This is a genomic window from Hymenobacter lapidiphilus, assembly GCF_013377885.1.
Lineage (GTDB): Bacteria > Bacteroidota > Bacteroidia > Cytophagales > Hymenobacteraceae > Hymenobacter > Hymenobacter lapidiphilus.
On sequence record NZ_JABKAU010000007.1, the window covers coordinates 112,603 to 158,237 of the forward strand.

Below are 45,635 nucleotides of genomic sequence, written 5' to 3' on the forward strand. Positions count from 1 at the left end.
CATCCTCACCCTCCACCTCGAAAGCGGGCGTCTGCTCTTCGAGCAGGGCCTCTTCGGCGGCAAGCAGGCTTTCCAGGGTCTGAGTTTCCACCAGGTGGCGGATAACAGGCATTTTCATAGTGGCAGCAGGCTAGTTGAGGCGGGAAATGAGCGAGGCCACGGCCTCTTCCTTGCTGGCGGCCACGGTATCCACCAGTTCGCCGTTGCGGAAGACGGCAAAGAAAGGCAGGTTGGTAACGTTGGCCAGCTTGCGGGCCTCGGGGCTGCTCTCGGCGTTTACGTCCAGAAACTTCATATCCTCATTACCCTCGGCCTGGGCCAGGCGCTTGAACTTGGGCGAGAACAGGCGGCAGTTGCCGCACCAATCGGCGTAGTACTTCACCACTACTTTCTCATTTTCCTGGAGCAGTTGCTGAAAATCGGCGTCGGTGGCTTTAATAACGGACATTCTGAAAGTGGTTTGATGACAGGTGACGGTGTTGTGCAGATAAGAATGATTCTTATCTGCCAGCAAAGGTAACGGTAAAAAGGCCCCGAAAGGTTCTCGTAGTCCTATTTATATGCTACGGTAAAGGCCTGCGCTGCGAAAGTCGGTTTTGGACTGCAGGCCGTTGCTGTAGCGCCGGAACTATGGGCTGCTGGCCGCGTTTAGTTGCTGCCGGTTCGGCCCTACCATTTCTATGCCTCAGAACATCCTCTTTTTTGGCGACTCGCTTACGGCCGGCTACCAGCTGCCGGCCAGCGCCGCCTTTCCTTCGCGCATTCAGGAGAAAATTGATGCCCGGCACCTGCCCTATAAGGCCCATAACTACGGCGTGAGCGGCGAAACCAGCGCCGGCGGCCGCCAGCGCCTGCCCACAGTACTATCCCGCTTTCCCGAGCTCGATGTGTTCGTGCTGGAACTGGGAGCCAATGATGGGCTGCGCGGTATTCCGGTGCGTGAAACCACCCAGAACCTGCAGTCTATGCTGGATGCGGTGCAGCACGCCCACCCCCAGGCTCGCCGGGTACTGGTAGGGCTGGAGTTTCCGTTTGATCTGGGCCCGTTGGCCACGCTGGCCGGCGGCCGGTTCGGCCACTACGCCCAGGAGTTCAACGCCCTGTTCCGCCAGCTGGCCGATAAGAACGAAGTCGATTTCGTGCCCTTCCTGCTGCACGGCGTTATCGGCCAGCGCCACCTCAACCTGCCCGACGGCGTGCACCCCAACGCCGAGGGCCAAAAGCTGCTGGCCGACAACGTGTGGCAGGTGCTCCAAGGGATACTGGAGCCGCCGCAATAAAGGGGCTTCGGAACCATATTCCTGCTAGTTTTGCTCCCTACTTATCTTCTTGTCTCTCTTCTATGAACCGCCCGTTTTACCACCTCGGCGACTGGCGCCGCAACCTGTTTCTGCTCACGGCCGCAGCCAGCCTGGGCGTGCTGCCCGCCTGCTCCTCCAACGACAGCCGCCCGGAAGAAGCAGAATCCTCCTGGGACAATGCTGCCACGGACTCCTACAGCCAGGGCGTTATCACCGAAATGACAGAAACGGAGCCGGGCCAGTGGAAGATTACCGCCGAGCGGCCGGCCGGCAAGGAAGAAGTGGCGGCCATTCTGCGGCATGCTGATGGCCGGGTGGATACGCTGCAGGGCCAGGCCCTGCAGCAGCAGATGCAGAATTACACCCGCCAAAACCCCGAAAACCGGGTGGCGGGCCGGGGCATGATGGATGTGCTGATGTGGAGCGGCATTGGCTATATGGCCGGCCGCTGGATGACGCCCAACACCGGCGCCTACGCCTCATCGGGCATCATGCAGCGCAACAATGGCTGGCGGCAAACTATCGCCCAGGAGCGCACCAACGAAGGGCGGGGCTTTTTCGGGCGGGGTTTTACGGGTAACCGCAACGGCGGCAATTCGGGTATCAGCCCCAGCTCCAGCGTGCAGCGCAGCACCCCACGCGGCACGTTCCGCAACTCAGCCCCCAGCGGCAGCCGGAGCGGCTTCGGCAGCCGGAGCAGCTCGCGGGGTTTCGGCGGCTAAGCGGCTGCGCATCCATCAGGTTACACAGCACGACGTAGGGGCGGGACTTGTCCCCGCCCGCCGTTGCACGATACGCAGTACAACGGTTCTGGCGGCGGGCGGGGACAAGCCCCGCCCCTACATCGTGCTGCGCAACCAGTACACCCTCTTATATTTAACTCGCTCTGTATGATTCGTTTGCTGCCGCTGTCGGGCAATGTGGAGCCGGCCATGCGTGAGTTGGGCTGGGATTGGGCCGTGGAAGAAGCCTGCGCCGCTTACCTGGCGCCGGAGGCCCTGGCCGTATCGGAGGCTGAGGCCGAAACGCTGCTGCAAGCTGCCGACACGCTCTACGGGATGCTGGTGGAGTCCATCCCCGACCCTATTCCCGACGACTTTCTGCGCCAGCTGGGCATCCCGCTCAACCTTTGGGAGGCCGTGCGCCACTCCTGGAACGACGACCGGCACTGGCACCTTTACGGCCGCTTCGATTTAGCCGATACCCCCGAAGGTCCCAAGCTGGTGGAGTTCAATGCCGACACCGCTACCAGCATCCCCGAAACGGCCGTGGTGCAGTGGGCCAGCCTGATGGCCGCCGGCCGCCCCGCCCACGAGCGGCAGGCCAACGGTCTGTTTGAGGGCCTGGAGGCCCAGCTGCGCCACTGGCGCGAGCTGAACCCCGACCTAGACCCGCACCTGCTGCTGGTACACCTGCCCGATAGCGCCGAGGACGAAACCAATTGCGCCGTACTGGCCGAAGCGGCCCGCGCGGCCGGCTTCAGCACGGCCCATAGCTGCGGCGTAGATGCCATGCGCGTATCCGTGCAGGGCGAGGAGCGCGGCGTTTGGGCCGAAGTGGGCCCCGACCAGTGGCAGCGCTTCGATTTCCTGTTCAAGCTGGTGCCCTGGGAGCTGCTGGCCGACGAGGAGCCCGACCTCACTGCCGACCTCACCCAGCTGCTGCTCACCCGCGACGTAATTATCGCCAACCCCGCCTACACGCTACTGTTCCAGAGCAAGGCCCTGCTGGCTCACCTCTGGGACACGTTTCCGCACCATCCGCTGCTGGTAGAAGCCAGCCTGCGCAATATGCAGGGCCATCACGTCCGCAAGCCTCTGTTTGGGCGCGAAGGCCAGAACCTGACCGAAATGGACGGCATCCGCACCCGCCAGGAGGAGCCTGGCGAGTTCGGCAACCAGCCCCAGGTACGCCAGCGCTGGCTCGACTTCCCGACCGATGCCCAGGGCCGCCGCTACCAGGCGGGCGTATTCTGGGCCGGCGAGGCCTGCGCCCTCAGCTACCGCCGCGACCCCGGCATCATCACCAACCTCTCCGAATTCGTACCGCACATTCTCACGGCCTAACGCTATAGGGGCGGGGCTTGTTCCCGCCCGCCGTTGAACGGTCCGGGATTGAATCGTTCAACGACCCAGGACCAAACCGTTTAATGGCGGGCGGGGACAAGCCCTGCCCCTACATCGTTCTTTATTTCGCGTCGTACATCCGCTGGTAGTATTCGGTAGCCATGCGCCCCGACTCGAACTCGGGCTCCACGTCGCGCATGGCGGCTTTGCGGATGGCCAGGAACTTGGCGGGCTGATCGTAGTAGAGCGGGATGATGTCGTTTTCGAGGGCGTCGAGGATGCCGGTGGCTTCGAGGTCGTCCTTTTCGTTTTCGGCGGCGTTGAGTTCGGCCAGGGGCAGCAGGAAGCTGTTTTCACCGTCGCGGGCGAATTCCGGAATCCAGCCGTCGGGGATGCTCAGGCTGATGCAGCCGTTCATGGCGGCCGTCATGCCGCTAGTGCCCGAGGCCTCGCGCGGGAAGCGCGGCGTGTTCAGCCAGATATCGGAGCCCTTTTTCATGGCGGCCGAAAGCCCCAGCTCGTAGCCCGTAAGCACGGCGCAGGTGTTGAAGTTTTTGGTCTTCTCGATGAGGCTGTTGAACACAGCAATAGCACCGAAATCTTTGGGGTAGGGCTTGCCGGCCCAGATAACCTGCAGCGGCCGACCGGTATCGGTCACCAGCTTTTGGAACCGCTCGAAGTGGCGCAGAATCAGGTCGGCGCGCTTGTAGCCGGCAAAACGGCGGGCCCACACCAGCGTCAGGGCGTCGGGGTCGAGCAGCTTGCCGGTCTGGTCGGCCACGATGTCGAAGAGGCGCTTTTTCAGCTCGCGCTTGCGGGCCAGCAGGGCCTCGTCGTTGTTGGCTTCCAGGGCTTTGTGCAGTTGCTCGTCGCGCCAGTAGGTGCCGTTCTGCGAGTTGGTAATGGCGATGATGGGGCTGATGCCTTCGTTGTGGCCCCACATTTCGTTGGCCACCTTGCCATGCACCTTCGACACGCCATTGCTGATGCGGGCGAAGCGCAGAGCCGTGAGCGTGTAGTTAACCCGCTCGTTCTCCACGATACCCAAATCTCGTACTTCGCCCAGCGTCAGGCGGCCGAAGAACGACATCTTGTAGAGCAGCTCCAGCGGGTGCTCCTCGTTGCCGGCCAGTTCGGGCGTGTGGGTGGTAAACACCAGGTGCTCGCGCACTTTGGCCCGGTCGCGGCCGAACTTCTCGTGCAGGAAAAACGCCAGCGGCAGGCCGTGGCCCTCATTGAGGTGGTAGACTTCGGTTTCGCGGTTGAGCACGTCGAGCAGCTTGCCCCCGCCCACACCCAGCAGAATGCTCTGGGCCACGCGGGTGGCCGTGTCGCCGTCGTAGAGGTGGTGGGAGATGGTGCGCGAGAGGTGGTCGTTTTCCGGAATGTCGGTGGTCAGGAAGAACATCGGGGCCGTGCCGAACGTCTCGGGGTCGAGGTAGAGGGCGCGCACCTGCACCTGGGCCTCGTGGATGGTAATGGGGAAGGTGATGCCGGTGTCCTGCAGGAAGCTGTAGTGCTTGCGGTGGAACTCGGCCCGCATGGTCTGGTCGTCGCTACGGCTTTGGTCGTAGTAGCCGTAGCTCCACAGAATGCTGATGCCGATGACGTTCTGCTTCAGCTCATACACCGAGCGCATGTGCGAGCCGGCCAGGAAGCCCAGGCCGCCGGAGTAGGTTTTCAGGGCCTGATCGAGGGCGAATTCCATGGAGAAATACGCGGCCGGGGTGGCAAACTCGGGAGCAGGCGTGTAGTAGTTGAGGTCGAAAGCCATAGGGCGGAGAGAACGGCGGTTGGTGAATACAAAGCCAGACGCAACCCGGAAGAAACCGGGCTGATGGCAACCCAAAAAAAGAACAAAAGAACCGACTCGCCCGGCTGGTTTTCTCAAACAAGCCCGAAAAGCTAACCGGCCACCGATAAAAGGCAAACAAGCACCATTGCAAGGGGCGAAATCGGAGCCTCCAGAACTTCAGACCAGAATTATATACACTTGGTTTAGTAATAATTAGGTAACATCATTAGTCTGTCGGCCCCTGTCTCTTCCCGTAGCTTTGCAGGACGGTACGGCAGCGTATCGTTCTTTTCTCCATCCCACACCCCTCCTGTATGCAGCAATCTTTGCGCTGGCTGACCGCTTTTGTGCTCAGCTTTTCGGTTCTCTCCTGCGCCCAGCACGACAGTCTGCCCACCCCCACCGCTGCTGCCACAACAACGGTGGCCGATGTGAGCAGCGCCGGTTTCCCCGAAGGATTTGAAACCGGCACCAAAACCGCCTACACTACCGGCTCGGTTACGCTGGGCTCGGGCTCCTGGACGCTGAACGATGCCCTGCTGGGCAACACCACCTCCGACCGCAAAACCGGCACGATGTCGGCGCGGGTGCGCAATACCGGTTCGCTGGCCACCAACTTCGACCTGACTACCGGCGCGGGCGTCGTGACGGTGCAGCACGCCAAATACGGCACCGATGCCACGTCGCAGTGGGAGCTGTGGGCCAGCCAGAACGGCGGCACCTTCATCAAGAAGGGCGTCACCATCACCACCAGCAGCACCGCGCTTAGCACGGCCTCCATAAACGTGAACCTGACCGGCACGGTACGGCTGCAAATCCGCAAGACCTCGGGTGGCACCAACCGCCTCAACTTCGATAACATCACGGTGGAGCAATACGGCGGAACCACGCCGCCGCCACCACCGCCCGTAGCTGGCGACAACCAGCACCTGACCATGGGTAACCCCAGCGGGGCTACGACCAACGTTAGCATGACCACCAACTACCTGCTCGATAAGCCGCAGTATGCGCTGAGCTACCACCGTGACCGGGGCACTCCTACTTGGGTGAGTTGGCACCTGGATGCCAGCTGGCGCGGCGCCGCCGCCCGCCAGGATGACTTCCGGGCCGACAATACCCTGCCCGCCGGCTGGTACCAGGTGCAGGGCACCAGCTACAGTGGCTCCGGCTTCGACCGTGGCCACAACTGCCCCTCCGCGGACCGCACCAGCACCGTGGCCGCCAACTCGGCCACGTTCCTGATGACCAACATGATTCCCCAGTCGCCCAACAACAACCAAATCACCTGGGCGGCGCTGGAAAACTACTCCCGCACGCTCATGGACCAGGGTAACGAGCTCTACATCATCATGGGCGTTTATGGCCGCGGCGGCACTGGCTCGGCCGGCTACTTCGAAACCATCGACCAAGGTCGCATCCAGGTGCCGGCCCGCGTGTGGAAGGTTATCGTGGTGCTGCCCGTTGGCAGCAACGACGTGAGCCGTGTGTCGACTGCTACCCGCATCATCGCCATCGATACGCCCAACCAGCAGGGAACGACCAGCAACTGGGGCCAGTACCGCACCAGCATCGATGCCATTGAGGCGGCCACCGGCCTCGACGTGCTTTCAGCTTTGCCCACCAGCGTGCAGCAGGTGGTGGAAGCCAAGGTCGACAACGGCCCGACCAACTAAGGTGCCCTAGCCTACCTGCGTGTCCTGATTTTTCCTTCCTGACTTTCCCGCCTCCAGGCTCTTTCAGCTACTTTCTTCACCCGCCTGCTGACGGCCTTGCTACTACTGCCGAGTCTCGGCACCAGTGCCGGCCCGTTCCCGAAGCCCCGTTGCCTGGTTTAAAGGCGGCGGGGCTTTTTCGTTTCCAGCGTGCCTGGCCAGCGCGTAGTTACCCTGCAGACTTGCCGAAGCACCAAAAATCGGTCAACAGGACACAATTTCCGCTCAGTTCAGCATTATCTTCTCCGGGCGTTCCGGCCGTAACTTGGCAGCCTTTCTGTCCAATTCCCTTTGTGCTTATGCTCCCATTTCGTTTCAGGCCGCTACTGGCGGGTGTGCTGCTGGCCACCGCCGCCGCTTCCCCGGCGCTGGGAGCCCCGGCTCCGGCCGCTGCCCCCACTGTAACCGCCGCCGCCGCCAAAGCCGCCCCCATCCAGCGCATCGACCCCACGTTCTGGTGGGTGGGCATGAAAAACCCCAAGCTGCAGCTGCTCGTGCATGGCCCCGGCATTCGGGCGGCCACGGCCGCGCTGCGCGCCTACCCCGGCGTGCGCCTCGACAGCGTGCAGCAGCTGGCCAGCCCCAACTACCTCATGCTGCACCTCACCATTGCCCCCGACGCCCAGCCCGGCCGGCTGCAGCTCGATTTCAAGGGGGCCAAAAAGTTCAGCTACAACTACGAACTCAAGCAGCGCACCACGCCCGGCGACGACACGAAAGTGCAGGGCCTCACGCAGCAGGATTTCATCTACTTCCTGATGCCCGACCGGTTTGCCAACGGCGACCCGAAAAACGACTACATCAAGGACATGCGCGCCCCCAAAGTGGCCCGCGACTCGATGTACAGCCGCCACGGCGGCGACCTGGCCGGCATCGAGCAACGCTTCGACTACTTCAAAGACCTGGGTGCTACGGCACTGTGGCTGACGCCGGTAGTGGAAAACGACATGCCCAAGGCCAGCTACCACGGCTACGCCCTTACCGATTACTACAACACCGACCGCCGCTACGGCACCACCGAGCAGTACCGGCAGTTTGTGGAGCGCGCCCATACCAGCGGCCTGAAAGTGGTGCACGACGTGGTGCTCAACCACATGGGCTCGAAGAACTACCTGTTCCTCGACCAGCCCGCGCCCGACTGGTTCAACCAGTGGCCGGGCTTCACGCGCAGCAATTACAACGCCTCGGCCCTCAACGACCCCTACGGCTCCGTCCTCGACCGGAAGCTTTATAACCAGGGCTGGTTCGATACCACGATGCCCGACGTGAACCAGGCTAACCCGCTGGTATCTACCTACCTGATTCAGAACTTTTTGTGGTGGGTGGAATACACCGGCCTCGACGCCTACCGCATCGACACATTTCCCTACTCCGACCCGAAGTTCCTGATGGATTGGGGCCGGGCCATGCAGGAGGAATTCCCACTGCTGGCGCTGTTCGGTGAGGCCTGGGTGGGCAGCACGGCCCAGCAGGCGTTCTTCGCCCGCAACATTTTTCAGCCCGTCGATGGGTTCAAGGCCAACCTGCCTTCGGTGCTCGATTTCCAGTCGAGCTTCGCGTTGCACGACGCCCTAAAGTCGGGTAACATGCTCAAGCTCTACGAGTCGCTGCAGGGCGACTGGCTCTATGAGGATGCCTCGCGCAACGTCACGTTCCTCGACAACCACGACGTAAGCCGCTTCTACTCAGTTATCGGCGAGGACTTCGCGCGCTACAAAATGGGCCTGGCCTGGCTGCTGACGACCCGGGGCATCCCGCAGCTCTACTATGGTACCGAGGTGTTGATGAAGAACTTCAGCAACCCCGACGGCCTGGTGCGCGCCGACTTCCCCGGTGGCTTCGCGGGCGACTCGCTTAACTACTTCAAAAGCCGCCCCGGCCAGCCCGGCGAGGCATTTGACTACGTGCGTAAGCTGGCGCAGTACCGCAAGTCGCATGCCTTTCTGCACAGCGGCAAGCTGATGCAGTTTATCCCGCAGGATGGCGTGTACGTGTACTTCCGCTACGCGCCCGAGGGCACGGTAATGGTTATTCTCAACGGCAGCAAAGAGGCCCGCACGCTCGATGGGGCCCGGTTTGCGGAGCGCACGGGCGGGTTCTCGTCGGGCCTGGAGGTAACCACCGGCGCGGTGCTGTCCAATCTGAAGTCGTTTACCGTTCCGGCTGCTACCGCCTGGGTGGTGGAATTACGGTAGTTTAGGGTTGTTCTGGTGTCCGGGCTACATGGCCATTCGCTACTTCTTTCCATCGTTTTTAAAGATCTTTCCTCCCAGAGAGCCTTTTTCGGATACTGAACAGCTTGCCAAAAGCCCGCGTACCTCTGCGAGAAAACCCCATCAGAACAATGAAACGCCTCCTCCTACTCCTCGCGCTTGCCGCCTGCTCGCCTCAAAAACCCGCCATGCTTCCGCCCGACGCTAATACCACCGAAGAAGCTCCCCAGGACCATAAGCTCATCATCTACCAGCTGATGACGCGCCTGTTCGGCAACCAGAACACGACCAACAAAACCTACGGCACCGCGCAGGAAAACGGCGTCGGCAAGTTCAACGATATCAACGACCAGGCGTTGCAGGCCATTAAACGCATGGGTGTCAGCCATGTGTGGTACACCGGCGTGCTCGACCACGCCACCCTCACCGCCTACGAGGGCATCCCGGCCGACGACGCCGACGTGGTAAAGGGCCGCGCCGGCTCGCCTTACGCCATCCGGGACTACTACGATGTGGCTCCCGACCTGGCCGTTAACGTGCCCAAGCGCATGGCCGAGTTCGAGGCGTTGGTGAAGCGCACCCACAACAACGGCCTCAAAGTCATTATCGACTTCATTCCCAACCACATAGCCCGCAGCTATAAATCGGATGCCAAGCCGGCGGGCGTAGTGGATTTGGGCGAGCAGGACGACAAAACCCAGGCTTTCAAGGCCAGCAACAACTTCTACTACCTGCCCGGCCAGCCCTTCGTGGTGCCCGCCGACTATACCCCATTGGGCGGTCAGCCCGGCCCCCAGAAGGACGGCAAATACCAGGAAAGCCCCGCCAAAGCCACCGGCAACGACGTTTTCGCGGCCGCGCCCAGCGTCAACGACTGGTTCGAAACCACCAAGCTCAACTACGGCGTCGACTACCAGAACAACCGCCAATCCTATTTCGACCCGATTCCGGATACGTGGGGGAAGATGCGCGACATTCTGGTGTTCTGGGCCCGCAAGGACGTGGACGGGTTCCGCTGCGACATGGCCGAAATGGTGCCGGTTGAGTTCTGGGCCTGGGTGATTCCGGAGCTGAAGAAGGTGAAGCCGAGCCTGCTGTTCATCGGCGAAGCCTACGACGCCAAAACCTACCAGATGTACATCACGCAGGGCGGTTTCGACTACCTCTACGACAAAGTGGGCCTCTACGATGGCCTGCGCCGCCTGACCCGCAACGAGGGCACCACCCGCGACATTACTAAAGTGTGGAGCGAGGAAAGCCGCGGCTTCGGCAGCCACATGCTGCGCTTCCTGGAAAACCACGACGAGCAGCGCATTGCCAGCCCCGATTTCGCTGGTAATGCCCGCGCCTCCCTGCCCGCCATGACGGTTTCGGCCACGCTGGGCACCGGCCCGGTCATGCTCTACTTCGGGCAGGATGTGGGCGAGCCGGCGCTGAACTCCGAGGGCTTCTCGGGGGCAGATGGCCGCACCACTATTTTCGACTACTGGGGCGTGCCCGAGCACCAGAAATGGCTGAACGGCGGCAAGTTTGACGGTGGCCAGCTGAGCGCTGAGCAAAAGCAGCTGCACGCGTTCTACGTGCGCCTGCTCACGCTTTCGGGCCAGCGCGAGGCCATCCGGAAGGGCCGTTTCTACGAGCTGCAAAGCACGCTGGCGGCCCAGAACTCCGGCTACAACGCCGAGCGCGTGTACGCCTACTTGCGCTACACCGACGCCGAAACGCTGCTGGTCATCGTCAACTTCAGCCCCGACCAAACCCACACGCTCGACCTGAACTTACCGGCCGCCCTGCGCGAGGGCCTGCGCCTGCCCGCCGACCAGCCGCTCACCTACACCGATTTGCTCGCCCCGGCCGGTACTACGGGCAGTAGCAGCACCGTTACGCTGGCTCCGCAAAGCAGCCATATTTTCGAAATCAAGAAGTAAGAGGAACGTCATTCTTCGCTGCGCTCTGAATGACGTTCCTCTTACTTACTCCCTTCGCCCGTTCCCAACCCCTAAATTCCCTCAACCCCATGGCCTCCCCCACCGCCACCGCTTCGGCTGATACCCGCGCCAAACCCCGCCTGAGCTTCTGGCAGATCTGGAACATGAGCTTCGGCTTCCTGGGCATCCAGTTCGGTTTTGCGTTGCAGAACGCCAACGTAAGCCGCATTTTCGAAACCTTGGGCGGCACCGAAATAGCCCTGTACTGGCTGGCCGCGCCCCTTACGGGTATGCTGGTGCAGCCGATTATCGGTTACATGTCGGACCGCACCTGGAGCCCGAAGTGGGGGCGGCGGCGGCCGTACTTCATGGTGGGGGCCATTCTGGCCTCGCTGGCGTTGCTGGTAATGCCCAACGTGACGGCGCTCTGGATGGCGGTGGGCATGCTCTGGATCATGGATTCGAGCATCAACATCAGCATGGAGCCGTTCCGGGCGCTGGTGGGCGACCTGCTGCCCTCGGAGCAGCGCACTACCGGCTTCGCGGCCCAGACGTTTTTTATTGGCGTGGGCGCTGTAGTGGCTTCGTCGTTACCCTGGATGTTTACCAACTGGTTCGGCATCAGCAACACGGCCCCGGCCGGCCAGATTCCGCTGTCAGTGAAGTATGCCTTCTACATTGGCGGGGCCGTATTCCTGGCGGCCGTCCTCTGGACGGTGTTCAACACCAAGGAATACCCGCCGGATAATCTGGAGGAATTTGAGGAGGAAAAGCGCCGCACAGCCGGTTTCTGGAACGGCATCCGCGAGTCGTTTGCCGGTATCTTCAACATGCCCAAAACGATGGTGCAGCTGGCTGTGGTGCAGTTTTTCAGCTGGCTGGCGCTGTTTTCGATGTGGATTTACACCACGCCCGCCGTTACCAGCCACATCTACCACACCACCGACACCACCTCCAAGCTCTACAACGAGGGCGCCGACTGGGTGGGCATCTGCTTCGCGGTGTACAACGGCGTATCGGCCATTGCGGCGCTGCTGCTGCCGGCGGTGGCGCGCGCTACCAGCCGCCGCTTTACGCACCTACTGTGCCTGGTGGCCGGCGGCCTGGGCCTGATTTCCATCGTGTTCATTCAGGACCCCAACATGCTGCTGCTCTCGATGGTGGGTGTGGGCATTGCCTGGGCCTCTATTCTGAGCGTGCCCTACGCCATGCTGGCCGGAGCACTGCCGGCCAACAAAATGGGCTACTACATGGGCGTTTTCAACTTCTTTATCGTGCTTCCGCAAATCGTGGCGGGCCTTATTCTGGGCTTCTTCACCAAAAATGTGTTCCACGGCGAAGCAGTGTACACGCTGGTGCTGGGCGGCTGCTCCATGATTATTGCGGGTCTGCTCACGCTGCGCGTCAACGACGACGACGATATTCGCCTGCCGGCCGCCGGCCCCGTGGCCCTGGAGGGCGCAGGCTATGATGCTCCGGTAGAAACCGACCCGCGGCTGTGAGGTAAGAGGTAAAGCAACGAGAGAGGCCTGCCCTGCTGAGCGTATAAGCTTAGCAGGGCAGGCCTCTCTCGTTGCGGAGGCAGCGGGCGCTACCCGGTCAGCCAGCTGTAGGCGGATGCTTCTTCCACAAACACCCGAATTTCGAGCTCGGCGGCAGCTACGGTGTTCAGTTCCTGCAGGCGGGGGATGAGCAGCTCGGCGTGGTAGGGCGTGGTGAAGTAGGCAATGCGGCGCACGGCGGCGGGCAGAGCCGCCTGCAGCTCAACCCGAAAATCGTGCAGTATCCAGACCAGGTCGGCGGGGTCGGCCAGGCCGCGGCTACGCAGGTCGATAAGCCAGCGGCCGGCTTGCACCGGCTGCGCCACGCGTAGCGCCTCCTGGTAACCGGACCGGTGCTCGGTGGAGGTGGCTACCCGCGTCCAGCGCATAATCAGCAGCCGTAAATCGGAGCGGTAAGAGATGAGGACGTAGTCGGCAACGGACATTGGAAGGGGCTGGCAGGCAATGGGGCAAAGGTACGCCCGGAGGCGCACACTATCCGAACAGTACAGCCCACTCCTGTAGCAATGCAACTCCGGCGCCTACAGATTTGTCCTTCCCTGCGTATCTTCCCCCCGTAATCCATTCCACTTCATTCCTACCGATTTATGACGCGCAACCACCTGTTGCTGCTGGGCCTCGGCGCCACGCTATCGATTCAGCCGGCTCTGGCTCAGAAAAAACCCGCTCCTACTACCAAAGCCAGCACCGCCAGCTCTTTGCCCGGTGGCGCCCGGTTGGTGGAGAAAGTCACCAAAAAGCCCGGTGAGCTGGTGATTCCGTACGAAAAGTACGTGATGCCCAACGGCCTGACGGTGCTGGTAACCGAGGACCACTCCGACCCGCTAGCCCACGTCGACATCACCTACCACGTAGGTTCGGCCCGCGAGCAGATTGGCAAGTCGGGCTTTGCCCACTTCTTCGAGCACATGATGTTCCAGGGCTCCGACAACGTGGGCGACGAGCAGCATTTCAAGCTCGTTACTTCGGCCGGCGGCACGCTCAACGGCACCACCAACCGCGACCGGACCAACTACTTCGAAACCGTACCGAGCAACCAGCTCGAAACCGCGCTCTGGCTCGAAGCCGACCGCATGGGCTTTCTGCTGGATGCCGTAACCCAGAAGAAGTTTGAGGTGCAGCGCTCGACCGTGAAAAACGAGCGGGGCCAGAACTACGACAACCGCCCCTACGGCCTGGCCTCCGAGAACGTCTCGAAGACGCTTTACCCCTACGGCCACCCCTATAGCTGGCTCACCATTGGCTACCTCGAAGACCTGGACCGCTCCAACGTCGACGACCTGAAAAACTTCTTCCTGCGCTGGTATGGGCCCAACAACGCGACCCTCACAGTGGGCGGCGACGTGAAGCCCCAGCAGGTACTGCAGATGGTAGCCAAGTACTTCGGCTCCATTCCGAAGGGCCCCGCCGTAACGGCCCAGAAGCTGGCGGCCCCGGTACTGAGCCAGGACCGCTACGTGAGCTACCAGGACAACATCCGCTTCCCGATGTTGCAGATGGTGTTCCCGACCGTGCCCAGCGGCCACCCCGACGAGAGTGCCCTCGACGCACTGGCTGAAATTATTGGCCAGGGCAAGAACTCGCTGCTCTACAAGAACCTCATCAAGCCTCAGCGCGCCGTGCAGGCCCAGGCCTACAACTCCACCTCGGAGCTGGCCGGCGAGTTTACCATGGTGATGCTGCCCTTCCCCGGCAAAGGCCTCGACAGCCTCGAAATGGTAGCCCGCGGCTCCCTGGCCGAATTTGAGCGCACCGGCGCAACCGCCGAGCAAGTGGCCCGCTTCAAGTCGAGCACCGAGGCGCAGGTAGTAAATGGCCTGGCCAGCGTGAGCGGCAAGGTAAGCGTGCTGGCTGCCTACCAGACCTATTACAACGACCCCAACCGCCTGGTTAAGGACATGAAAGCCCTGCGGGCCGTAACGCCGGCCGACGTGAACCGGGTATACAACCAGTACATCAAGGGCAAGAAAGCCGTTATCCTGAGCGTGGTACCCAAAGGAGGCACGATTGCTCCTCTCAAGCCCGACAACTTCACGGCTTCCAAGGATGGCTACAAGGCCCCCAACTACGGCTACGACGGCCTTACCTATACCAAGCCGACCGACAACTTCGACCGCAGCAAGCAGCCCAAGGCGGGTGCCGCGCCGCTGGTACAGGTGCCCGTGGTATGGCAGAGCAAGCTGGATAACGGCCTGCGCCTGATGGGCAACCGGAACACCGAGATTCCGACGGCCACCATGCTGCTGACGATGCGCGGCGGCCGCCGCCTGGAGCAGATGGACCGTAACAAGGCCGGCATTGCCGCCCTTACGGCAGCCATGATGAACGAAGGCACCGAGAAGTACACGTCGGAGCAGTTCAGCGCCGAGCTCGATAAGCTGGGCAGCGCCATCCGGGTAGGAGCCGGCGACGACAACACGACGGTGTACGTGCAGAGCCTGACCAGAAACCTGCCCGCCACCATGGCCCTGCTGGAGCAGCGCCTCATGCACCCGAACTTTAATGAGGCCGATTTCGCCCGCATCAAGAAGCAGGCCCTCGAAGGCATTGCCAACCAAGTAACCCAGCCGGTACTTATCGCCAACAAAACCTTCGACCGGCTGGTGTACAACCCGGCCGACATTATGAGCGTGCCTTCCAGCGGCACGGCCGCCACGGTAAGCAGCATCACGCTCGCCGATGTGAAGAAGTTCTACCAGGACTACTACGCGCCCAACGTGAGCTACCTGGTAGCCACCGGCGACGTAGACCAAGCCACGCTGACCAAGCAGCTAGGCTTCCTGAATGGCTGGCAGCAGAAGCAGATTAGCCTGCCGGCCGGCGAAATGGCCACTCAGCCCGATAAGACGCGTATCTACTTCGTGAACAAGGACGGGGCCGCGCAGTCGGAAATCCGGGTGGGCTACCTCTCGCCCCTCACCTACGACGCTACCGGCGACTACTACCGTGCCTACCTGAGCAACTACCTGCTCGGTGGCGCCTTCAACTCGCGCATCAACCTGAACCTGCGCGAAGACAAGGGCTACACCTACGGCGCCCGCTCGGGCTTCCAGGGCACCCGTTACGCCGGTCCGTACACGGCTTCGGCCGGTGTCCGCGCCGATGCTACGGCGGCCTCGGTGAAGGAGTTTATGTCGGAAATCAAGGGCTACCGCAACGGTATCACCGATGAGGAGCTGCAGTTCCTGCAGGCTTCGGTGGGCCAGAGCGATGCGCTCAAGTACGAAACGGGCCAGCAGAAGGCCCAGTTTCTGAGCCGCCTCATGGAGTACGACCTGCCCCTCGACTATGTGAAGCAGCAGAGCGAGATTCTCAGCAACCTCAAGAAAGAGGATGTGCAGGGCATTGCCCAGAAGTATCTGCCCGCCGACAACATGTACATTGTAGTGGTAGGCGACCGAACCAAAGCCTTCCCCGGCCTGACGGAACTCGGCTACGAGGTAGTGGAACTCGACAACGACGGCAACCGCGTGTCGGCCGTCGCCACCTCTACGGCTACACCCGAGGCAATGGCCCCCAGCATGGATGTAGAGAAAACGAAGGTGGTGACCAAGAGCGCCAAAGGCAAAAAGGAGAAGAAGAAGTCCAAGCGCGATAAAGACAAGGACAACGACTAATCCCTGGCCAGACGCCAACTAAAACGGCCCGGCTCGCACAGTGCGAGCCGGGCCCTTTTGCGTTTGTGCCGGGTTGATCAGCTAACCGTCATGCTGAGCTTGCCGAAGCATCTCTACCGCAGCGGTAATCACATACTAATGCGGTAGAGATGCTTCGGCAAGCTCAGCATGACGTTCTCATTAGTATCAACAACTCTCTGGACAGCCCCTATAACTTCTACAGTTCCTTGCGAAGACGCGCCACCGGTATGTTGAGCTGCTCGCGGTACTTGGCCACCGTGCGGCGGGCAATATTGTAGCCGCGGGCGTTGAGCATCTTCTCCAGCTTATCGTCGGAGAGGGGCTTTTTCTTCTGCTCGCCCTCGATGATTTCCTTGAGGATGTACTTCACCTCGCGCGAGCTGGCATCCTCGCCCGAATCGGTAGCAATGCCTTCGGAGAAGAAGTACTTGAGCGGGTAGATGCCGAACTCCGTCTGCACGGCTTTCGAGTTGGCCACCCGGCTCACGGTGCTGATGTCCATGCTGATTTCCAGGGCAATGTCCTTCAAAATCATGGGGCGCAGCTTGCTTTCGTCGCCCTCCTCGAAGAACTCGCGCTGGTAGCGCACAATGGCGTCCATGGTGCGCAGCAGCGTGTTCTGGCGCTGCCGGATGGCGTCGATAAACCACTTGGCCGAGTCAAGCTTCTGCTTGACGAACGTCACGGCCTCTTTCATCTTCTTGTCCTTCTTCGAGGCCTTGTCGTAGGCCCGGAACATCTCGGTGTAGGCCGGCGACACGCGCAACTCGGGGGCGTTGCGGGTGTTGAGCGTGAGGTTGAACTGGCCGTTATCGTGGCTGAGCAGGAAGTCGGGGATGATGTACTGGATTTTGCCGCCGCCTACCGGCCCGCTGCCGCCCGGCTTCGGGTTCAGCTTGAGAATGAGGCCAATGGCTTCCTTTATTTCGTCGTCTTCGAGGTCGAGCTTCTGCTGAATCCGCTGGTAATGCTTCTTGGTAAACTCCTCGTAGGTGTCCTGCAGAATGCGCTCGGCGTTTTCTACGGCCTCCTCCTGCACCCGGCGCTCCAGCTGCAGCAGCAGGCACTCCTGCAGGTCGCGGGCGCCAATACCGGCCGGGTCGAAGGTCTGTACTACGTGTAGCACACCCTCCACTTCGGGCACGCTTACTTCCAGGTTCTGCGAGAAAGCTAGGTCGTTGGCAATGGCCGACAGGTCGCGGCGGATGTAGCCGTCGCCATCGATGGAACCGATGAGCTGGCGGCCGATGGTCTGCTGCCGCTCATCGAGGCCCGAAAAGCCGAGCTGGCTGAGCAGGTTGTCCATGAGCGAGCCGCTGGTGTCGGCCAGGGGCATTTCGCGGCCGTCGTCGTCCTCACCGGGGCCGTCGCCCTGCATTTTATAGCCGGCTATTTCGTCGTCGTTGAGGTAGTCGCTCAGGTCGAGGTCTTCCGACTCTGAACTCGATTCGGGGGCCTCCGGCTGCTCTTCCTTTACAGGCAGCTCTACTTCGGGCTGCTCGTCGCGCTGGTCGCCGTCGTAGTCCTCGTCGAGCGTGTTGTCGGGGTTATCGAGGGCGGCGTCGGGGTCGTCGTAGTCGTCATCGGCATCGTCGTCGCCGCTGTCGAGGTCGTCGAATTCGTCCTCCGGCTCATCCTCGCCTTCCTCCAGGGCCGGGTTCACTTCCAGCTCCTCCTTTATGCGCGCCTCCAACTCAGCCGTCGGAATCTGGAGCAGCTTGATAAATTGAATCTGTTGGGGGCTCAGCTTCTGCGAAAGAAGCTGCTTCATGTCCAGTCGTTGCATACGCCAAAAACGGTACGCCCCGCCGGGTTTTCGGCACGGGGGTAGGTAAGCCAAATGTAGCCCTTCTGTACTTGAATTGAACCGGAAAAGTTGGGTTATGCTGCCAACCGGAACCGTCTGTCATCCTGAGCGCCGCGAAGGGCCCTATTCCATTCGCACAATCGGCGCAACGACTCGCCTTTGCAGGATAAGGTCCTGCGCGGTGCTCAGGATGACAGACGGTTTCTTCTACCTTTGCGCTCTACTTACGACTCCTACTATGTCCGACCTCCGAAAAACCAGCGTGCAGGACCTGCTGCGTAGCCAAGACCTCGACCGCGAGGTGCTGGTGAAAGGCTGGGTGCGCACCCGCCGCGGCAACAAATACGTGCAGTTCATTGCCCTCAACGACGGCTCGGGCTTCAACTCCATTCAGGTGGTAGCCAACGCCGAGCAGTTTCCGGAGGAGAAGCTGCGGGCCGACGGCGTGGAGAACGGGGCGGCCATTGCCGTGCGCGGCAAGCTGGTAGCCTCGCAGGGCAAGGGGCAGGCCGTAGAAATTCAGGCCGACGAAATAACGGTGTACGGCTCGGCAGATACCACCACCTATCCGCTGCAGAAGAAGGGCCACACGCTCGAATTCCTGCGCGGCATTGCCCACCTGCGCCCCCGCACCAACACGTTCGGGGCCATTCTGCGCATCCGGCACGCCATGGCCTTCGCGGTGCATCAGTACTTCAACGACCACGGCTTTTACTACGTCCACACGCCTATCGTGACGGGTTCCGACGCCGAGGGCGCGGGACAGATGTTCCGCGTAACCACGCTGCCCGACCAGAACGCGCCGCTTACCGAGGACAAATCGGGCGTCGATTACGCGCAGGATTTCTTCGGTAAGCAAACTAACCTGACGGTATCGGGGCAGCTGGAGGCCGAGGTGGCCGCCATGGCCCTGGGCAAGGTGTACACGTTCGGGCCCACCTTCCGGGCCGAGAACTCCAACACCGCCCGCCACCTGGCCGAGTTCTGGATGATTGAGCCCGAAGTGGCCTTCAACGACCTGCAGGACAACATGGACCTGGCCGAGGACTTCCTCAAAAGCCTCGTCCGCTACGCCCTGGCCCACTGCGAAGACGACCTCAAGTTCCTCAACGAGCAGTACGACAAGGAGCTGCTGACCCGCCTGCAGTTCGTGGTCGACAATGATTTCCAGCGCCTGACCTACACCGAGGCCGTGGAAATCCTCAAGAAAGCCAAGCAGAAGTTCGAGTTCCCGGTAGATTGGGGCACCGACCTGCAGAGCGAGCATGAGCGCTACCTCGTGGAAAAGCACTTCAAGAAGCCCGTTATCCTGACCGATTATCCCAAGGATATCAAGGCCTTCTACATGAAGCTTAACGACGACGGCAAAACCGTGCGCGCCATGGACGTGCTGTTCCCCGGCATCGGCGAAATCATCGGCGGCTCGCAACGCGAAGAGGACCTGACCAAGCTCAAAGACCGCATGGCCGCCATGCAGGTGCACGAGCAGGACCTGTGGTGGTACCTGGAACTGCGCCAGTACGGCACCGCGCCGCACGCCGGCTTCGGCCTGGGCTTCGAGCGCCTCATCCTCTTCATCACCGGCATGGCCAACATCCGCGACGTCATCCCCTTCCCCCGCTTCCCCGGCAGCGCGGAGTTTTAAACCACGGATTTTAGCGGGTTTAGCTTCGCTGTCCTGCTGTTCACAGATTTTGTGGACGATCAACAACGGCCGCCTTGCTTAGCGAAGGCGGCCGTTGTTGATTTTAAGAGTACCCAGGCCGGCATATACTCGCTCTGCGCTTTGCGGAAGACTTCCCGCATCATCAACACAACAAGCTGCCAGCTAAAAGCTGTCGGCTACTAGCTCAAAGAATATGCTGCTGGTGCTTCTGATGTGGTTGTGGGTGGCGGGCGTGAGTTACGGGCTGGGGCGGGCGCTGCTGGGGCAACGGCTGGCCGGCACGCTGCCGCCCGAGCTGCTGCTGGCCAGTGGGCTGGCGGGCCTGAGCTGGCTGCTGGCATTGCTCTCGTTTGGGGCGAGCATTGGGCCGACCGTGCAATTGGGCATAACTGCGTCGGTAGGGGGCTACGGACTCTGGCACTGGCTGAAACCACCGGCCGCGGCCCGGCAGACCTTGTGGGCGGAGCGACAGACAGCATGGCTGAAACCGGGCTGGTTTGGTGCCGTGTTGCTGGTGCTGGTGTTTGGGGCGTTGCTGCTGCTACACGCCGTGCAGCGGCCTATTTTAGCTGATACCGGCCTGTATCATGCCCAGACGGTACAATGGCTGCAGACTTACCCGGTAGTGCCGGGCCTGGGCAATTTGCACGGTCGACTGGCCTTCAACTCGCACCTGCACCTGCTCACGGGCTTTTTTAGTACCCGCGCCAACGGCCCCTGGGCCTCGCTGGGGCAGCAGGTGGCGGGTAGTTTCTGGTTCGTGCTGCTGATCAGCTATGCCGCCCGGCAGCTGGCCCGGCCCCAACCGTCGACGGTGCTGGCGGTGTACAGCAGTTTCAGCCTGGTTTTCGTCTTCATTGCTTTTCGCCCCTGGGTTTCATCACCCACGCCCGACAGCGGCGTGACCATTTTGGCGCTGCTTGTGCTGGGCTGGCTGCTAGAAAAGCTGCTGGCCCCCGGTGGCCCGGCGCTGCTGAGCCGGGCCGAAGCCGGGCTGCTGGCGGCGTTGCTGGCTACCGCCGTAACCTGCAAGGCCTCGGCTGGCTACCTGGTGCTGCCGCTGGGTTTTGCGCTATGGCAGTTGCGGCCCAAGGGCCTTCCGGCACCGCGCCTGCTGGGGCTGATAGCGCTGGCAGGAGCCGTGGTAGCACTGCCCTGGCTGGGGCGCAACGTGTTGCTTTCGGGCTACCTGGTGTACCCACTGGCCCCCTGGGCCGGCTTGCCGCTTGATTGGACCATACCTACTGCCCAAGCCCTATTCGACCTCCTGGAAATCAGACACTTTGCCCGCTGGCCCGCTGGCGACTGGGCCAGCGGGGGCCTGAAGCCATTGGCCATCTGGCTGCCGTTCTGGTGGCGGCAACAGGCTTCCCACGACCAGTTTCTGGCTCTGGCCATAGGTGCCTTAGCGCTGGTGCTGGCGGTGCGGCACCTGCTGGGCCGGGCAAGGGAGCACCAGTCATCCCTCGTTCTGTTTGGGCTGCTGCTGGCCTGCTGCGGGCTGTGGTTTGCTACCGCGCCGGCGTTCCGGTTCGGGTATGGCTACCTGATTGGAGCAGCAGCACTGGGGGCAGGGCTGCTGGCTGAGGGACTGCCCGGCAGCCGGTGGCTGCGAGGGGCCACACTGGCGCTGGCGCTGGCATACGGCCTGAACGGGCTGCGCCACGAAATCAGCAAATTTCAGTTTGCTACCTGGCTTCAGCCGGCTCCCTACGCGGAGCCGCATGTGGTGAGTGCCCGGCTCGAAGGTCGGGTTATACGGCTGGGCATGCCGAATCACGGTTCCCGCTGCAACAACGCCCCCCTGCCCTGCGCCGCCGGCTCCCTGCCGCCCGATTTGCACTGGCGCGGCCCCCGCACCAGCCAGGGCTTCTGCCGCGGGCCGGAGATAAGATGATGATGGGGCGATGCAGCTGGCTGGATTCTTCAGCGTCCGGAGCTTCTCAGCAGTAATTCCGCAGCTCCTTGTCATCCACGGCCACTATGTTATCCAGCCGTAGCTCGAAGCCATCGGCTAGGCGTAGGCACTCCACTTTATCCTGAATATACAGGTCCCGAATGATGCCGTGGTAGGTGCTGGGTGGCGTGTCGGGCTCGGTGCGGTAAGTGAGGGTACAGGGCTGGCCGGTGGTGGCGCGGGCCTCCAGCTCGTCGTAGAACGAGCAGCTGATGGGTTGATAGGGAGCAGACATAGCAGGAGATACTTGGTGAGTTCTGCTTGTACGCGCGCCCAAGGCGGCCGGATGAGGGAACTGGGCCGCAGCCAGATTTTATAACCCGGCTCTACTTCGGCGCGTTGGCATAAACACCAATCCCCCCGCCGCCATGCCTTCCGAAATCAACCTTGCTCCCGCCGACGCCCTCCAGGATGGCGAAATGCGCGCCTACCCCGCCACGCCCGATACCGAAGTGCTGCTGGTGCGCCGCGAGGGGCAATACCGGGCCCTCGCGGCCCGCTGCCCCCACTATGGCGCACCGCTCGAAAAAGGCCGCATCATCAACGACCAAATCATTTGCCCTTGGCACCATGCCTGCTTCCGGGTAGATGACGGCCATTTGTGCCAGCCTCCGGCCCTTGACGACCTGCCCACCTACCCCGTGCGCGTGGCCGACGGCCGGGTGTGGGTAACGCTACCCGCCAAACCCGCCGCTGCCGCCCAAAGCCCCGACGCCACCCCTACTGCCCTGGTTGGCGGCACCCCACCAGCCCCCGACCGCGCCGCAACGGATGAGCGCACCTTCGTTATTGTGGGAGCCGGAGCCGCCGGGCAGTTTGCCGCCCAAACACTGCGCGCCGAGGGCTTTGGCGGCCGCTTGGTGCTGATTGGGGCCGACCCGGCCACTCCCTACGACCGCACCAAGCTCAGCAAGGGTTTTCTGGCTGGCAAAGCCGATAAGAAAGCCCTGCCATTGCGCCAGCCCAGCTTCTACCAGCAGCACCGCATTGAAGTGCTGACCGACACCCGCGCTACCGGCCTCAACCCGACCAAGCAGCAGTTGACCTTAGCGGGCCGCGACCCGCTACACTACGATAAACTGCTGCTGACCCCCGGCTGCCAACCCAACACCCTGCCCCAACTGCCCGGTCACGACTTAACTGGCGTGCTACCCTTACGCACGGCCCAGGATGCTGCTCGGATTCGCGAAGCCGCTGCTGAGGCCAGGCACATAGTTATTATCGGCAGCAGCTTTATCGGGATGGAAGCCGCCGCCAGCCTGGCCGCTGAAAACGAGGCGTCGGGCAATACAGAGCGGCGCATCACGGTAATAGCCCGCGACAAAGAACCCTTCCTGAAAGTGCTGGGGCCGAAGATCGGGGCTATGTTCCGCAACCTGCACCGCCGCCACGGCGTGCGGTTTAAGGCCGAAGCGGAAGTACAGGCCCTGGAGGGCGAAAACGGCCGCGTAACGGCCGTGCAGCTGGCCTCGGGCCAGCGCCTGCCCGCCGACCTGGTAGTACTGGGCGTGGGCGTGCGGCCCGCCACCGAGTTTCTGGCAGACGCTTTCGAATTGGAAAAAGACGGGGGCCTGCGCGTGGACGCGCATTTGCAGGCAGCCGAGCATGTGTATGCCGCCGGCGACGTGGCCCTGTTTCCGCTGGCCGCCGGACTCGGGCAGCACCGCATCGAGCACTGGCGACTGGCCCAACAACACGGGGCCTGCGCCGCCCGCAACATGCTGGGCCACGAAACAGCTTTTTTAGAGGTACCCTTCTTCTGGACTCAGCAATTCGGAAAAAGCCTGCGCTACGCCGGCCACGCCACCGAGTGGGACGAAATCATCTTCCACGGCGATGTGCGCCGCCACGAGTTCCTGGCCCTTTATGCCCACCGTAACCGCCTGGTAGCCGCCGCCGCAATGGGCCGCGACGATGACATGCTGGTGATTATGGAACTACTGCGCCGCGGCCAGATGCCAACGCCCACCGCCGCCCGCCGCAAAACCAGGTGGGCCAGGCTGCTGGACAGCTAACGCTACAGATGGCACAGCCTTTTTGCGCCAACCCTACTGCCAAAGACAAAGTGAGCCGGCCTCTCCGCAGAGAAACCGACTCACTTTTTATAGAGCACTTTGCTGCTTGGAGCTACCTTAATGCTTGCCTTTGCCGTGGTTCTTGTCGTGGCCTTTAGCGGCTTTATATTTTTTACCCTTGCCCTCCTGCACGTATACGGCCGTGCCAGCGGGTACTACGTACACAGGCCGGGCCTTTTTGGCCTGGCCGGGAGGCATACCGTGCGGATGGCCCTTTTTAGGGTACTTCACCCGATGCTCCTGGATAAGCACCCAAGGCTGCGCCCCCACGTAATTAATAACGACCGGGTGAAACGAGTTGGTAGCGTAGCCATTGATGGTCTTCAGTTTTTTCCATTTGCCATCGCGCCGCACCACGTATTGCTGGTCGCGCAGGTCGTAATAGCCGCCCACTTCCGGAATGTAGTAGTACTGCGTACCCCTGGGCACGGCTGGCCCCCAGCTGGGCGGGTTTACATTAACGATTACCTGCGCCTGGCCCGGCAGACTGAAGGCAGCCAAAGAGGCCGTTAGTGCAGCCGTGAGCAGGAATTTGGAAGAAGTACGCATACAACTGAAATGGTGAGGTGGAAGGAAAGCACCGCCAGTGTTGGCAGCCTGGCCGGGGGCGCCAACACTGGCGGCCGGGGCTTTGGCGGGAAAGTTGGCAAAAATGAAACCAACTTGGTTTCGGCCACTGTATGACGGCTTCATAAACAGCTGCTGTATGTGGCTGCTTCGTTGAACCGCTGAAGTACCCCGCAGCCGGGCAGCCGGGCTGGCTGAGCCGAGAAGTTCAGGCGGCCGGGCACAAACCGACGGCTTCGGCTGTTATGCTCCATCTGGCCGCTGCCCTCGCGGTGCCGGCCGCCGAAACTGCCTGACTGAAAAGCTATTCGCATTAGCCATCGGGCCGCGTTTGCTTTACCTTTGCCGACTTATCCCGCTCCGCTGCCGCATGGCCAAAAAAACGACTGCCGATTCTGCTCCTTCCGCTACCAAAACCGCTCAGGCTCCCAAGGCCGGCCGGGCAGCCAAATCGACTTCCCCAGCCGAAACGACCACCCAACCGGCTCCTGCCAAAACTGCCCGGGCGGGTAAGGTCGCCAAGGCCAGCCAGCCCGGCGCCGATGCTGTTTTGGCGGCGGCGGCCGTAGCCGAGGGCAACGGCCACCACACCACGGCGGCCGTGCAGGCCGTTTCGCGTAGTGAAGTAGTGAGCGAAACCGTACTGGAAAACCGCAACGCTGTTGGTGGGCAGTTGCTCGGGCCAGCCGATCTGGAGGCACCCTACATTGAGGTGTATGGCGCGCGCGAGCACAACCTCAAGAACGTGTCGGTGCAGATACCGCGGGGGCGGCTGGTGGTGTTCACCGGCATTTCGGGCTCGGGCAAATCGTCGTTGGCGTTTGATACGATTTACGCCGAAGGGCAGCGCCGCTACATGGAGACGTTTTCGGCCTACGCCCGCTCGTTTATGGGCGGGCTGGAGCGGCCCGACGTGGACAAAATCGAGGGCCTGTCGCCGGTTATCAGCATCGAGCAGAAAACCACCTCGCGCAACCCGCGCTCCACGGTGGGCACCATCACCGAGATTTACGACTTTCTGCGCCTGTTTTACGCCCGCACGGCCGAGGCCTTCAGCTACGCCACGGGCCAGAAAATGATCCGGCAGAGCGACGACCAGATTATCAACTACATCCTGAAAGAGTACGACGGGCGTAAGCTGGTGGTGCTGGCCCCCGTGGTGAAGGGCCGCAAGGGCCACTACCGCGAGCTGTTTCAGCAGGTGGCCAAGCTGGGCTTTACCAAGGTGCGGGTGGATGGCGAGCTGCTCGACCTGACGCCCAAAATGCAGGTCGACCGCTACAAAATTCACGACATCGAAATCGTGATTGACCGGCTCGTGGTGAAGGAGGACGACCGGTTCCGGCTCTCGGGCTCGGTGCAGAACGCCCTGACGCAGGGCAAGGGCACCATGCTCGTGCTCGACCCCGACAGCAAGAAAAAAGACAATACCCAGTTCTTTTCGCGCTTCCTGATGGACCCGGCCACAGGCATTGCCTACGACGATCCGGCGCCCAACACGTTCAGCTTCAACTCGCCCTACGGTGCTTGCCCCACCTGCAACGGCCTGGGCCAGGTGCAGGAAATAACCGAAGAAACGGTGATGCCCGACCTCAAGCTGAGCATCAGCCGCGGCGGCATCGCGCCGTTGGGCGACTACCGCGACATCTGGATTTTCCAGCAGTTGGGCCAGCTGCTCAAGCGCAACAAGGCCAGCCTGAGCACGCCGCTGCAGAAGCTACCCACTGATCTTCTCCAGCACCTGCTCTACGGTATTACCGAGGAAGAAGCCGACGACTCCAAGCAGCCTGGCTACGCCGAGCCGTTCGAGGGCATCATCCCGTTTCTGCGCCGCCAGATGGACTCCGAGTCGGACAATATCCGCGAGTGGATTCAGCAGTACACCCAGGCCCAGGAGTGCCCCGAGTGCCACGGCTACCGCCTCAAAAAGGAAAGCCTGCACTTCAAAATTGACGGCAAGCACATCGGCGAGCTGTCGGTAATGGACCTCAACGAACTGGCTGACTGGTTCGTGGGCCTCGAAGACCGCCTCTCGGAGCGCCAGAACCTGATTGCCCGCGAGCTGCTCAAAGAAATCCGCAAACGCATCGGCTTCCTGCTCGAAGTGGGCCTCGATTACCTGAACCTGCACCGCTCGGTGCGCACGCTGAGCGGGGGCGAGAGCCAGCGCATCCGGCTGGCCACCCAAATCGGCACCCAGCTCGTGGGCGTGCTCTACATCATGGACGAGCCCAGCATCGGCCTGCACCAGCGCGACAATGAGCGGCTCATCAAGGCCTTGCAACACCTGCGCGATTTGGGCAACTCGGTGATTGTGGTGGAGCACGACAAGGACATGATTATGCACGCCGACCACGTGCTCGACATCGGCCCCGGCGCGGGCATCCACGGCGGCCACATCGTGGCCCAAGGCACGCCCACCGAAATCTTTAGCTCCGGCTCGCTCACCTCGCAGTACCTGAGCGGGGCCAAGCACATCGAGCTGCGCAAGAAAAAGCGCAAGGGCGAAGGCAACGAGTTGGTACTGCGCGGCGCCAAGGGCCACAACCTCAAGAACGTGACGGCCAAGTTCCCGTTGGGCAAGCTGGTGGCCGTTACGGGCGTATCGGGCTCGGGCAAGTCCAGCCTCATCCACGATACGCTGTACCCCATCCTCAACCAGCACTTTTTCAAGGCCAAGCGCGAGCCGCTGGCCTACGATAAGATTGAGGGGCTGGAGTTTATCGACAAGGTGATTGAGGTGGATCAGTCGCCGATTGGGCGTACGCCGCGCTCAAACCCGGCCACCTACACCGGCGTGTTCACCGAAATCCGCCAGTTGTTCGCCAATCTACCCGAGTCGAAAATCCGGGGCTACGGGCCCGGCCGGTTCTCATTTAATGTGAAGGGCGGGCGCTGCGAAACCTGCGAGGGGGCCGGCATCCGCACCATCGAGATGAACTTCCTGCCCGACGTCCACGTGCCCTGCGAAACCTGCAAAGGCCGCCGCTACAACCGCGAAACGCTGGAAGTGCGCTTTAAGGGCAAGTCCATCACCGACGTGCTCGACATGACGGTGGAAAAAGCCGTGGAGTTCTTCGAGTTCCAGCCCCGCATCCTGCGCAAAATTCAGACCCTGCACGAAGTAGGCCTCGGCTACCTGACCCTGGGCCAGCAGGCCACCACACTTTCGGGCGGTGAGGCCCAGCGCGTAAAGCTGGCCACCGAGCTCAGCAAGAAAGACACCGGCAAAACGTTCTACATCCTCGACGAGCCCACCACCGGCCTGCACTTCGAGGACATCAACCATTTGGCCGTAGTCCTGCACAAACTCGCAGACAAGGGCAATACTGTGCTAATAATCGAGCACAACCTCGACCTTATCAAAGTGGCCGACTACCTCATCGACATTGGTCCAGAGGGCGGCGGCGGCGGCGGTAGCATTGTGGCTCAGGGCACACCCGAGGCCGTGGCCAAGGCAGGCAAAGGCCACACGGCCCGTTTCCTGGCCGAGGAGTTGCGCACCAGCAAATACGAGGAGGCGTAATAGAACCCCACATTTTTCAGCGTAAGGGCTGGCTACCTCGAAGTAGCTGGCCCTTCGTTTTTACGGAAGCCAGAACTGTAGAATAGGCAACAGCTATGGCTTTTAGCTGTAAAATCGGCAAGGAACACGCACTACGAATGCATTATATAACTGAGTGAGTACTTACCTGTTTGTAAAATTCATATCGATAGATATTTGCTAAGCCACAGATATTTTCCTAGTTTGAGGGCTTCTATTCCTCTTCCTGCCCTATGAAAGTTCTTGTTTTCCCTGCATTGCTCGCTATTGCCATCATTACCGGACCTGCAAAATCCGGTACCAGCAAGTCAGCCCCAACCACTCCAAACAAGCCCGCCCCTACGGCCACTCTTGCCAGTCTAAAGCCAGAAAAAAGCGCGCAGAATGCTTCGGCCAGCACGGCCGCTCGGCCGAAATCCCCGCTTGGCCTGCAGCCGGGCAGCAGCCAATAGCTCCACCTTTATGGGGCGCATCGGCCTAGACTATTCCAGTGCTGGCACCACAGGCACGAAGTAGCTCCGAGCTACAGCTGACTTATGCGCTTATACAGAAGCCAAACAAGCAAGGCCCGCTTACTTCCGTAAGCGGGCCTTGCTTGTTTAACACGGGCCATTCGGCCAGATTATCAGTATTTTAGAAATTCAGGTTGCGGCATACGTTTGTCAGCATGCTGCAGGGGCTTCGCTGTCCTTTGCCCTCCTCAACTCGAATTAGCTACCCCTAATTGGGCCACTACTCCGGAATCTTCAGATACCTTGAGGGTAGTCAGCAACCTGACAACAAGCGCCTTTCTTAAGGCATTGCTGCTACAAGTAAGGCCCCTTATTGGCCGGCAGAATCAGCAGCCAGAGCAGAGTCGGCATCGGCAGTTACAGTAGGGCCGGCGCTGTTATCGATTACGACCGCATCGGCCTTCACACCTCCATCGTCGACGGCAGCATCAAGGTCGCTCACTGCTTCGCCGGCGGTACCATCGGTGCGGGTTTCAGTATTGCAGCTGCTCAGCGAGAGAGTGGCGGCCAAAGCCAGGAAAGAAAGAAGCCGAAATTTCATAGGTTGAAAAGGTGAAGGTTGGTAAAACGGGTGATTACTATTGCGCAGACAAGGCTGCCCGCCAAGAGGGTGAAACACGTGTAATCAGGGTTTCAATTTAGCTTTCAGGTCGTCGGCAGCTCGCTTCAGATCCTGTAGTACCGCCAGTTGCCGGGTAGCCAGCGGGCGCAAGTCGGCATCGTACGATTCGGTCTGCAGATCTTCGTTGATATCCATATCCTGCTCGATTGTGCGGGTCAGGGCATCTGCAAACTTCTGGTCGAAGGCTGCGCCGTTGAGGGCAGTCATTTCACCAACCTGCTGTGCCTGGCTCTCGCTAAGGCCGGTGGGTAGCACCAGATTTTTCTGTTTGGCCAGCACCTTCAGCTCACTGAGCAGGGCGCTTACTTGATTGATGACGTTCTGAGCCACATATTTGGCATCGGGCGAAACCGCCTTGCGCTGTGCTATCTGGCTGATTTCGAGCAGCTCCATCTGGTTGCTGGCCGTTTCCACTACCAACTCCGCGTCCTTGATCTGGCGCTTCGTAATATTCTGCTCGGTTATGCGCTTTTCGTTCTGAAGCTTCGCCTCAAAAACCGGGTCGTTGTTGCTGGCTGAGCCCGAACAGGCCACCAATGCGGGCAGCAACAACAGGAGGCAGGCAGCACGAGAAAATAACATCAGGTCAGGGAATTGAGGAAGCAAAATGTATTTACAGCTATACGCGGCCTGCCTGATCGGGTTCGGGAGCCGATGGCTTAAAAAAAAGTTCCCACCGGTTTAAACTTTTGTCCGCGCGCCGCCTCTAACTCCCGAAAACCAGTTTCTCCTCTCATTTCTCACTTTCTGTTTTCTGCCCCCTCATGAAGCGCTCTACCTCTTACCTGCTGAGCATGGCCGCCCTGGCTGGCTCCACGCTCCTGCTGCCCGCCTGCAACAAGGCCAACGACCCGCAGAGCCCCGATGTAGCCGTGTCGGCCCAGGATCAGAGCCTGGCAGAGGATGAGACGGCCGCCCTGGCCGACCTGACGGATGCCGCCGCCCCTGCCGATGCCGCCGCGACCAACAGCCCCGCCGCCGAAGCCGATGACCTCACCCGCCTGGCCGGCCGCTGCCTCACGCGCACCTACGACGCCGCCACCCGCACGCTCACCCTCGATTTTGGCACCACCAACTGCGTGGGACCCAACGGCGTGGCCCGGCGCGGCAAAATCGTAACCGTATTCGGTGGCCAGCCCCGCGACGCCGGTGCCACCAAAACCATCACCCTCGTTGATTACTACCGCAACGACAACCAGCACACCGGCACCCGCGTCATCACCCGCCTCGGCGGGGGCTCCTGGAGCCTGTTGGTGCGCAACGCCAGCATTACGACACCCGCCGGCACCCACTCCTGGACCTCCAGCCGCACCTACACCCGCACGGCCGGCGACAACACCCGCACCCTCACCGATGACGAATACAGCGTAACCGGCCAGACCACCGGCACCAACCGCAAGGGCAATGGCTATTCGGCCGTCATCGGGCAACCACTCATCAAGAAATTCCAGCCCGGCTGCGCCCGCACTTTCGTGGCCGGCACGGTCGCTATTTCCACCGAGGGCGCCCGCGAGTTGCTGCTTAACTACGACCCCACCGGCACCCAGGCCTGCGACAACATTGCCTCTATCACCATCAACGGCGTTACCCGCACCATCCGCGTCGGCGGCGGCCTGTAAGCTTCATTCGCACACTAAAAAAGAGACTGGCTCCCCTTCGTGGTAACAACGACGGGGAACCAGTCTCTTTTTTAGTGTGCGAATTAAGCCAAATCTGCTGAACGTTACTCGCCTTTGAACTCGGGCTTCCGCTTTTCCAGGAAGGCCTGTACCCCCTCGCGGTAGTCGCCCGATTCGCCGGCAATCTGCTGGCAATGGGCTTCGTAGTCGAGCATTTCGTCGAGCGTGGCGGTGGCGGCCTTGTTGAGCATCTGCTTGATGAGGCCGATGCTTTTGGTGGGCGCCGCGGCATAGCGGGCGGCCAGGGCGTAAGCGGCCTCATCGAGCTGCTCGGGCGCTACCACCTGGTTCACTAGGCCCAGGCGCAAGGCCTCGTCGGCCGTTACCTTCGAGCCCAGCGTGCATAACTCAAACGCCTTAAGCGTGCCCACCAGCCGGGGCAGAAACCACGACGAGCCCGAATCGGGTACCAGCCCGATGTTGATGAATACCTCAATCAGCGAGGCGTCCGACGAGGCCACAATGGCGTCGCAGGCCAGCGCCAGCGAGCAACCGGCCCCGGCCGCCACACCGTTGAGGCGGCATATAATGGGCTTAGGCAGCGCCCGCATAGCCCGGATGATGGGGTTGTAGCGCTTGTGCAGCGAATCGTAGAACGAACGGGGCTGGCCCTCGGCGGCCTCGGCTTCGCGGCTGGCCTTCAAATCCTGGCCCGAGCAGAACGCCCGCCCGGCCCCCGTGAGCACCACGGTCCGCACGTTGGCGTCGCGCGCCACCTGCTTCAATGCATCCTGCAGCTCGTAGCTCTGGGCATCATCGAAGGCATTGAAAACGTCGGGACGGTTGAGCGTAATGGTGGCCACGCCATCAGGGCGCACGTCGTAAAGCAGGGTCGGCATAGGGGAAGGATACGAGAGTGGGTCAGGTCGATTTTATGGGTTCGACAAATATACTGTCATCCTGAGCGAAGGACCTGATAAGAAGCCGACACCAAGCAATAGCTTCTTACCAGGTCCTTCGCTTCGCTCAGGATGACAGCCTTTCGCCAAGTCAGCCCTTGCTGCCCATGCGCAGCAACGCCTCAGCTATGTACAAGTCCTCGGCCGTCGTGATTTTGAGGTTGCGGTAGTCGCCTTCCACCAGTTGAATGGGGTGCAGGTCTTCCACCACACTGGCATCGTCGGTGAAGGTAGTGAGCTCGGGCAACTGGTAGGCGCGGCGCAGCAGGGCCAGATCGAAGCACTGCGGGGTTTGCACGAGGCGCAGGCGGGCGCGGTTGAGCGCGTAGCTACCCTGCTGACTAAGGTTACGCACCGAATCTTTGGGCACCACGGCGGCCACGGCCGCGCCGTGGTTGTAGGCGGCTTGGTAAGTGGCCTCTATCACGGTGCGGGGCGTGAGGGGGCGCACGCCGTCGTGCACGGCCACCACGCCATTTTCACGGTCGGCTAAGTGGGCCAGGCCGGCCCGCACCGAGGCCCAGCGCGTGGCCCCGCCCACCACCAGCGCGTGCGGAATCTGCACGTTGTACTGCGCGCACAGGCCCCGCCAAGTTTCCAATTGCCCGGCGGGCAGCACTATCACCAGCTCGCGCACCCCCAAGGCCGGGTCGGCGAAGCGGCGCAGCGTGTGCAGCAGCACCGGCTCGCCAGCCAGCTCCAGAAACTGCTTGGGCCGGTCGGCTCCCATGCGCGTCCCACTACCACCCGCCACCAGAATGGCGTAGCGGAGAGTGGCAGGGGCTTTAGGGGTTGAGGAACTGGCGGCGGATGGGTTCATGGCAACGGCATAGGAGCGCAAATACGGCAATCGGAACAAAAAAACGCCGGCTGCTACTCGTGAAAGTAGCAGCCGGCGCAACCTGTTTCAACCAGCGGGGCTGTAGCCTGAGAACTTAGATAATCAGCATGGCGTCGCCGTAGCTGAAGAAGCGGTACTTCTCCTTGATGGCCAGCTTGTAGGCCTCAATCAGCAGGTCGTGGCCGGCGAAGGCCGAGGCCATCATCATCAGCGTGCTTTCCGGGGTGTGGAAGTTGGTGAGCAGCGCGTTGGCAATTTTGAAATCGTAGGGCGGGAAGATGAACCGGTCTGTCCAGCCTTCATTGGCCTTCAGGCGAGTGTGGGCCGAAACCGACGACTCCATGGCCCGCATGGCCGTGGTACCGATAGCACACACGCGCTTCTTGGTGTCGAGGGCCTTGTTTACCACTACGGCCGTAGTGCCGGGCACCACGAAGTTCTCCGAGTCCATCTTGTGCTTGGTCAGGTCCTCCACATCCACGGTGCGGAAAGTACCCAGGCCGATGTGCAGCGTTACGGGTGCCACCTCAACACCTTTGATTTCCAGGCGCTTCATTACCTCCCGGGTGAAGTGCAGGCCGGCCGAAGGCGCGGCCACTGCCCCGATGTTGTTGGCGTAAATCGTCTGGTAGCGCTCCTTGTCGGCCGCTTCGGTGTCGCGGGTGATAAACTCCTTCGGAATCGGAGTTTCGCCCAGGCTGTACAGCGCTTTGTAGAAATCTTCGGGCGGGCCATCGTAGAGGAACTTGATGGTGCGGCCGCGCGACGTAGTGTTGTCGATTACCTCGGCCACCATGTCCGACTCGCCGAAGTACAGCTTGTTGCCCACCCGGATTTTACGGGCCGGATCTACGAGCACATCCCAGAGGTGAATTTCGGTGTTCAGCTCACGGAGCAGGAACACTTCAATCTGGGCGCCGGTTTTTTCCTTGTTGCCGAACATGCGGGCCGGAAACACCTTCGTATCATTCACCACAAATACGTCGCCTTCGTCGAAGTATTCCAGAATGTCTTTGAAAGTGCGGTGCTCGATTTTGCCACTGTCGCGGTGCAGTACCATCAGGCGCGACTCGTCGCGGTTTTTGGCCGGGTGCTGGGCCACCAGATTCTCGGGCAATTCGAATTTGAACTCAGAAAGCTTCATGGGCCAGACAGGGCAATAGTTGGGTAAACTAGTAAAAAAATCGAGCCGCAAAAGTACGGATAATTGCCGGAATAATAGGTAATTTTCGCCCGGAAACATTAATTGCCCTCCATGCGCCCGGGCCGGAGCGGATGGCTGCGCCGGGAGAATACTGCGCGGGAAATAACCGTGCCATGCCTGCCGTACCATTCGCAGTTTTCCGATTTAGCCCGCACCCCTGCTCCCCGATTCTATGAAAGCCATTCGCCTGACGCTTGAGAGTTTTCGCTTTGCCTGGGAGGCCCTGAAGGGCAATCTGCTGCGCACTGTGCTGTCGTTGCTGGGCGTTACGGTGGGCATTTTTGCCATCATTGCCGTGTTTACGGTGGTCGACTCGCTGGAGAAGAACATCCGCAGCAGCATGAACTTCGTGGGCGACAAGGTTATCTACGTGGATAAGTGGCCCTGGGAGTTCGGGCCCGACTTTGCCTGGTGGAAGTACTTCAACCGGCCGGTGCCCAACACCCGCGAGTATCGGCTGCTGCAGAAGCAGCTCGGGCCCAACAATGCGGGTATTGCCATCTTCGCCAGCAAATCGGGCAACACGTTCAAGGCGGGTTCCAACAGCGTCGACGATGCCTTTTTGCAGGGCGTGAGCTACGACTACCGCATCATTTCGGATGTGCCCGTGGCCCAGGGCCGCTACTTTACGGCCCAGGAAGTGGATGGCGCCCGTAACGTAGCCATCATCGGGGCCGATATTGCGGCCAACCTGTTTCCGGACCGCTCGGCGCTGGGCCAGGAGTTTAAAACCCGCGGCCAGCGCTTCACCGTGATTGGGGTGATGGAAAAGGCCGGCAAGAGCCTCCTCGAAATCAAGAGCAACGACACCAACACCTTTATCCCGTTCGGAGCCTTTTCCAAGATATTCGCTATCAACCCCGGTACCGGCAGCGGCGTGTCGGCCACCATCGGCGTCAAAGGCCTCGATACCGACCCCGGCTTGCTCGACCTTGAATATGAAGTAACGGGGCTGATGCGCAGCGCCCGCGGCCTTAAGCCCCGCGAAGAGGCCAATTTTGCCCTTAACCGCCCCGAAATGCTAGCCAGCGCCATTTCGGGCCTGTTTTCGATTCTGGGCGTGGCCGGTGGCGTTATCGGCTCGTTTGCCATGCTGGTGGGCGGCTTCGGCATTGCCAACATCATGTTCGTGTCGGTGAAGGAGCGCACCAACATTATCGGTATTCAGAAGTCGCTGGGAGCCAAAAACTACTTTATCCTCTTCCAGTTCCTGTTCGAGGCCGTATTTCTGTGCTTGTTGGGCGGAGCAGCGGGTCTATTGCTGGTGTGGTTCATCACGCTCATTCCGCAGGATTCGCTGCCGCTGTTCATGAGCGGTGGGCGCATTGCGCTGGGCCTTACGGTATCGGTGCTTATCGGGATGGTAGCGGGCATTGTGCCGGCCGTTCTGGCAGCCAACCTCGACCCGGTTATTGCCATTCGAGCAAAATAGAAGTGATGGGGTAACAGAACTGTCATTCTGAGCGCAGCGAAGAATCCCGCGTGCTGAAGTAATCCTTTAGCAGGGAGTTACTGTGGCACGCGAGATTCTTCGCTGCGCTCAGAATGACAGTTCTGTTGCCCCGTCACTTCATCGCCCCATCATCCACAAATCACTATCTTGCGAACCGCTATGTAAGGTCGCCCTCCTTTTTTCGAGGGCGGCCTTCCTTTTTGCTTACCTTATTTACCGCTTACTTTTTCCGGCGCTAGCTGCTCCGGTCCGGGCATACTTCCGGGCCCGGATCGGGCGGGCTCGCGCCTCATTTTTTCCTTTAAAATTCCCATGGCGAAACTCAAAAAAGAAAGCCGCACCAAAACGGCCGACCAGAACCTGAACGCCGGCAGCGGCCAGACCATCGTTCAGCCCAACGTCAACGACAACAAGGTTAAGACCATCAGCGACATCCGCGAGCAAACCCACGGCGAGCGGACGGTGCAGGTGGAAGACGAGCAGCGCATCCGCAAGGCGTTTGTTGACAAGGACTGGAACGAGATTAAGATTGCCGACTCCTGGCAGATCTTCAAGGTGATGGCCGAGTTCGTGGAGGGCTTCGAGAAGATGTCCAAAATCGGCCCCTGCGTATCCATTTTCGGTTCGGCCCGCACCAAGGCCGACAATCCGTACTACAAAATGGCCGAAGAAATTGCGGCCAAACTCGTGCGCCACGGCTACGGCGTTATCACGGGCGGCGGCCCCGGCATCATGGAGGCCGGCAACAAGGGCGCCCACTCGGAGGGCGGTAAGTCGGTGGGTCTCAACATTGAGCTGCCCTTCGAGCAGTTCAACAACATCTACATCGACCCCGACAAAATCATCAACTTCGACTACTTCTTCGTTCGGAAGGTGATGTTCGTGAAGTACGCGCAGGGCTTCATCGGCATGCCCGGCGGCTTCGGCACCCTCGACGAGCTGTTCGAGGCCATTACGCTCATCCAGACCAAGAAAATCGGCCGATTCCCCATCGTGCTGGTGGGCACCAAGTACTGGCAGGGCATGTTCGACTGGATTCAGCAGGTGATGCTGGAAGACGAGCACAACATCTCGCCCGAGGACATGGACCTGGTGCAGCTGGTAGACACGGCTGAGGACGCGGTGAAAATCATCGACGACTTCTACAGCAAGTACGTGCTGTCGCCTAACTTCTAATCACGGAGTAACACGAATTTCAACGGATTTCACGAACGGTTTCGGAGCCAGGTAGTGCCGTGCTCTGAAAGCGCACTATGGAAAGCGTAAACATTCTGGTTTTTCGGGGCTTCCTAAGCCGCTGCTTCGGCAGCGGCTTTTTTGTGCGTAGCTTGGTTTGATTTCTTTCGTTGCCTTTGCTCGTTGCTATGCTCGATTCTGTTGCCCCATCGTCGTCTGTCTCTGCCGAAGCGCCCGCGCTGGTGCGCGACTACGACTACCTGCTGGTGGGTGGTGGGGCGGCGGGGCTGAGTCTGGCCTATCACATCAGCCAGGAGCCGCGGCTGGCGGGCAAGCGGGTACTTATTCTGGAGCCCGACGCCAAGGACCGCAACGACCGCACCTGGTCGTTCTGGGCGGATGCGCCCACGCTTTTCGACGGCATTATAGCCCACGAGTGGGAAAAGCTGGCTTTTCGCAGCCCCGGCTTCGAGCGGATACTGGCCCCGGAGCGCTACCGCTACAAGATGATTCGGGGGCTGGATTTCTACCAGTTTGTGCGGCAGATGCTGACCGGCAACCCGCAGTTCACCTGGCTGCGCACCACGGTGCAGGAGCTGGCCAGTACGCCCACCGGCGCCCGGGCCGGCACGCCCGAGGGAGAGTTCACGGCCCGTTATGCTTTCGACAGCCGCCCGCCCCGGCTGGCTGAGCTGCGCCGCCCGCGCCACCGTTATCTGCTGCAGCATTTTGTGGGCTGGGAGGTAGAAACGGAGCAGGATGCCTTCGACCCGGCCACGGCCGAACTCATGGATTTCCGGGGCGAGCAGGGGCAGGAAGTACGCTTTATGTACGTGCTGCCCTTCGGCCCACGCCGGGCCCTGGTCGAATACACGCTGTTTTCGGAAACGCCGCTGGCCAAGGCCGAGTACGAAGTGGAGCTGCGCCGCTACCTGGCCACGCTGCCCGGGGCCGGCCACTACCACATTACGGCCGAGGAGGTAGGGGCCATTCCGATGACCGACCACCCACTACCCCTGCGGCAGGGTGCGCACGTGCTCAACCTGGGTACCCGGGCCGGCCGGGCCAAGCCCAGCAGCGGCTACGCCTTCAAGCGCATTCTGGACCACTCGGCCCGCCTGACGGAGGCGCTGGCCGCCACTGGCCACCCGCCCCGCCACAGTACCGGCGACCAGTGGCAGTTTCGCCTTTTCGATACGCTGCTGCTCGACATTATGCAGCGCCGGGGCGAGCAGATACGCGACATTTTCAGCCAGCTGTTTCAGCGTAACCCCACCGACCGGGTATTCGATTTTCTGGACGAGCGCACCAGCTGGAAGGAGAATTTTCAGATTATGAACTCGGTTACTCCCTGGCCCTTTCTGCGCTCCATCTGGCACGTGTTGCGCCGCCGCCCCGGGCAACGAAAGTAAGCACCCTCCATCTGTCAGGAATGTATTGGCAGGCTTTCCTCGCTTTCCAGGTAAATGCGCTCCGCAGCCACCACCTCCGGCGACAGGACCTGTAGCTGGGGCACAGGGCGCGAGAGGTTGAGCAGGTAGCCGGGCAGCTGCGTGAGGTTGTCGAGGTCGTGGGTGATGCAGAGCACGGTTTTGCCTTCCTGCGCCACCCACTCGTGCAGCAGCCCGAACACGCGGCGGCGGTAGTATACATCGAGTTGCTGGGTAGGCTCGTCGAGTAGGCACAGGGCGGCATCCTGCAGGCTGAGCTGGGCCAGCCATACCAGCTGCTGCTCGCCGCCCGAAAGCAGTGTAAAATCCCGTTCGGCGAGGTGAGCGGCTCCTACGCGGGCCAGGGCCGCATCGGCCAGGGCGTAATCGGCGGCCGAGTAGGCTCCCAGGAAGCGGTGGTGGCGGAAGCGGCCCATCACGACCAACTCGCGCACCGGCAGCGAAAACTCGACGCTGGCCCGCTGGGGCAGATGGGCCAGCAGCCCGGCCGCAGCGGGCCGGCGCACGGTGCGCAGGTTCTGCCCGTTCACGGTTACGATGCCCTCGTACAGAAGCTGGCCGGTGAGGGCCCGCAGCAGGGTGGTTTTGCCGCAGCCGTTGTGCCCGATAACGGCCACGAAGGCCGGCTGGGGCACCGTAAAACACAAATTGCGGAGCAGGACTCGTCGTCCGTACCCCGCAATCAGGTTTTCTATAAAAAGTATTGGGTAGTGAGACATGCGTAGTGAGATGCGGATGGCAGCAAGCCATCATCCTAAACAGTTCTAACTACTCAATACCAACTACTCACTACTGTTCTAGTACTCGTCCTCGTTGAACATGAAGTCCTCCTTGGTCGGGTAGTCGGGCCAAACTTCCTCGATATTCTCGTAGGGCTGACCGTCATCTTCCAGGGCCTGCAGGTTTTCTACCACCTCCATCGGGGCACCCGAGCGAATGGAGTAATCAATGAGCTCATCCTTGGTGGCGGGCCAGGGGGCATCTTCCAGATACGAAGCAAGTTCGAGGGTCCAGTACATAAGCGTGTGTGCTACTAAAGGGCAACGTAAAAAATGGTCAAAAACGCGAAGCGCCGTCCGCAAAAACCCGGCCGATACCGAAGGACTGTCAGAACTGCATAGAGGCCGCAGCCCAAAGGTACACCGGCAAAGTTGCTGACGACAACGTAAATCAGCCAGGAAGGTTAACCCAACAACCGAACCCGCACCGAACTTAGCGCACGGCCGCCGCCTGGTACATGGAAATCAGGTCGTTCTTGGTTCTGATTTTGCGGTCGAAAGCCCTGATTTTGCTTTGCAGCAGCGTCCGGAAGGCGTCGTTGGCAGAGCTGGGGCTGAGCTTGTCGAGGTTGTCGGCCAGCACCTGCCGCTCCTGCTCATCGAGGCGCATGAATTCGCGCAGGGCCTGCACCCGCAGGGCTGCCTCGGCTGCCGGGGCCGGTGCGGGCGTGGCAGGGTCGGCCGCGGCCTGCCGCTTGCGCATGTAGTAGTCGAGGGCGCTCATTTCGAACACCTTGTCGCAGGCCATAATAAATTGCTCCCACACCTGGTCCGACTCCTGGCCGCGCACCGGGCCTACTTGTTTCCAGGCCGCCTGCAGCTCTTTGGCACGCGTTACGGCTTCGGGCATGGGCCGCTTCAGCAGCTCCTGCGCCTCGGTTACCAGGGCCCGCTTGCGGCGCAGGTTTTCCTCGCCGCTGCCGTTGTTGCCGCCCGCCGCACCGTTGCTGCCCGGTTGCTGGCGCTGGCTTTCGATGTGGGTTTTGAGGCGCTCGAAAAAGTGGTTGTGGGCCGCCCGGAAGCTCGCCCACAGGTCGGTGGCCTGCTTGCGGGGCAGGTTGCCGTCGATTTCCTTCCAGGCCTGCTGCAGTACTTTCAGCTTGCGGCTGGTATCCTCGAAGTCAGTGGAGTTCTGCAGGGCTTCCGAACGCCGAATCAGGTCTTTGTACTGGTCGAGCGTGCGGTTATTCATGGCCTTCTTCACGGCCAGGTAGTCCTTTTTGCGGGCGTAGAAAGCATCGGCGGCGGTCTGGAAACGCCTCTCCAACTCGTCGGTCAGCTCCTTTTCCACCGGCCCGGTTTTAATCCAGGCCTGGCGCAGCTCCTTGAGCTGGTCGCTGCCGTGCTGCCAGTCCAGCGTGTCGCGCAGGGCTTCGGCCTGTTCGATGATGCTGTGCTTGGTAGCCAGGTTTTTGGCCCGGTTATGCCGTACAGTGGCCAGAATAGCCTCCTCGGCCGCGCTGAGCTGCTCGTGCAGCCCGGCAAAGTCGCCCAGCGCGTCGTAGCTGCCGGCCTGCTCCTTCAGGTGCAGAGCCTTCATCAGAAAGGAGCCTTTATTGTCGGATTCGTCGATGCTGCGCAGCAACTCCTCGACTTTGGCCTGGTAGCGGGAAAACCGCTCGGCGAAATAGCGCAGCGACGCTTCGGGCGAATCTTTTACCTGGCCAACTGGCCGGGCCGGATAAGTGAGCACAGGACGCAGCCAGACCTGGTCGCCCTCCGCGTAGCCATACTGCCGGGCCTGGGCCAGCAGTTGGTCGGGAGTGGATGCCGGTAATTCCATAATCGGATAGAAAACAGCTAAGTGGGGAGAGGAGAAGTGAGGGCAGAACGAGGTACAAGTTTACGGCTTGTTGGCCAGATTAGCTGCCGGCCCCACAGGGCGGAATGTTGGGGCCGGCTGCCTACCTTTGATAGGCCGACAACGCCGGCCGGCCGGCTTTCTGCCCGCCCAGGCCATTTTTTTCAGCTTCTACTTTCTTGTCATGAGCGACCAGCCCACCATTATCTTTTCGATGGCCGGGGTCACCAAGGTGTACCCGCCCCAGAAACAGGTTCTCAAAAACATCTACCTCTCGTTTTTCTACGGCGCCAAAATCGGCGTGCTCGGCCTCAACGGCTCGGGCAAGTCGAGCCTGCTCAAGATTATTGCCGGCGTCGATAAGCAGATTCAGGGCGACGTGGTGTTCTCGCCGGGCTACTCGGTGGGCTACCTCGAACAGGAACCCCACCTCGACGCCACCAAAACGGTGCTCGAAGTAGTGCAGGAAGGCGTGGCCGAAACGGTGGCGCTGCTAAAGGAATTCGAGGAAATCAACGAAGCCTTCGGCGGCGAAGACCCCGACTTCGATAAGCTGCTGGAGCGCCAGGGCACTGTGCAGGAGCGCCTCGACCAGCTCGATGCCTGGAACCTCGACAGCAAGCTGGAGCGGGCCATGGACGCGCTGCGCACGCCCGACGCCGACGCCATCATCGGCAACCTCTCGGGCGGCGAGAAGCGCCGGGTGGCCCTGTGCCGCCTGTTGCTGCAGGAGCCCGACGTGCTGCTGCTCGACGAACCCACCAACCACCTCGACGCCGAAAGCGTGCTGTGGCTGGAGCAGCATCTGCAACAGTACAAAGGCACCGTGATTGCCGTAACCCACGACCGCTACTTCCTCGACAACGTGGCCGGCTGGATTCTGGAGCTTGACCGCGGTGAGGGTATTCCGTGGAAAGGCAACTACAGCTCGTGGCTGGAGCAGAAGTCCAACCGCCTTTCGCAGGAAGAGAAAACCGAGAGCAAGCGCCAGAAAACCCTACAGCGCGAGCTGGAATGGGTGCGCATGGCTCCCAAGGCCCGCCAGGCCAAGAGCAAGGCCCGCCTCGCCGGCTACGACAAAATGGTGAGCGAAGACTCGAAGGAGAAGGAGCAGAAACTCGAACTCTTCATCCCCGACGGCCCCCGCCTGGGTGCTCAGGTGATTGAGGTAGAGGGCTTACGCAAGGCCTTCGGCGACAAGCTGCTGTTCGATAACCTGAGCTTCTCGCTGCCCCAGGGCGGCATTGTGGGCGTTATCGGGCCGAACGGCGCCGGCAAAACCACCCTGTTCCGCCTCATCACCGACCAGGTGCAGCCCGATGCCGGCACGTTCGTGGTGGGCCCCACGGTGCAAACGGCCTACGTCGACCAGCAGCACGACACGCTGGAGCCCAACAAATCGGTGTTCGAAACCATTTCGGGCGGTACCGAAACCATGATGCTGGCCGGCCGGCCCGTCAACTCGCGGGCCTTCGTGAGCAACTTCAATTTCCGGGGTGGCGACCAGGAAAAGAAAGTCGGCAGCCTCTCGGGCGGCGAGCGGAACCGGGTACACCTGGCCACCACGCTCAAGCAGGGCGCCAACCTGCTGCTGCTCGATGAGCCCACCAACGACCTCGACGTAAACGCCATCCGGGCGCTGGAAGACGCGCTGGAGAACTTCGCCGGCTGCGCCGTTATCATCAGCCACGACCGGTGGTTCCTCGACCGGCTGGCCACCCACATCCTGGCCTTCGAGGGCGACTCGGAAGTGGTGTGGTTTGAGGGTAACTTCTCCGACTACGAGGAAGCCAAGAAGAAGCGCCTCGGCGACGTGGCTCCCAAGCGCGTGCGCTACCGCAGCCTGGGGTAAGGGTTTGGGAATGGTTGCTGACCATATTAGGCAACTAACACCCTCCCTGCGGAAGGACCTTTTGTCCGGCCGGAGTCGTTTACCTGCTACAGAGCACATAACTGTACTTGCGGTTTACCCACTTTCAACCGACTGCCTATGAAACCGACAGCCCAACGAATTACTGACCGGTACCCGCACTTGCGTGATGGTGCCGAGCGGCGGCAGATGCTGGTACGCAATGCGGTAGCCTCCGCGCAAATAGAGGGTATACAGCCCGATGAGGCGCGGCTGCGGGTGGTAGTGCAACAGGTTACTCCGGAGGTAAAAGGACTGTAAAGAGTTGTTGCATCGGCGTATAGTCGAGTCGGCCGGCTGCTTGCACAGCCTGTACATACTGCTCAAAATGAATTGGTTCGGCCAGCTTCTCCCAACGGAAGCTGGCCGAACCATTTTTGTAGGCCATCAGGTTCGCCAGCACCCGGGCCGTGCGGCCGTTGCCTTCCCGGAATGGATGAATAAACAGCAACTCGGCATGGATGCGGGCTACGTCAGCAGCCAGGGCCACAACGTCGGGCCAGCTGGGTGGTAGGGTTTGAAGCGTTTCGCGTTCCAGCTGCACCATGCTTTGAAGGAGATATTGCGCGGCAGGAAACGTGAAGCCACCTTTAGACAAGTTGACTGCACGGTACGTCCCGGCAAAGCTGTACACCTGTGCCAAAGCCCGGCGATGGATTTCACAGATGTACGCCGCATCGAATAGCTGATCCTCGCACAATTCGTCGAGCAGAGCCTGCTCAGCGCGCAAGGATCCTTCGGTTTCGGCCTGCTGCACGGCTGCCAATGTCGTAAAACCAAGTAGATTGGGTAGCACTTCCCCTTCACTACCAGTCGAGGCATATTTCATTCCTCAAGCTACTGATTTCGCTATTTAGAATCAGCCGTTCTGCTACAAAACCACCCGCCGATGACCTTTGCCGAATACGACCAGCTCGACGGCCTCGCCCAGGCCGACCTCGTGCGCCGGGGCCAGCTGACAGCTGCCGACCTGTGCGCCGCCGCCGTGGCCCGTGCCGAAGCCGTGAACCCGTGCATCAACGCCGTGGTACGGCCGCTGTACGAGGCTGCTGAAGCGCGGGCCGCGGCGGGGCTGCCAACCGGGCCGTTTGGCGGGGTACCGTTTCTGCTCAAGGATTTCGGGGCCCAGTACGCGGGTGTGCCGCATAGTTCCGGCAGCCGGGCGTTGCGGGGCTTCGTGCCCGCGCAGGATGCCGAGCTGGTGCGGCGCTGGCAGGCAGCGGGCCTCAATGTGCTGGGCAAAACCAACACCCCCGAGTTTGCGCTGATGGGCGTGACGGAACCGGCACTATTCGGGCCCACGCGCAACCCCTGGAACCTCGACCACACGCCCGGCGGCTCCAGCGGCGGGGCGGCGGCGGCCGTAGCTGCCGGCATCGTACCGGTAGCCGGGGCCGGCGACGGGGGCGGCTCCATCCGGATTCCGGCGGCCTGCTGCGGACTGTTTGGCCTCAAGCCCAGCCGGGGCCGCAACCCCACCGGCCCCGAGCAGGGCGAGAAGTGGCAGGGTGCCGCCGTGGAACACGTACTCAGTCGCTCGGTGCGCGACAGCGCGGCCCTGCTCGACGCTACTGCCGGCCCTGATGCCGGCGCGCCTTACTTTCTGCCCGGTCCGGCGCGGCTTTACCTGGAAGAAGTGAGCCGCGAGCCGGGCCGCCTGCGCATCGGCTTCAGCCTGCAACACCCGCTGAGCGGTAAAACCCTGCACCCCGAATGTGCCACCGCCGTGCGCGAAGCCGCCGCGCTACTCGAAAGCCTGGGCCACCACGTGGAGGAAATACCGTTACCCTTCGACGGGCCAGCCGTGGCGCGGGCGTTTCTGATGCTGTACTTCGGCGAAACCGGAGCCAGCATTGCCGCGCTGGCGCAGCACCTGGGCCGCCCCGCCCGCCCCGCCGACGTGGAGCCCACCACCTGGCTGCTGGGCCTGCTGGGCCGCACCTACTCGGCCGCCGACTTCGCCGCCGCCCGCCACTCCTGGAACGACTGTGCCCGCAGCCTCGGCCGCTTCCACCAGACCTACGATTTGTTGCTCACGCCCACGCTGGCCGTGCCGCCGGTACGCATCGGCGAGCTGCAACCCAAACCCACCGAGCAGTTGCTGCTGAAGCTGGTAAATACCTTCGGGCTGGGCGGCCTTATGCGCCGTTCGGGCCTGGTAGAGCAACTGGCCGAGCAGAGCCTCGAAAAAACGCCCTACACACAGTTCGTCAACCTCACGGGACAGCCGGCCATGTCGGTGCCCCTGCACTGGACCACCAACGGCCTGCCTTGCGGCGTCCAGTTCGTAGCGCCCATGGGGGCTGAGGACGTGCTGTTTCGCGTGGCTGGTCAGCTGGAGCAGGCCCAGCCGTGGTTTGGGCGGCGGCCGGCTTTGTAAAGCTTTTAGCTGATGGCTGTTAGCTTGCTGGGTGGTGAAATACGTTGGTTGCCCGGCTTACTGTGGCATAAACCAGTGCAGATAGGCACAGTTGGCGCACTCGTAGCTCACGGCCATGGGGTCCGACCAGTCGGAGGTGAACAGGCCGGCGCGTTCCAGCTTTATTTTATGGCGGTGAAACCGGTTGTGGCCGCAGATAACGCACCGAAGCGCGTGGCCCTTTATCTCGACGCCAACTGGTTCGGGTGCATCAAATAAGCCCATAGTGGCAAACAGTTTAGAATACGATAAAACTCGCTGTCAGCTACAGCTGATAGGTGAGCGTGGGCGTGAGCGTCAGCATCTCGAAAGTGGAAACCGATATCAGGTAGTAACCGCGCGCTTTCAGGCCCAGCCGCAGCCGGGTGTCGATATTGCGCGAATACTCCAGCCCGGCTACCACACCACCCTCCTCGGCGTAACTGTTACCGCGGTTGATTTCGCTGATGGAAATGTACGGCTGATTACCCACCAGCACCGGCGCTATAGCGGCCGACTGCGAGGCCGTGGTGAGGTACAACAGGCCGGCATGCAGCTTCAGGTCGCGGACGATAATCCGCTCATACACGGCCTGGAAGGCGTTATTGATGTAGCGCAGCCGGAAATCAATCTGGGCAAACGTGCCCGGCGAGTTCTGGTAGGCAACGTGCTTCTGCTCCATGTTCACGCTGCGGGTATAGCCCAGCGCCAGCGCCGACTTTGGGCTTAGTTGGTAGCCTATTTCGCCCCCGCCAGCCGTACCCAGCAGCCGCACGTGCTGCAATTCATAGGAATAGTCTTTGAAAGAAGCTGCCTGAAAGTTGGCAACGGCTCCGTAATGAATCTGCAGGCTTACCCGGCCCGGCGGCCGTGTGGCTTGTTGCGCTTCCGCGGCGGTACCCACTCCGGCTAGTAGCAGAATAGCCGTCAGTAATTTTAGCTTCATGAAATCCAGCAAAACAGGTATGTGGCAGAAACGCTGGAAAGGTAGCCCAGCACTGCTTGCCGCGCAAGCAGCTGGCCGGCGTAATCCACCACATAGCCTTCCGATCGGCAATAAACCCCTGACGTGCGAACATC

General features: G+C 61.3%; 37 protein-coding genes (1 of these 37 running past the window's edge). 19 read left to right on the forward strand and 18 right to left on the reverse strand.

Annotation, left to right across the window (positions count from 1 at the left end; translation table 11 throughout):
* Nucleotides 1–118, reverse strand: the 5' portion of a protein-coding gene (locus tag HW554_RS05530) for a DUF6952 family protein (RefSeq protein ID WP_176907570.1). 125 nt of this gene lie to the left of the window's left edge; the window shows 118 of its 243 coding nt (coding positions 1–118); the start codon lies at nt 116–118; its stop codon lies beyond the left edge, outside the window.
* A 12-nt stretch (nt 119–130) separates the two neighbouring features.
* Nucleotides 131–448, reverse strand: coding sequence for a thioredoxin family protein (locus HW554_RS05535; protein WP_092739940.1), 318 nt, complete (start codon nt 446–448; stop codon nt 131–133).
* Between the two features lie 232 nt (nt 449–680).
* Between HW554_RS05535 and HW554_RS05540 the strand changes: the two genes are divergently transcribed.
* From HW554_RS05540 to HW554_RS05550, 3 genes are all read left to right on the forward strand, one after another.
* Nucleotides 681–1,280, forward strand: coding sequence for an arylesterase (locus tag HW554_RS05540; RefSeq protein ID WP_176907572.1), 600 nt, complete (start codon nt 681–683; stop codon nt 1,278–1,280).
* A 62-nt stretch (nt 1,281–1,342) separates the two neighbouring features.
* Nucleotides 1,343–2,023, forward strand: coding sequence for a hypothetical protein (locus tag HW554_RS05545; RefSeq protein WP_176907573.1), 681 nt, complete (start codon nt 1,343–1,345; stop codon nt 2,021–2,023).
* Between the two features lie 168 nt (nt 2,024–2,191).
* Entirely contained in the window at nt 2,192–3,367 is a 1,176-nt protein-coding gene (locus tag HW554_RS05550; RefSeq protein ID WP_176907575.1) for a glutathionylspermidine synthase family protein, read from the forward strand.
* Between the two features lie 121 nt (nt 3,368–3,488).
* Here the strand turns inward: HW554_RS05550 and glgP are convergent, their stop codons facing one another.
* Entirely contained in the window at nt 3,489–5,141 is a 1,653-nt protein-coding gene (gene glgP / locus HW554_RS05555) for an alpha-glucan family phosphorylase (protein ID WP_176907577.1), read from the reverse strand.
* A gap of 335 nt (nt 5,142–5,476) precedes the next feature.
* Here glgP and HW554_RS20590 point away from each other — a divergent pair, with 335 nt between their 5' ends.
* The 4 genes from HW554_RS20590 (at nt 5,477) to HW554_RS05575 (ending at nt 12,517) form a co-directional block, all read left to right on the forward strand.
* Complete coding sequence (locus tag HW554_RS20590) at nt 5,477–6,835, forward strand: DNA/RNA non-specific endonuclease (RefSeq protein WP_176907579.1); 1,359 nt, start codon at nt 5,477–5,479, stop codon at nt 6,833–6,835.
* A 338-nt stretch (nt 6,836–7,173) separates the two neighbouring features.
* On the forward strand, nt 7,174–9,069 hold the full coding sequence (locus HW554_RS05565) for an alpha-amylase family glycosyl hydrolase (protein ID WP_176907581.1): 1,896 nt from the start codon (nt 7,174–7,176) through the stop codon (nt 9,067–9,069).
* 149 nt (nt 9,070–9,218) lie between these two features.
* Nucleotides 9,219–11,015, forward strand: a complete 1,797-nt coding sequence (locus HW554_RS05570; protein WP_176907583.1) for an alpha-amylase family glycosyl hydrolase — start codon at nt 9,219–9,221, stop codon at nt 11,013–11,015.
* Between the two features lie 89 nt (nt 11,016–11,104).
* Entirely contained in the window at nt 11,105–12,517 is a 1,413-nt protein-coding gene (locus HW554_RS05575; RefSeq protein WP_218134600.1) for an MFS transporter, read from the forward strand.
* Between the two features lie 89 nt (nt 12,518–12,606).
* On the opposite strand, the gene HW554_RS05580 is transcribed toward HW554_RS05575, so the two are convergent.
* Nucleotides 12,607–13,002 carry a hypothetical protein gene (locus HW554_RS05580; RefSeq protein ID WP_176907585.1) on the reverse strand — a complete coding sequence of 132 codons (396 nt, stop codon included), beginning with the start codon at nt 13,000–13,002 and terminating at the stop codon, nt 12,607–12,609.
* 162 nt (nt 13,003–13,164) lie between these two features.
* On the opposite strand from HW554_RS05580, the gene HW554_RS05585 reads away from it, so the two are divergent.
* The gene (locus HW554_RS05585; RefSeq protein ID WP_176907587.1) at nt 13,165–16,194 is read left to right on the forward strand and encodes a M16 family metallopeptidase; all 3,030 of its coding nucleotides are present in this window, start codon (nt 13,165–13,167) and stop codon (nt 16,192–16,194) included.
* Nucleotides 16,195–16,411: 217 nt separating this feature from the next.
* Here HW554_RS05585 and rpoN read toward each other — a convergent pair whose 3' ends face one another.
* A complete protein-coding gene (gene rpoN / locus HW554_RS05590; RefSeq protein ID WP_176907589.1) occupies nt 16,412–18,001 on the reverse strand; it encodes an RNA polymerase factor sigma-54 in 1,590 nt (529 codons plus the stop codon).
* Between the two features lie 259 nt (nt 18,002–18,260).
* On the opposite strand from rpoN, the gene asnS reads away from it, so the two are divergent.
* Both asnS and HW554_RS05600 read left to right on the forward strand, forming a co-directional pair.
* On the forward strand, nt 18,261–19,667 hold the full coding sequence (asnS, locus tag HW554_RS05595) for an asparagine--tRNA ligase (RefSeq protein ID WP_176907590.1): 1,407 nt from the start codon (nt 18,261–18,263) through the stop codon (nt 19,665–19,667).
* Between the two features lie 214 nt (nt 19,668–19,881).
* On the forward strand, nt 19,882–21,585 hold the full coding sequence (locus HW554_RS05600) for an LIC_10190 family membrane protein (protein ID WP_176907592.1): 1,704 nt from the start codon (nt 19,882–19,884) through the stop codon (nt 21,583–21,585).
* A 46-nt stretch (nt 21,586–21,631) separates the two neighbouring features.
* Here HW554_RS05600 and HW554_RS05605 read toward each other — a convergent pair whose 3' ends face one another.
* On the reverse strand, nt 21,632–21,880 hold the full coding sequence (locus tag HW554_RS05605) for a hypothetical protein (protein ID WP_176907594.1): 249 nt from the start codon (nt 21,878–21,880) through the stop codon (nt 21,632–21,634).
* Nucleotides 21,881–22,013: 133 nt separating this feature from the next.
* On the opposite strand from HW554_RS05605, the gene HW554_RS05610 reads away from it, so the two are divergent.
* On the forward strand, nt 22,014–23,660 hold the full coding sequence (locus HW554_RS05610; protein WP_176907596.1) for an FAD-dependent oxidoreductase: 1,647 nt from the start codon (nt 22,014–22,016) through the stop codon (nt 23,658–23,660).
* A 117-nt stretch (nt 23,661–23,777) separates the two neighbouring features.
* Here HW554_RS05610 and HW554_RS05615 read toward each other — a convergent pair whose 3' ends face one another.
* Nucleotides 23,778–24,269, reverse strand: a complete 492-nt coding sequence (locus tag HW554_RS05615; protein WP_176907598.1) for a hypothetical protein — start codon at nt 24,267–24,269, stop codon at nt 23,778–23,780.
* A gap of 388 nt (nt 24,270–24,657) precedes the next feature.
* On the opposite strand from HW554_RS05615, the gene uvrA reads away from it, so the two are divergent.
* Complete coding sequence (uvrA, locus tag HW554_RS05620; RefSeq protein ID WP_246285118.1) at nt 24,658–27,813, forward strand: excinuclease ABC subunit UvrA; 3,156 nt, start codon at nt 24,658–24,660, stop codon at nt 27,811–27,813.
* An 840-nt stretch (nt 27,814–28,653) separates the two neighbouring features.
* On the opposite strand, the gene HW554_RS05625 is transcribed toward uvrA, so the two are convergent.
* Complete coding sequence (locus HW554_RS05625) at nt 28,654–28,884, reverse strand: hypothetical protein (RefSeq protein WP_176907600.1); 231 nt, start codon at nt 28,882–28,884, stop codon at nt 28,654–28,656.
* Between the two features lie 84 nt (nt 28,885–28,968).
* Complete coding sequence (locus HW554_RS05630; RefSeq protein WP_176907602.1) at nt 28,969–29,547, reverse strand: DUF4142 domain-containing protein; 579 nt, start codon at nt 29,545–29,547, stop codon at nt 28,969–28,971.
* A gap of 182 nt (nt 29,548–29,729) precedes the next feature.
* Here HW554_RS05630 and HW554_RS05635 point away from each other — a divergent pair, with 182 nt between their 5' ends.
* The gene (locus HW554_RS05635; RefSeq protein ID WP_176907603.1) at nt 29,730–30,584 is read left to right on the forward strand and encodes a hypothetical protein; all 855 of its coding nucleotides are present in this window, start codon (nt 29,730–29,732) and stop codon (nt 30,582–30,584) included.
* A gap of 104 nt (nt 30,585–30,688) precedes the next feature.
* Here HW554_RS05635 and HW554_RS05640 read toward each other — a convergent pair whose 3' ends face one another.
* The 3 genes from HW554_RS05640 to queA all read right to left on the reverse strand — a co-directional run bounded on the left by HW554_RS05640 (nt 30,689) and on the right by queA (nt 33,528).
* Entirely contained in the window at nt 30,689–31,483 is a 795-nt protein-coding gene (locus HW554_RS05640) for an enoyl-CoA hydratase-related protein (RefSeq protein ID WP_176907604.1), read from the reverse strand.
* Between the two features lie 151 nt (nt 31,484–31,634).
* The gene (locus HW554_RS05645) at nt 31,635–32,363 is read right to left on the reverse strand and encodes a 2-C-methyl-D-erythritol 4-phosphate cytidylyltransferase (protein WP_176907605.1); all 729 of its coding nucleotides are present in this window, start codon (nt 32,361–32,363) and stop codon (nt 31,635–31,637) included.
* A 115-nt stretch (nt 32,364–32,478) separates the two neighbouring features.
* The gene (gene queA / locus HW554_RS05650) at nt 32,479–33,528 is read right to left on the reverse strand and encodes a tRNA preQ1(34) S-adenosylmethionine ribosyltransferase-isomerase QueA (protein WP_176907606.1); all 1,050 of its coding nucleotides are present in this window, start codon (nt 33,526–33,528) and stop codon (nt 32,479–32,481) included.
* Between the two features lie 232 nt (nt 33,529–33,760).
* Between queA and HW554_RS05655 the strand changes: the two genes are divergently transcribed.
* The 3 genes from HW554_RS05655 to HW554_RS05665 all read left to right on the forward strand — a co-directional run bounded on the left by HW554_RS05655 (nt 33,761) and on the right by HW554_RS05665 (nt 37,629).
* Nucleotides 33,761–35,020: an ABC transporter permease gene (locus tag HW554_RS05655; RefSeq protein ID WP_176907607.1), complete on the forward strand. Its 1,260-nt coding sequence runs from the start codon at nt 33,761–33,763 to the stop codon at nt 35,018–35,020.
* 333 nt (nt 35,021–35,353) lie between these two features.
* Nucleotides 35,354–36,217, forward strand: a complete 864-nt coding sequence (locus HW554_RS05660) for an LOG family protein (RefSeq protein WP_176897545.1) — start codon at nt 35,354–35,356, stop codon at nt 36,215–36,217.
* 188 nt (nt 36,218–36,405) lie between these two features.
* Nucleotides 36,406–37,629, forward strand: a complete 1,224-nt coding sequence (locus HW554_RS05665) for a lycopene cyclase family protein (RefSeq protein ID WP_176907608.1) — start codon at nt 36,406–36,408, stop codon at nt 37,627–37,629.
* 14 nt (nt 37,630–37,643) lie between these two features.
* On the opposite strand, the gene HW554_RS05670 is transcribed toward HW554_RS05665, so the two are convergent.
* The 3 genes from HW554_RS05670 to HW554_RS05680 all read right to left on the reverse strand — a co-directional run bounded on the left by HW554_RS05670 (nt 37,644) and on the right by HW554_RS05680 (nt 40,230).
* Nucleotides 37,644–38,387, reverse strand: a complete 744-nt coding sequence (locus HW554_RS05670; RefSeq protein WP_246285119.1) for an ABC transporter ATP-binding protein — start codon at nt 38,385–38,387, stop codon at nt 37,644–37,646.
* A gap of 78 nt (nt 38,388–38,465) precedes the next feature.
* Entirely contained in the window at nt 38,466–38,687 is a 222-nt protein-coding gene (locus HW554_RS05675) for a DUF2795 domain-containing protein (protein ID WP_019948259.1), read from the reverse strand.
* 193 nt (nt 38,688–38,880) lie between these two features.
* On the reverse strand, nt 38,881–40,230 hold the full coding sequence (locus HW554_RS05680) for a DUF349 domain-containing protein (protein WP_176907609.1): 1,350 nt from the start codon (nt 40,228–40,230) through the stop codon (nt 38,881–38,883).
* A gap of 202 nt (nt 40,231–40,432) precedes the next feature.
* On the opposite strand from HW554_RS05680, the gene ettA reads away from it, so the two are divergent.
* A complete protein-coding gene (gene ettA, locus HW554_RS05685; protein WP_176907610.1) occupies nt 40,433–42,100 on the forward strand; it encodes an energy-dependent translational throttle protein EttA in 1,668 nt (555 codons plus the stop codon).
* A 138-nt stretch (nt 42,101–42,238) separates the two neighbouring features.
* Entirely contained in the window at nt 42,239–42,418 is a 180-nt protein-coding gene (locus HW554_RS05690) for a hypothetical protein (RefSeq protein WP_176907611.1), read from the forward strand.
* Here HW554_RS05690 and HW554_RS05695 read toward each other — a convergent pair.
* Entirely contained in the window at nt 42,393–42,986 is a 594-nt protein-coding gene (locus tag HW554_RS05695; RefSeq protein ID WP_176907612.1) for a Fic/DOC family protein, read from the reverse strand. The genes HW554_RS05690 and HW554_RS05695 overlap by 26 nt on opposite strands.
* Before the next feature lie 60 nt (nt 42,987–43,046).
* Here HW554_RS05695 and HW554_RS05700 point away from each other — a divergent pair, with 60 nt between their 5' ends.
* On the forward strand, nt 43,047–44,537 hold the full coding sequence (locus HW554_RS05700; protein WP_176907613.1) for an amidase: 1,491 nt from the start codon (nt 43,047–43,049) through the stop codon (nt 44,535–44,537).
* 57 nt (nt 44,538–44,594) lie between these two features.
* Here the strand turns inward: HW554_RS05700 and HW554_RS05705 are convergent, their stop codons facing one another.
* Nucleotides 44,595–44,801 carry a hypothetical protein gene (locus HW554_RS05705; RefSeq protein ID WP_176907614.1) on the reverse strand — a complete coding sequence of 69 codons (207 nt, stop codon included), beginning with the start codon at nt 44,799–44,801 and terminating at the stop codon, nt 44,595–44,597.
* A 40-nt stretch (nt 44,802–44,841) separates the two neighbouring features.
* Complete coding sequence (locus tag HW554_RS05710; protein WP_176907615.1) at nt 44,842–45,501, reverse strand: hypothetical protein; 660 nt, start codon at nt 45,499–45,501, stop codon at nt 44,842–44,844.
* Between the last annotated feature and the right edge of the window lie 134 nt (nt 45,502–45,635).

Coding starts and splice junctions, on each gene's coding strand:
- HW554_RS05535 (WP_092739940.1), bottom strand. CDS start 448: ATGTCCGTTATTAAAGCCACCGACGCCGATTTTCAGCAACTGCTCCAG.
- HW554_RS05540 (WP_176907572.1), top strand. CDS start 681: ATGCCTCAGAACATCCTCTTTTTTGGCGACTCGCTTACGGCCGGCTAC.
- HW554_RS05545 (WP_176907573.1), top strand. CDS start 1,343: ATGAACCGCCCGTTTTACCACCTCGGCGACTGGCGCCGCAACCTGTTT.
- HW554_RS05550 (WP_176907575.1), top strand. CDS start 2,192: ATGATTCGTTTGCTGCCGCTGTCGGGCAATGTGGAGCCGGCCATGCGT.
- glgP (WP_176907577.1), bottom strand. CDS start 5,141: ATGGCTTTCGACCTCAACTACTACACGCCTGCTCCCGAGTTTGCCACC.
- HW554_RS20590 (WP_176907579.1), top strand. CDS start 5,477: ATGCAGCAATCTTTGCGCTGGCTGACCGCTTTTGTGCTCAGCTTTTCG.
- HW554_RS05565 (WP_176907581.1), top strand. CDS start 7,174: ATGCTCCCATTTCGTTTCAGGCCGCTACTGGCGGGTGTGCTGCTGGCC.
- HW554_RS05570 (WP_176907583.1), top strand. CDS start 9,219: ATGAAACGCCTCCTCCTACTCCTCGCGCTTGCCGCCTGCTCGCCTCAA.
- HW554_RS05575 (WP_218134600.1), top strand. CDS start 11,105: ATGGCCTCCCCCACCGCCACCGCTTCGGCTGATACCCGCGCCAAACCC.
- HW554_RS05580 (WP_176907585.1), bottom strand. CDS start 13,002: ATGTCCGTTGCCGACTACGTCCTCATCTCTTACCGCTCCGATTTACGG.
- HW554_RS05585 (WP_176907587.1), top strand. CDS start 13,165: ATGACGCGCAACCACCTGTTGCTGCTGGGCCTCGGCGCCACGCTATCG.
- rpoN (WP_176907589.1), bottom strand. CDS start 18,001: ATGCAACGACTGGACATGAAGCAGCTTCTTTCGCAGAAGCTGAGCCCC.
- asnS (WP_176907590.1), top strand. CDS start 18,261: ATGTCCGACCTCCGAAAAACCAGCGTGCAGGACCTGCTGCGTAGCCAA.
- HW554_RS05600 (WP_176907592.1), top strand. CDS start 19,882: ATGCTGCTGGTGCTTCTGATGTGGTTGTGGGTGGCGGGCGTGAGTTAC.
- HW554_RS05605 (WP_176907594.1), bottom strand. CDS start 21,880: ATGTCTGCTCCCTATCAACCCATCAGCTGCTCGTTCTACGACGAGCTG.
- HW554_RS05610 (WP_176907596.1), top strand. CDS start 22,014: ATGCCTTCCGAAATCAACCTTGCTCCCGCCGACGCCCTCCAGGATGGC.
- HW554_RS05615 (WP_176907598.1), bottom strand. CDS start 24,269: ATGCGTACTTCTTCCAAATTCCTGCTCACGGCTGCACTAACGGCCTCT.
- uvrA (WP_246285118.1), top strand. CDS start 24,658: ATGGCCAAAAAAACGACTGCCGATTCTGCTCCTTCCGCTACCAAAACC.
- HW554_RS05625 (WP_176907600.1), bottom strand. CDS start 28,884: ATGAAATTTCGGCTTCTTTCTTTCCTGGCTTTGGCCGCCACTCTCTCG.
- HW554_RS05630 (WP_176907602.1), bottom strand. CDS start 29,547: ATGTTATTTTCTCGTGCTGCCTGCCTCCTGTTGTTGCTGCCCGCATTG.
- HW554_RS05635 (WP_176907603.1), top strand. CDS start 29,730: ATGAAGCGCTCTACCTCTTACCTGCTGAGCATGGCCGCCCTGGCTGGC.
- HW554_RS05640 (WP_176907604.1), bottom strand. CDS start 31,483: ATGCCGACCCTGCTTTACGACGTGCGCCCTGATGGCGTGGCCACCATT.
- HW554_RS05645 (WP_176907605.1), bottom strand. CDS start 32,363: ATGAACCCATCCGCCGCCAGTTCCTCAACCCCTAAAGCCCCTGCCACT.
- queA (WP_176907606.1), bottom strand. CDS start 33,528: ATGAAGCTTTCTGAGTTCAAATTCGAATTGCCCGAGAATCTGGTGGCC.
- HW554_RS05655 (WP_176907607.1), top strand. CDS start 33,761: ATGAAAGCCATTCGCCTGACGCTTGAGAGTTTTCGCTTTGCCTGGGAG.
- HW554_RS05660 (WP_176897545.1), top strand. CDS start 35,354: ATGGCGAAACTCAAAAAAGAAAGCCGCACCAAAACGGCCGACCAGAAC.
- HW554_RS05665 (WP_176907608.1), top strand. CDS start 36,406: ATGCTCGATTCTGTTGCCCCATCGTCGTCTGTCTCTGCCGAAGCGCCC.
- HW554_RS05670 (WP_246285119.1), bottom strand. CDS start 38,387: ATGTCTCACTACCCAATACTTTTTATAGAAAACCTGATTGCGGGGTAC.
- HW554_RS05675 (WP_019948259.1), bottom strand. CDS start 38,687: ATGTACTGGACCCTCGAACTTGCTTCGTATCTGGAAGATGCCCCCTGG.
- HW554_RS05680 (WP_176907609.1), bottom strand. CDS start 40,230: ATGGAATTACCGGCATCCACTCCCGACCAACTGCTGGCCCAGGCCCGG.
- ettA (WP_176907610.1), top strand. CDS start 40,433: ATGAGCGACCAGCCCACCATTATCTTTTCGATGGCCGGGGTCACCAAG.
- HW554_RS05690 (WP_176907611.1), top strand. CDS start 42,239: ATGAAACCGACAGCCCAACGAATTACTGACCGGTACCCGCACTTGCGT.
- HW554_RS05695 (WP_176907612.1), bottom strand. CDS start 42,986: ATGAAATATGCCTCGACTGGTAGTGAAGGGGAAGTGCTACCCAATCTA.
- HW554_RS05700 (WP_176907613.1), top strand. CDS start 43,047: ATGACCTTTGCCGAATACGACCAGCTCGACGGCCTCGCCCAGGCCGAC.
- HW554_RS05705 (WP_176907614.1), bottom strand. CDS start 44,801: ATGGGCTTATTTGATGCACCCGAACCAGTTGGCGTCGAGATAAAGGGC.
- HW554_RS05710 (WP_176907615.1), bottom strand. CDS start 45,501: ATGAAGCTAAAATTACTGACGGCTATTCTGCTACTAGCCGGAGTGGGT.